Genomic DNA, 57,671 nt, shown 5'->3' with positions numbered 1-57,671 from the left:
TCGGCATGATGCCGTTATCTTCATTGTATTTCACCTGTTTGGCACGGCGGCGATTCGTCTCATCCAGCGCGCGCTTCATCGAGTCGGTCATGCGGTCAGCATACATGATCACACGCCCGTTCACATTGCGAGCGGCGCGGCCGATGGTTTGGATCAATGCCGTATCTGAACGCAGAAAACCTTCCTTATCCGCATCCAATACCGCAACAAGGGAAACCTCGGGCAGGTCAAGACCTTCGCGCAGCAGATTGATTCCCACCAACACGTCGAAAGTGCCCAATCGCAGGTCGCGGAGAATGCTCACACGCTCCAGCGTTTCCACCTCAGAGTGCAAATACTGGACTTTGATGCCCAACTCTTTCATATACGTGGTCAGATCTTCTGACATACGCTTTGTGAGAGTCGTGACCAAAGTACGCTCGTGTCTTTCCACCCGTTGCCTGATCTCTCCGACCAGATCATCCACCTGCCCTTTGGTTGGGCGGACATCCACTTCGGGGTCGATCAATCCAGTCGGGCGAATGATCTGCTCGACAACTTGTTCAGCGTGCTCCATCTCGTAAGCTGAAGGCGTGGCGGACGTATAGATCGTCGAACCCATCACCTCTTCAAACTCGTCAAACTTGAGCGGACGGTTATCCATCGCAGAAGGCAATCGGAAACCATATTCCACCAGGGTTTCCTTGCGGGCACGATCACCATTATACATACCGCGGATCTGCGGCACGGTCATGTGACTCTCGTCAATAACGAGCAGATAATCGCTTGGCAAAAAGTCGATCATCGTCCACGGGTGTGTGCCTGCGGCGCGGCGATCAAAGTGGCGGGAGTAGTTTTCGATGCCCGAGCAATACCCAACTTCACGAAGCATTTCCAGGTCATAGCGGGTACGCTGTTCAAGGCGCTGTGCTTCCAGAATTCGCCCCGCCTGCTTATATTGGGCGAGCCGCTCTTCCAACTCCGATTCGATGTCGGCCATGGCTTCCTTGGTCTTCTCGGCATCGGTCAGATATTGCTTTGCAGGGAAGATCGAGATTTCCTTCGGCTCATCAAACACCTCGCCCGTGAGCGGACTGAACTGCATGATGCGCTCCACTTCATCGCCAAAGAAGGTGATGCGGTAGGCGCGTTTTTCTTCGTAAGCAGGGATGATCTCCAGCGTATCGCCGCGCACACGGAAGGTACCTGTGCGCAGTTCCATGTCGTTGCGCTGGTATTGCGATTCGATCAGGCGGCGCAACAGGGCATTTCTGCGGACCAACTGCCCCACCGCCAAATTGACAGAACCCTTGTTGAATTCTTCGGGATTCCCCAAACCATAAATGCACGAAACCGAAGCCACGATGATGACATCGCGGCGGGAGACAAGCGCGGTCGTCGCTGCGAGGCGCAGACGTTCGATCTCCTCATTGATCTGGGTTTCCTTTTCGATGAAGAGGTCATGGCGCGGGACGTAAGCTTCGGGCTGGTAGTAATCGTAGTAGGAAACAAAATACGATACCGCATTCTCGGGGAAGAATTCCTTGAACTCGGCGTACAACTGCGCCGCAAGGGTCTTGTTGTGCGCCATGATGAGAGCGGGCTTCTGCAATTCCTGGATCACGGAGGCGATCGTGAAGGTCTTGCCTGTGCCTGTGGCGCCAAGCAATACCTGATGCTTCATGCCTTTATGAACGCCATCCACAAGTCCGCGGATGGCTTCGGGTTGATCCCCCATGGGGATAAAAGGAGCGGTTAGTTTGAAGTCCATATTTTTCTCTGGGTGTTTATTCTAATTGGAGTTGAAGGACGACGGAATGTAATTGCGCTTCGGCTCCCTGGCAATTCCTGCCAGGGCAAGTGTCGCTCAGCGCGAAAGATGGATAGAAAACGTGTTCTATTTTACTTCAAAGACGGAGGAAAGGCCAGAGAAACAGGAGCAGGCTCACGGTCAGGTTTGAGGCGGGAGTGAAAGTATAATCACGCCGTCATGAAAAGAATCCGATCCGCTTTACAGAGCATTTTGAGTCAGGAAAAATACACGCCGCTCGCGTTTCTCGTCGTCGCCTTCATCGGTTTTGGTTTGCTTGCGAATCGACTCGGCTTTTATCAGGACGACTGGCCTTACATTTTTTACGCCTTCAACAAAGGCATCCCGAGTCTGACTCTGGAATTGTATTACGACAGCCGCCCAAATGCGGCATGGTTATACATCGTCATGTTCAACCTGCTGGGGTTCAAGCCGATCGCGTGGCATCTGGCGGCGGTGATCTTTCGCTGGCTGACGGGCACACTGCTTTGGTATTTATTTCGCCGCATCTGGCCAAGCCATACCAGGCAGGTGACCTTTGCAACCTATCTTTTCATTGTCCATCCTTTCTTTTTGATCCAGCCGTATGCGGTCAATTCGATTTTGTATTGGGCAGGGTTTTTATTTTTCTCGGCCAGTTTGCTCATCATGGCGCGGAATGCAACTGAATCAAAGCATCGCATCCCATTGACGATGCTGGCGGTTTTGCTCGAAGCAGTCCATCTCTTTACGAGCGAATATTTCGTCGGCATGGTGATAGTACGCCCGTTGATCCTTTACTGGATTCTAAATTCGCGCGAACTCCCAACCCGACAACGCATCACTACCGTCGTCAAACAGTGGATTCCGTACCTTGCCGCACTTGCGGCTTACGTCATCTGGCGGATGTTCCTGTACGTGCCGCCACCCATCGGCGACCGCAATGCGCCAGAAGTTTTGTTTGCGCTATTCAGCAAACCGCTGCAGACGATCACCTACTTAATTCGAATCGCTTTGCAGGACTCAGTCATCATCACATTCACAAGCTGGTATCGAACCCTCGTGCCAGAGTTGTTCGCTTTTAGTTCCATTTTTAGTTGGTTCGTGATTCTTGTTTCGATTTTTGCCTTTGCGGCTGTGTTCATCCACTTGAAACAGATCGCCGAAAAAGAGGAGCGCGGCAACTGGTTCGCGCAACCCCTGACCCTCGGCCTGCTTCTGCTTTTACTTGGCATGGCCCCCATCTGGATCATTGGGCAGGATATCGTGACGCACAAGAATCAATTCGCAGGGACTCGTTTCGGGATTGGTTCCACATTGGGCGCGGCACTGATCTTTGCCGTACTGATCAACAGCCTGATCGACGGGAGAAAAAAGATCGCAGTCGTTTCTGCGTGCATTGCACTGGCGATTTCGATGCACCTGACCAACGAAAAGGATTTTGCCTATTCATGGGAAAAACAGGAGCGTTTTGCCCAGCAACTCCTCTGGCGTGCGCCGAAGATCGAAGCAGGCACTGCGTTGGTCACAGATGAGGAAATCCTCGGCTACATGGGCAGTTACTCGGTCTCGTATTCGATCATCACTACCTATCAACCTGGTGATATTCAAACACCGCCCTATTGGTATTTCCCTTTTTATTACACCAATCCCAATGTGCAGGATTTTCTGGCAGGGATTCCGCTAGAAGACAGCAAATTGACGATGGAATTCAAAGGGAACAGCGACAAGATGATCCTGTTCACCTTCAACCCTGAAATGCAAAGATGCCTGTGGGTGCTGCGCCCCGAAGACACCAACCTGCGATTGGTCAGCACAGATATGCGTCAACTCAGCGCAGGTTCGGATGTGGAACTGATTCAGCAGGGAGAGAAAAATCTGCCAGAGCAAATTTACGGAAAACAAAACACCGAAACCTGGTGTTACTTTTTCGAAAAAGCCGACCTCGCCCGTCAATACAAAGATTGGGATGAAGTTGTGCGTCTTTGGGGAAAATCGCAAGCCATCGGCGAGCAAGCGGATAATGGCTTCGAGATCATTCCATTTATCGAAGGTTACGGTCATCTTGGAGATTGGGAGCAGGTCAAAACTTTGACCAAGTCTGCGAAGCGCATCACGGCGGGGCTGGAGCCCAGTCTGTGCAGCACACTGGATCGGCTGGCGCTCGACACACCCGCATCGCAGGAACGCGATGACACGCTGATGAAGTTGAAAGATGACTTGAATTGTAGTAACTACCAGTAAACAAATCCGCCCTGACAAATTGTCGGGGCGGAAATTTTTATTGAAACAGAATCAAGTGTCGGGAAATTAAGAAGCGGGGCTTTTGAGCAATCGGTCCAATACATCAAGCAGTCGGATGGTCCACGCTTCATCTTTTGCGACCGTCACCCAATATGCGGATTTGCCGCCACGGATGCCTTCTCCTAGATCAAGCAAACGCTTCGGCTCCGCGCCTTCAGCGGGTGCGGGATACTTGAGCAGGATCTGCCCCGCTTCCCAGTTCACCGAGGACAATCCCGCCTTTTCAGCACGGAGTTTCACCCGCATTTGATACAGCAGGTTTTGCACCATTTCAGGCAAGTGACCAAAGCGATCACGAAACTCGGAGCCGAGCGCATCTAGTTCGGTTTCGTCGCGCAGGTCGGCGATGCGGCGATATAGGCGCAAACGCAAATCCTGATCGGAGATGTAATCGCTGGGAATGCCGACGGCGACAGGCAGATCAACATTGACGGGCATGGAAAGGGGCAAGTTGAAGGATGAATTTTGAAGGATAAAAGATGAAGAAAGATCAATTTCCAGATTGTCTTTCATCAACAGGCGAATACGGCGGACCGAATCGGCGAGCATTCTTGTGTAAAGGTGAAAACCGACCGATTGAATGTATCCATGCTGGCGTGTGCCGAGCAATTCGCCTGCGCCGCGAATTTCCAGATCGCGCATGGCGATGGAATAGCCCGCACCAAGCTGGGTATTTTCGGCAATGACCTCAAGCCTTTGCTGGCCTTCCTGCGTCGGCGACATTTTGTTGTGGCGGAAGAAGTAGGCATAGGCACGCATCGCACCGCGACCGACACGTCCGCGCAATTGATACAGCTGGGCAAGGCCAAAGGTATCGGCGCGGTCTACGATGAGGGTGTTGGCATTGGGAATATCAAGGCCCGATTCGATAATGGTCGTGGAAAGCAGGATGTCAATTTCACCATTTGTGAAGCGGTGCATCACACTTGCCAGTTGACCTTCAGGCATTTGACCGTGACCGATATCCACACGCGCTTCGGGGACGAGTTTATTGAGGTGCGCCTTCATCGCGTCGATGGTATTCACGCGGTTATGGACAAAGAAGATCTGTCCGCCGCGCTCCAATTCGCGCAAAATGGATTGCCGCACCAGACGCGGAGAGTATGGCCCGACATGCGTGACGATCGGCAGACGTTCTTCGGGCGGGGTGTTCAAATTGGAGATATCGCGTACCCCCGTCAGGGCCATGTACAAGGTGCGCGGAATCGGCGTGGCCGTGAGGGTCAGCACATCCACTTCGGTGCGGAGTTTCTTGAGATGTTCCTTGTGCGTGACGCCAAAACGCTGTTCCTCGTCAATGACCACCAACCCCAGGTCTTTGAATTCTACGTCGGCAGAAATCAGGCGATGCGTACCGATGACGATATCCACTTCGCCGAGGGCGAGTTTGTATAAAATCTCGGTCTGCTCGCGGTGGGTACGGAAACGCGAGAGCATCTCCACTTTGACGGGGTATGCCGCCAGCCTTTGCGAGAAGGTTTCGAAATGCTGCTGTGCCAGAACCGTGGTCGGCACAAGCACGGCTACCTGCCTGCCATCCATCACGGCTTTGAACGCGGCGCGCAGAGCAACTTCCGTTTTGCCATAGCCCACATCGCCGCACAACAAGCGGTCCATTGGGCGGGCACGTTCCATGTCCCGTTTGATATCGAGAATGGCGCGTTTTTGATCTTCGGTTTCCACGTAAGGGAAACTATCTTCGAGTTCTTTTTGCCATTGCGTATCGGCGCTGAAAGAATAACCTTCCACCACCTGGCGGCGCGCGTACAAGTCAAGGAGGTCTTCCGCGACTTGTTGTACGGCCTCTTTGACTCTAGCCTTCGTCTCCTGCCAGGCCTGCCCGCCAAGATGGTCAAGAGATGGCGAGCCGCCCTCAGCGCCGACGTAGCGTGTGAGTCGATCCGCTTGATGAACGGGGACGTAGAGGATGTCGCCGCGGTCGTATTCAACGGTGAGATACTCTCTTTCGTGGCCGTCCAGCTGTCGGTGAATGAGACCGTTGAATCGTCCAATGCCGTGATCCACATGGACGACATAGTCGCCTGTTTGCAGGTCCGCATAGATCGATTCGGGCGTCTCTGCCACTTGTTTCTGGCGGATGCGCGGTTGAGGCCGTTCCCAACCGAAGATCTCCGAGTCGGTGATGAGATGCGTGGTTTGAAACGTGAAGCCCTCAGAAAGTGAGGCTTCGATAAATTCAAGATGATTCGGCTCCGAGTCTGGATAATGCTCAAACCACAACTCGCGCAAACGCGGAGTCTGGCGCGAAACGATGTATACCTGTTCACTACGCTCAAGCACACTCGCAAGATAATCAATGAAAGGCTTGAGCCTGCCGCCGAAACGTTCGTCGTGGCCGAAATTCGAAGCGATATCAATGCTTGTATCGCTTTCGAGTATCTCCGTCGAATGTCCCAACTCAAGGCAGGGCATGTGGTGCACGTCGTCATTCAAGTCTGACCACGGCACATACGGCACAGGAAAAGCCGATGCAAGCGTGCCTTCGGCAATGCTCTCGCTTCTAAATTTCACCGCCTGCTCTTCGATCTCATTCGCCATCGTTTCCACAAGGCTGACATCGTCCATCAACACCAGCGATTGCGGCGGAAGATAATCGAGCAGCGACGCAGGCTGCGAATGCAAAAGCGGAATGTGAAATTCGCTGAGGTTTTCGGAGGTATCGCCTTCGGGCTGTAAATATTCGCGCGCGGGCGTGATGAGGATGAGATCAAGTTTTTCGATCGTGCGCTGTGAAGCGGGATCAAACTGACGGATGGTTTCGATCTCATCGCCAAAGAAATCAAGGCGCACTGGATTTGATTCAGTGGAAGGCCAGATATCGAGCAGACCGCCGCGATGGGAGAACTGACCAGGTTCGAGGACAGTGTTCACCCGCTGATAACCGATCCTCGCCCACTCACGGATCAATCCATCGGGTTGGATGCGCTGGTTTACTGACAGTTTTTTGCACGCTTTGAGATAGTCGCGGCGCGGAAGGGTGCGTGTCATCAGCGAGCGCACCGACGCAATGATGATCGGCGGCACTTCGGGCTTTTTGACAAAAGGCAGATGATAGGCCGCCAGCATCGTCAGCGTTTGCAAACGCGAACGGCGCGTGGAAACTCCCCAAGCGGCCTCTTCATAAAACAAAGGATTCGGCTCCGCAAACAACAGCCGCGGCGACTTGATCCAAAAATCAAGTTCGTCAAAAAGGGAAAGTGCATGGTCGGCGCGGTCGGTGATGAGCAGAATGGGACGATTCAAGTCCGCTTGCAAGGCGGCCAGCACAGGCAGGCGCGCAGAACGCGGCAAGCCAAGCCCCGAAAGGTTTTTGCCTGCGTTGAGTTCAGTCAACAGTTGCTGATAAGCGGGAAGTGTGCGGACGTGTGAAAGAAGAGGTTGCATAAGTTTGAGAAGATAGACGAAAGCAGAAAGAATTGAACTGAAAAGTAGAAAGTGGCTTAGCGCTTTCCACTTACTACTTACTCACTTCTCCATTGAATTTATTCATCGCAGAGTTCAGGCCCATCATCACAAATTCCATCGCAGCATCTGCGGCACGGTCAAGGACCTCGGGAAGGAGTTTCATATCGTCTTTCGAGAACATTTGCAGAACATAATCTTTCGGGTCCATGCGGCCAGGGGGACGGCCAATGCCGAGGCGCAGGCGCGGAAATTCTTTTGTGCCGAGGTGGTCAATGGTGGATGCCATTCCGCGCTGACCACCGGGGCCGCCGCCCGGGCGAATGCGAATTGTGCCGAAGGGAATATCCAGATCATCGTGGGCGACAAGCAGGTTTTCGATGGGAATCTTATAAAAGTGCAAAAGTCCCTGCACCGATTGACCTGAGAGATTCATGTAAGTCTGCGGCTTGGCGAGGATGATCTTCCGCTCTTCGTAAAGCGCAGAGGTGACAATGGCTTTGGCTTGCAATTTCATGCCGCGCGCGTTGAGCCGCACCGCAACCTGGTCAATGAGCATAAAGCCGATGTTATGGCGGGTGTCTTTGTATTCACGCCCCGGGTTGCCGAGGCCGATGATGAGGTAGGTGTTTTCTGTCATAATTCAATTCCAAGTGCGGAAATCACTTTCAATACCTGTCTGTCTTCTCGCATTTCCTTCAGGTCAAGCCAGGCTACATCCTGCAGGAGTTGACTTATCCTTGGTAAGTCGCATTCTTCGGGGTCATAACCAAGCACAGGATCAGATGAAGCCGTCAACTCGGCTGAAAAACAATATTCCTCGGGTGGTTCGAGAAAGAGTAATTTGCCAGTTTTCACATCGAGACCTGTCTCTTCCTTCACTTCACGGACAATGGTTTGTTCGGGAATCTCGTTGTTTTCAATTCCACCGCCGGGCAGAGTCCAATATTCTCTTGTGGGAGAACGGTGTAACACCATCAGAATTTTTCCATTTTGAATGATGGCCGCACAAGCGCGCGGACGAATCATGCCTTGCTCCTGAATCTAAAGATGATGCCAACGAAAAAGAACAGCACCAACACGATTAACGCGCCGCGCCCAAAATTGACGTAGATCGAAGAGGAAGTTACCGACGCGGGGTTGGGCGGCATGGGCGTAGGTGACGAGAATGTTTGCAGGGTCGGCTCAGGCTGACGGGTGGATGTGGGCGGCGCACTCGTCACAAAAAATTCAACTGCTTCGGTGGATGTCGGGGTCACGGTCGTGATGGGTTCTTCATTGCGAACCTTCAGATCCGACACGATGACATCCTGCGAGGAACCGTCCAAAAGAAATACGCGGAGGTGCAGAATGTACTCACCATCGGTTACAGCGGTCGTGTCCCAAACGGCGAGGGTGGGGGTTTGGACGGGCTGAGGATATGTTTGGATGGTGAACCAGCTGTCGGCGGGGTTGGACGCGTAGGAGAATGCCAGTTCCGCAGAGGCGAAGTTCGGCACATCCATATTCCCAAGAATTTCCACCTGCCCGCGGAGCGTGTCACCGGGCTGCGGGGATGTGATGGAAATCGTCTCGGCTTGAAGCCAAAAAAAGAGTGCAAAAATGACAGGAAGCTTCAGCATGGCAATCAGCAAGTTTAACATGAAGGGAGGTCAGGGTCAAATCTCGTTACGAAATTGCGAGGAGGCGCGCCAAATCTTGCAATGACATTATTGAAATGTGGGAGCAATTCTCGAATGAATATTTTTCTGGTACACTCAGCCAATCAAACACCAACGGCGGGGAAACCCGTTTATCCAGGAGACTGAGTTATGGCAAAATCACGTTCTGATCAGATGGTGGAACGCCTGCGCAACATGCAGGCAGCAGCACCTGACATTGAAGCATCTGCCGTTGTTTCTGTAGACGGCCTCATTATGGCTTCTGCCTTGCAACAAGGCGTGGAAGAGGATCGTGTTTCGGCCATGTCGGCGGCGATGTTGAGCCTCGGCGAGCGTATTTCCGGCGAGTTGGGCCGCGGCGGTCTGGATCAGGTTTACATCAAAGGCGATAAGGGCGCCATTGTGTTGACCGCCATCGGCGAAGAAGCCGTGCTTACCGCAATGTCGCGTCAGGACGGCAAACTTGGCATGATCTTCCTCGAGATGCGGCGCGCCGCTGAAGACCTTGTAAAACTGGTCGGATGAACAGAAAGAAATTCCACCACCCAAATTGTTCGCAACCCCAAATGGGGAGGGCTTAAACGCCCTCCCCATTCTCTTTGTTACCCTCACCCCTACCCCTCTCCCAAATGGAAGAGGGATGAGAAAAGGAAAAAATCATGACCACAAAATATTTATTTTTCACCGGCGGAGTTGTTTCATCGGTTGGCAAGGGTGTTACCGCCGCCGCAATGGGTTTGCTGCTTAAGGAGCGCGGCTTCAATGTCGCGGTGCAAAAGCTGGACCCGTATATCAATGTTGACCCCGGCACGATGTCGCCCTACCAACACGGCGAAGTGTATGTGCTGGATGACGGCGCAGAAACCGACCTGGATCTGGGTCACTACGAAAGATTCATCGACAACCGCCTGACCAGAGTCAGCAACTTCACTACGGGACAGGTCTATGCGGAGACCATCGCCAAGGAACGCCGCGGTGATTTCCTCGGCGGGACGATCCAAGTCATCCCGCACATCACCAACGAGATCAAGCGCCGCATCGGTCTCGCCGCAAAAGAGACTGGCGCAGAGATCATGATCCTTGAAGTGGGCGGCACGGTCGGCGATATCGAGTCACAGCCGTTTCTTGAGGCCCTGCGTCAACTCCGCAACGAAGTGGGACGTGAGAATTGTCTGTTCGTGCATGTAACCTGGCTCCCCACCATCGGCGCAACGGGTGAGATCAAAACTAAACCCACTCAGCATTCAGTCGCCGCATTGCGATCCATCGGTATCTCGCCGAATATCATCATCGCGCGCGCTGATCAGGATGTAGACAAAGGTTTGTGCGAAAAGATCGCACTCTTCTGCGATGTGGAAAAAGATTCGGTCATCCCCATGAAAACGGCGGATGTATTGTATGAAGTTCCGCTTCTCCTCGAAAAACTCGGCGTGGGCGAACTGGTCCTTGGAAAACTTGGCCTTGAGGCAAAACGCAAACCAAATATGCGTCCATGGAAAAAACTTGTGGATGATGTCCGCAAGCCGAAACCCACAGTGAAAGTTGCACTGGTCGGTAAATATGTTGAACTGCAGGATGCGTACATGTCGGTGCGAGAGGCGCTCAAACATGCCGCGCTCGCAAACGGCGTGGAAGTGGAAATCAACTGGGTCCACTCTGCCGACCTCGAAAAAGACAAGGGTTGGGATATCGTCAAAAAATCGGATGCGGTGCTTGTTCCCGGCGGCTTCGGTTCGCGCGGCATTGAAGGCAAGGTCATGGCGGCACGCTTCGCCCGCGAAAACAAGGTGCCATATCTCGGTCTGTGTTTGGGCATGCAGGTGATGTGCATTGATTTCGCCCGTCATGTGCTTGATCTTGAAGAAGCAAACTCCTCTGAATTTGATCGGGGCACGGAACACCCTGTGATCGACCTGATGATCGACCAGCGCTCGATCACCGACATGGGCGGAACCATGCGCCTCGGACTTTACCCATGCCTGCTCCAAAAAGGGACGAAGGCCGCCACCGTTTACGGAGTCGCCAAAGTGGACGAGCGGCATCGTCATCGTTTTGAATTCAACAATTCCTACCGCGCCGATTTCGAAAAGCGCGGCATGATCTTCTCTGGTTTATCTCCCGATAATAGATTGGTTGAGATCGTCGAACTGGCCGATCATCCGTACATGGTGGCAAGTCAATTCCACCCTGAGTTTTTGTCGCGCCCCATGCGGCCACATCCGCTGTTTGTGGGGCTGTTGAAGGCGGCGAAGGAACGGGCGAAAAAGTAACGGGGAAGAAAGAAAGTGGGGATTGGAAAATGCAAAGTGGCGCGGAGGTCTTTTTGGGGAGACTTCCGCGTTTTATTGTGAGTACGGAGCGCGTCCCACCTTTCATGGTGAGGTGTGCTTTTTATCAGCCCGTGCTTCGGCTTCGTTCGCAAAAAAACTGTCTCCACTCAGCCCGAAAACAAAAATCCCCGCCTTGCGACGGGGATTTTTTGTAAAACTGACGTGTATATTACACGGTGCTGAGGCTGGAGTTGACTTTGCTGAATACGTTGCCGATGATCGGTCCGAGAATCATGAGAGCGGCGATCACAACGATGGCGACCAAAACGAGAATTAGAGCGTATTCAACAAGACCCTGACCTTTTTCCTTGGGTGAAAATAACATGGTGGTGTGTCTCCTTTCTTTAGAATTTCCGGGGAAGGTCTCCCAAGATTGATCTTATTTTACTCGGTCTGAAAAATAATTCAAGGGGACAGGTCCTTTTTCCCCTTTACAGTTATGTTAACTAAATGGCACGATATTGTAGAACAGCCATTGATTTGTCTTACAAAAAGATCCCCAAATTATCCGCGCGATTCCGCAAGGATGCGATCAAACTGTTATACACCCGCGTCCTTTGCTCGATATCGCCGAAATAATCCACATATTGATATTTCGTCAGCATTTCCGGGACTTCGCAATGGTCAATGCGGATGGGAATGATGAAAATTGTCCCTTCTGGTTTCTCGGCGGCGGTATCCAGGGCAAGTTTCAATTCCTTTTGGAAGAAACCTTCAGAAATCACCGCCACTGCAGAAAGAAAGACGATCACCGCATGTGATTGTCTGACAGCAGTAACGACACTATCCTGCCAGACTTGCCCAGGCAGAATATCCTCCTCGTCAAACCACGGATCGATCCAGCCTTCAGCTTTTAAGCGCTGACTGAATTCACGAATCACCATCTGGTTTTCTTTTGCATAACATAAAAACGGGATCAGTTTCTTTTGAGCGGGATTGGATTTCCCCAAGCCTTCTTGCGTCATGATGTTAGCTCCGTCTCGTACGATTTTTTGAGATTATATCCCAGTCAAACTCCAAATCCTTTTGGCATTTCCGCATACACCCCGCGCATGGATTCAGGCAGCCCATTGGCGAGGGTGAACATCAGGCGGTCGGTAAGAGAAAGCGGCGTATCGCTTGGATTCGGCAAAATAGGTGGCAGCAGTTTGATGGTCACGTTTGAACGGGCGGGAAATCGCTTGAAAAATTTGTCGGTACCGATCACATTCATCGGCACGATCGGGCAGTTCATTTTGATCGCCAGTCGGGCTGTGCCTGTTTTTGCAACTCCGAGGCCCCTGCCTTTTGAGCGTTTCCCTTCGGGAAACATTCCGAGCGTGTGTCCGTGTGTCAGTACTTTTTCTGCATGGCGTACCGCCCATTCATCTTTTTCGCCGCGATAGACGGGAAAGGCACAAAGCACACGCAAAAGCGGATCGAGCGGGGTGTTGAACAATTCAGCCTTGCCCATGTAGCAGATCGCACGCGGAACAGCGAACTGCATGGGAAACACATCGAAATTGGTCACATGATTGGCGGCGATGATGACAGGCCCATCGAGTGGAAAATTCTCCCTCCCCTCCACTTTCATCACCATCATGGTATGAAAAACGGAACGTACAAGATACAGCAAAAATTTTCTGACAGGGGTTTCTTCCAGGTAGTATTTTTTTCGGTCGCGCGGGTCAAAATCCTGCTGGGCACTCAAGGTGGCAACTCCATACAAAATGCGATTATACTTGATACGTAATTTCACAAACACTAACAGGAGTCAGTAATGGACACTACAATTGAAAGCATCTCCGCACTCGAGATCCTCGACTCACGCGGCAACCCTACCGTAGAAGTAGAAGTGGTTTTGATGGACGGCGCAATGGGCCGCGCAGCGGTTCCCTCCGGCGCTTCCACAGGCGAACACGAAGCATTGGAAATGCGTGATGGCGACAAGAAACGCTACCTCGGCAAGGGCGTCTCCAAGGCGGTAGCCAACGTGAACGGCGTGATCTCAGACGCGCTTTTCGGCTGGGATGCCTCAGACCAGAAGGCAATTGACAATGAATTGCTTGCCCTCGATGGCACCCCCAATAAAGCCAAGCTCGGCGCAAATGCGATCTTGGGCGTCAGCCTTGCAGTTGCAAAAGCCGCGGCAAATTCGTACGGTATGCCTTTGTATCGCTATCTCGGCGGTGTGTATGCGCATGTGCTTCCCGTCCCGATGATGAACATCATGAACGGCGGCGCACACACAAGTTGGCAAAGCACTGACATGCAGGAATTCATGGTGATGCCTTTCGGGGCACCCTCCTTCTCTGAAGGTTTACGCTGGGGCGCGGAAATCTACCATGCCCTTAAATCAGTTTTGAAGGAAAAGGGATACGGCGCTCTCGTCGGCGATGAAGGCGGATATGCACCCGCACTCAAGGCCAATAACGAAGCTATTGAATTGATCCTCGCTGCGATCGAAAAAGCTGGATTCAAAGCCGGCCGCGGTCAACAGGTCGCCATCGCACTCGACCCTGCTGCTTCTGAGCTATATGATGAAAAGACCAAGAAATATAACCTTCGCAAGGAAGGCAAGGAATTGACTGGCGAACAGATGGTTGAGTTCTGGGCCAAGTGGGTCAAGGACTATCCCATCGTTTCCATCGAAGACGGTCTCGCTCAGGATGACTGGGATGCGTGGAAGTTGATGGTCAAAACCGTTGGTGATAAATGCCAGATCGTCGGCGACGACTTGCTGGTAACAAACCCAGAACGCGTTCGCAGAGCAATCGCTGAAAACGCTGCCAACGCCCTGCTTGTCAAGGTTAACCAGATCGGGTCACTCACTGAGACCATCGAAGCCGTGGATCTCTGTCAGCGTGCAGGCTGGCGCGCGGTCACATCTCACCGCTCCGGCGAGACTGAAGACGCGACCATCGCTGACCTGGCTGTTGCGCTCAACACGGGTCAGATCAAAACTGGGGCTCCTGCCCGTTCCGATAGAGTTGCGAAATACAATCAACTCCTCCGCATCGAAGCGGAATTGGGAAGTGAAGCGCATTATGCGGGATGGGATGCGTTGGGCAAAAAGTAAACCGACCTCATATCATTAAATAAAAGACACAGGCAATTAATTGCCTGTGTCTTTTATTTCCAAACGCCCTATCGGAGAGCATCTTCAATCACTTGCCGCATGGAGGCTGTGTCAAGGTCCTTTTTATCCAGGAAGGCAATGACTCCGGCCGACAATGCCTGCTTTCGGAATTCGCGGTCTGGATAGGCACTAATGACTACAATCCGTGTCAAGGGTGAAATCGTGCGCAGTCGACGTGCACACAGTATTCCATCTTCATCCCGCAAAACGACATCAATGAACGCAAGTTGAGGTTTTACCTGTTCTCCCAGGCTCAAAGCCTCGAATACATTTTCAGCTTCATAAAGCATGGAAGTAGGGTATATCTTGCCGATCAGCCTTTTAAGCTGCTGACGGTAACGGGTGTTGTCATCTACAACCAGAACACTAAGGGCATGCTCAATCTGAGCAGGCTCCGTTTCAACCATTTCCTGTCCACTTGAAGCCAGCAATTCAGGGTGGCGCAATGCATAATTCAATGCTTTTAGCCTGCTATCGACACCCAAAACCCGATATAAAGCTGTTAAATGGTTTTCAATGGTCTTGACGCTTAGATCCAGGGTTAATGCAATATTGCGATTGTCACTCCCTTGGGCAATCAAACGCAACAATTCGCGCTGTCGGCGTGTAAGCCAGGGTGTATTGGGAAGCGAGGAGGCGGGATGGCGGTTTGTAAGCCGATCGATCAAACTGCCAGAGATCCAGCGTTCACCACTCAAAATCCTTTGAGCTGCGAGCTGAAGGTCAGCCAAGGGTTGATCTTTCATGTGATATCCGTTGGCCCCGGCTCTTAACAACCCCACGACATAGGATTCATCGTCATATGCGCTGACTATCAGGATTTTTATATTCGGATACTCGGATTTAATCTTTTGAACGGCTGAAATCGGCTCAAAATCAGGCATACTCACATCCATGACCAGAAGGTCGGGACGAATGCGGGCCAATGCTTCCATCAAATCATGGCCGTTTCCAACTTCGCCTAATATTTCCAAATTAGGTAATACTTCAAGCGCATTCCGCAAACCGGCGCGAACCACGGTGTGGTCGTCAGCCAATAAAACTCTTATGGGGGGCATAAAGCTATTATGCCCTAACTGACAATCCCTGACCAGTATCTATTTATTGGCGAGTTCCATTCGGTTAATTATCGAAGAATTCAGGTTAAAATAAGTCATGGCTGAACCTCTATTGCGTGTCGAAAATTTGTCAAAGAATTTTAATCGCCTGCCTGTTTTGAAGGATGTGTCCTTTTCACTTGCACAAGGTGAGGTAATAGGCCTTGTGGGTCGTCAAGGCGCGGGGAAGTCAACTTTATTCCATCTGTTAAATGGAGCCATGGCACCCTCATCCGGCACGATCAACTTTGATGGAATACACCGCAGGTTTTCAAACCGCATTCAAGCGCAAAAATTTGGAATTGAAACCGTATACCAGACGGCTGGTCTGCTTAACTGGTTCGACTTCTCTGCCAACCTCCTATTAGACCGTGATTCCAATGTCGAAACAACCCGTCGTACTTCTGGCTTGGTGGAACAATTCAATGTAACGGAAAACATTCTATTAGGGCGTGAGATAAGGAAATTTTCCAAATTCGGTGTCATCGACTGGGCCCGCATGGTAGATGTCGCACGAGAGCTATTGGCTGAATTTGAACTTTCGCCAGATCTGGCACATGAATCGGTCGGTAATCTTTCTGATGAACAGCGACAAGTAGTTATGTTGCTGCGGACCCTTAACAGGTCCAGCCGCCTCCTGCTTTTGGATGACATTATCCCAATATTAAGTTTCCAGCGCCAAAAGATCCTGTTGAATAAAATCAAAAAGCTGGCTGCCCAAGGCACATCCATTATCATAAGCAGCGACGATCTTAAACACTTGTTTACGGTCACAGATCGAATTATTGTTTTGTACGAAGGCAGGTTGGTAGCCGACCGTCGAACAGCAGAGTCAACACCACGCGAGATTGTTGAGTTAATCGTAGGGTCGTCCGGACAAGAGCAGGTCTCCCCTCTTATTTGGGCGTTGGAAAGTTACCATTCTGCTCAACATCAATCTGAGCAATTACGCAAAACCCAGGTATCCTTGAAGGAAAGTTTGGAGGCTCGCAACTCTCAAAACCGACAACTGGTCGAGCGCCTCGGCAATCAACTCGTGGCACTGGATCAACTAAATGCCGCACTGCAAGCCACTCAACGACGCTTAATAACCGAACGAGAAGAGGAGCGTAAAGTACTTGCGCGGGAATTACACGATCAGATCATTCAAGACCTTTTGGGGCTCGGTTATCATTTAGAGGAGATCGAGGAATTGGAAAGATCACCGGCTTTACAAAAGGATGTAGCCGCCATCCGACAGGGCATTCGAAATCTGGTTGGGGAATTGCGAGAGATGTGCAGTGACCTGCGTCCGCCGACAATTGATCATCACGGGCTCACAGCGGCGATCGATTCGCTTGCCCATGAGTGGGTGGAAAGAAACGAAATTCAACTTCAACTGGAAATCGACCCAACGCTGGGACGTTTGCCTGAAACAATAGAATTGTCAATTTTCCGCATTGTGCAGGAAGGACTGAACAATATTCGCAAACACGCAGCGGCACACCATGTCAGACTTTCTCTGCAACGGACTTCATCCACCAACATATTAGTGCGATTGGAAGATGATGGCCAGGGTTTACCAGTCCCAACGGATCTGGCTTCCCTTTCTCTGAACAAGCATTTCGGTCTTGTCGGCATTAGTGAACGTGTTGCCCTGCTGGGCGGGGTTATGAATATAGAATCTTCAAAAGGAAACGGCACAATTCTTCAAGTGGAGATACCCAGTCCATACCCACTTATCACAGCCTGAATTCCTAACCAGAAAATCGAAACACATTTGGCAACGGTAAATTAGGGGATTTCCCCTATTAAAAAAGGGGGGTTACACTCATGAAATTGGGGGATTAAGACATGCACAATCTGATTGATAAACTATATACTCAATTAAGGTAGCAGTTTGGTGGCTTTATGGTGAAACTATGCCATCCAATCGTCAGATCAAGGTATAAGAATTATAACTAAACCTTAGCTTTCAAAATCAATTTCATATCCAGCTTTACATTCGAATTCGTCAAAGGCAGTTTTCCTGGTCAATTCTTTATGGATATACTCATGAACTTATTCGTTTCCAAGTATGCCATTAGCGAAGTATTTACGTTCGTTTTGAACGTAAATACTTCGCTTTTTTTGTCTTATCATAAAAGGAGGTGATTGCAAAAGCCGGTAAATACCCACATTCAAACAGACAATTGTCATCTAACCATCAAGAAAAAACTACGTAAGGAGAGAAGAATGAATAAAAAGTTGTTTACATTGTTGAGCGTTTTGGTGCTTGTCTCCATGGCGCTCGCCGCTTGTGGTCCCACTGCGCCAACCGAATCAGCCACCAAACTCGCAGTTGGTATCGTACTTCCGACCAAAGATGAACCTCGCTGGGTGCAGGATGAAACCCGTTTCAAAGACGCACTGACAGCAGCTGGCTACGATGTGGAGATTCTTTTTAGTCAGGGTGATTCTGCAAAAGAAAAAGCCAATGTCGAATCTCTGATCACCAAAGGTGTCAAAGTCATCATCCTCACCCCGCAAGATGGTGCCGCTGCTGGTGCTGCTGCTGAAGCCGCGCGCGCTGCCGGTGTGAAAGTGATCTCGTATGATCGCTTGATCCGCGACACCGACGCTGTCGACTTCTATGTCACATTTGACAGCATTTCCGTGGGTGCCGCCCAGGCTCAATACCTGGTCGACAACGCCACTGGCACAGACAACCCTCTATATTTATATGCTGGCGCAGCCTCCGACAACAACGCCTTCCTATTCTTTGAAGGCGCTTGGAATGTACTCCAGCCCAAGATCGCTGACGGCACTTTCGTCATCAAGAACTCTAGCGAAGCCGTCGCACTTCAGGACAAAGCCACCCTCACCCGCGATGAACAATCCGCAATCATTGGTCAAGTCACGACCAACTGGGATTTCAACACCGCCAAGAATTTAGCTGAAGCCAACCTCACAGCAGCTGCGACCGCTGACAAAGGCAATGTCTTCATCCTTGCCCCGAATGACGGAACCGCTCGCGCGATCGCCGATGCTTTCGGCGCTGACAAAGATGTCACCAGCTATGCTGTCACCGGTCAGGATGCTGAAAAAGCTTCCGTCCAGTACATCATCGATGGCAAGCAGTCCATGACCGTTTTCAAGGATGTCCGCACTCTGGTTGATGATGCCATTGCCGCTGCTGTAACCTTCGTTGAAGGTGGCACACCTAAAGCATCGAACTCCTACAACAACGGCAAGATCGATGTTCCTGCCAACCCAACCGTTGTTGTTACAGTCACCAAGGAAAATGTTCAATCTGCTTTGATCGACTCCGGTTATTATCCCGCCAGCGACTTCACCGGCTTGGATGGCGCATCTGTTCCTCCTGCTGCTACCGGCTCAGTTGAAGTATTCTCTTGGTGGACCGGTGGCGGTGAAGCCGCTGGTCTTGAAGCTATGATCGGCGTATTTGGCGCTCAATATCCTGATATTGAATTCGTCAATGCCGCAGTTGCTGGTGGTGCTGGCACCAATGCACGTGCTGTACTTGCTACTCGCTTACAAGCTGGCGACCCGCCTGATAGCTGGCAAGGTCATGCTGGTCAGGAATTGATCGGTACATATGTTGCTGGAGGCCAGATCGAACCGCTGAATGACCTCTATGAAGCCGAAGGCTGGCTTGATGTTATGCCTGAAACTCTCATCCCGCTCATCTCAAACGATGGCAGCATCTATTCTGTGCCGGTTAACATCCACCGCGCCAATGTACTTTGGTACAACCCCACCGTACTCGCTGACAACGGCGTTGAAGTCCCCACCACCATGGATGAATGGTTCTCTGCAATGGACACTTTGCAAGCCGCCGGTGTCCAGCCGTTAGCCCTCGGTGAACAATGGACCAAGATGCATCTGCTTGAGACCGTTTTGCTTGGCACTCTTGGTGCCGATGCCTATAATGGCTTATGGGATGGCACCACCGATTGGGCGAGCCCCGAAGTCAAGACCGCTTTGGATAATTATGCCAAAGTATTGACTTATGCCAACAGCGATTCGTCATCTCTTTCATGGCAGGATGCCGCGCAACTCGTCATCAATGGCGACGCGGCGTTCAATGTGATGGGAGACTGGGCTGAAGGCTACTTCCGCGAACTGGGCAAGGCCCCCAACACCGACTATGGCTGGGCTGCCACTCCCGGTAGCGATGGCGTCTTCCAATTCCTTTCCGACTCATTCGTACTTGCGGTTGGCGCTCCTGATGCAGAAGCTGCAACTGCCTGGTTGAAGATCGCTGGTTCCAAGGAAGGTCAGGAAGCGTTTAACCCTGTCAAGGGTTCGATCTGTGCCCGCACCGATTGTGATAAGTCCCTCTTCGGTATATATCTCCAGTCAGCCATGGATGATTGGTCATCCAACATCGTAGTTGGTTCCTTGACTCACGGTGTAGTAGCCAATGACTCTTGGAAGACAGAGATCGACACCGCACTTGGCTTGTATATTGCCGACGGCAACGTGGAAGGCTTCCAAACTGCCCTTGTAGCCGCATGTGCCAGCTCGGGTCCCTGCAAATAAATAAATCTTAGTGTTAAAATCGTTGAGGCTCCGTACGATCTATGGATACGGAGCCTCAACCACTATCATTAGCCCATTCCAATATCGAGGCATTCCATGTTAAGAGATAAAGATCGTTACCTAAATATCCTTCTTATCTCGCCATCCATTCTGGCCATTTTGATCTTTGTCTACGCATTTATAGGCTGGTCAGTACGCGTATCTCTGAGCAAATGGAAAGGCTTGAGCGCAGATTACACATGGAATGGTATCCAAAATTATCTTGACCTTTTCGCCGACCCACGCTTTCAAATAGATATTCGCAACACATTGATCTTCACGGGGGTATTTGTTATTGGCAGTATTTTGTTGGGGTTTACTCTCGCCGTAATGCTTGATCAGGGCTTGAAAGGGGAAAGTTTCTTCCGTAGTTTATTTTTGTTTCCCATGGCAATTTCCTATATTGTCACAGGTGTTGTCTGGCGCTGGCTGATGAATCCTGCTGGAGGCTCTCGCACCAGCGGGCTTAATTTATTGTTTACAAATATGGGGTTGGATTCGCTTGTGAACCAATGGCATACCACTCCCACATGGGGTATAGCGGCCATTGCACTTGCAGCTATCTGGCAAATGTCCGGCTATACAATGGCTCTTTATCTGGCAGGTTTGCGTGCCATTCCGGAAGACCTGAAAGAAGCAGCACGCATAGACGGGGCAAACGAACTGCAAATTTATCGTCACATCATGCTGCCCCTGCTCTCCCCCGTTACACTTTCCGCGCTTATTATTCTCGGCCACATGTCTCTTAAGGTCTTTGACTTAATCGTCGCCATCGCAGGCAAACAACTTCCATTGGATGTGCCAGCTATTTACATGTGGCAGATCACTTTCGACGGTTTGTTCTACGGACGTGGTGCGGCGGTTGGCGTTCTCCTGCTCATCAGCATTGCAGTCCTTATTATTCCTTATATTCGTTACACTACCAAAATTGAGGCGGAACAATGAAAACCCAATTACGCCTCGGCAAATACTGGCTTTATATTCCATTGATCTTAATGTCCATCTTCTATTTGCTTCCAATGTACATCATTATTATCACGGGATTTAAAAGCTTTGCAGAAATAGACCTGAAGACCATGTGGGATCTTCCGCATGGCATTGCCTTTGACAATTACATCGAAGCATACTCTAAACTTGCGCCATCGTTGTGGAACAGTTTCGCAATGGTTATCCCTGCCGCACTAATCTCATCCATACTCGGCTCAGTGAATGGCTACATCCTTGCCAAGTGGAGATTCCGCGGCGCAGATGTGATCTTCCCCTTTATTCTCTTTGGGATGTTCATTCCCTATCAAAGCATTCTTATTCCACTCGTGCAATTCATGAATATGGTCGGCATCAAAGGTTTGCCAGGGCTGGCAATGGCGCACATCATTTATGGTATTCCCATCACCACACTCACCTTCCGCAATTATTATGCCAGCCTGCCGCAAGAACTACTCGAAGCAGCGAAAATAGACGGTGCGGACATGCTTGGCATTTATCGATACATTCTTCTACCGATCTCAATGCCGAGTTTTGTGGTGGTTTTGATCTGGCAATTCACTTCCGCATGGAATGACTTTCTCTTCGCTGTTGTCCTCACTGGCAACAGTGATTGGCCGATTACCGTCGCGCTCAACAATATGGCAGGAAGTCAGATCATTTCGTGGAATGTACAAATGGCTGGCTCGCTCCTCGCCGCACTCCCCACCTTACTCGTTTACATCTTCCTGGGTCGTTATTTCCTGCGAGGGCTACTTGCAGGATCATTAAAAGGTTAAAAATAACTGACCTTGAGATCGATATTTCAATTTCAATAGTAAAGCCACCACTTCCTTTTCTTAAACTGGAGTATCCATGTCCAACCCCATATTGGAAATGAAAAATATCACCAAGGAATTTCCTGGTGTGAAAGCTTTAAATAACGTCAGCTTTCAAGTAAAAGAACATGAAATACACTGCCTGGTTGGAGAAAACGGTGCAGGCAAATCCACCCTGATGAAGGTGTTGAGCGGAGTATATCCACACGGAGAGTATACGGGTGAAATTGTCTTTGATGGAAAAGTACAGAGTTTTCGAGGTATCAGCGACAGTGAAAAAACCGGGGTCGCCATTATTTATCAGGAATTAGCCCTTGTCCCCGAAATGACTGTATACGAGAATATCTTTCTAGGCCATGAGATCAAAAATGGTTCAATTATCGACTGGAATGAAACCATCAAACGCGCAGGCGAAATGTTGAAGAAGGTGAAACTCAATGTAAACCTCGCCGAAAAAGTGAGGGATTTGGGCGTGGGAAAAAGGCAATTAGTTGAAATTGCGAAGGCACTCAGCAAGGATGTTAAATTATTAATTCTGGACGAACCTACAGCAGCACTCAACGAAGACGACAGCGAAAATCTATTAGACCTGTTACGGGACTTAAAAAATCACGGCGTTACCTGCGTACTGATCTCCCATAAATTAAAAGAGGTCATAAAAATAGCAGACACAGTTACAGTTTTACGCGATGGACAGACGATATGCACACTGGATGCTCAAAAAGGTGAAGTTTCGGAAACTGCGCTGATCAAGCATATGGTAGGGCGCGAAATCAACAATATCTATCCAAAAAGGGAAACAAGAAAAGTCGGGGAAGTCATACTTAATGTTGAAAATTGGAATGCTTATGACCCTAATCTGGGCAGAAGCATTCTCAAGGATGTTAATTTTCATGTCAACAAAGGTGAAATTGTTGGGCTTGCAGGCTTGATGGGGTCAGGGCGCACCGAACTTGCTTTGAGCATATTTGGGAATCCTGCGGGCTACTATATTAGCGGAGAACTATCCATGTTGGGAAGCAAAAAACGCTTTAAGCATCCTGAAGATGCGATCAATGCGGGCGTCGCTTATGTAACAGAAGACAGAAAAGGCAATGGCCTGATCCTGATCCAGGATGTCAAACAAAACATCACCCTTGCCAATTTAAAGGAAATTGCAACCCGAAGCATTGTCAACGACAACGCCGAAGTTAAAGTTGCGAATGAATACAAGTCCTCTTTAAATATAAAAACGCCGTCCGTTGAACAAAAGGTTTCGAACTTAAGCGGCGGAAACCAGCAAAAAGTGTCTGTAGGTAAATGGTTATTCGTCAAACCGAGCCTATTGATCTTGGATGAACCAACCAGAGGCATTGACGTTGGCGCCAAATATGAAATTTATACGATCATGACAAAGCTGGTAGAGCAGGGTTTGAGCATTATCATGATTTCGTCCGAACTGCCAGAAATTCTTGGTATGAGCGACAGGGTGTATGTTGTCTCAGCCGGGAAAATCGCAGGAGAGCTGGCTATTCGCGATGCCACTCAGGAAAAAATTATGCAATTGGCAACAAACTACTAAGGAGTTCTCAAATGTCTTTTTTCCAAAATGCCCGAAAACTATTACAGCAGAATATTCGTGAATATGGCATGTATATTGCCCTATTCGTCATTATGGCCATCTTTACGGTCACAACAAAAGGCACGTTTATCTCATCACGAAACATTGTCAATCTGGTGAATCAGACAGGCTATATAGCAGTCCTAGCTATTGGCATGACTTTGGTCATCGTGATCAGACATATCGATTTATCTGTCGGTTTTCTTGGTGGATTTCTTGGCGCCGTTGTCGCGATCGCAATGGTACAGTGGCATTTGCCTGTATTTCCGGCAATACTTCTCACCCTGGCGCTTGGAGTTCTGGCTGGGGTAATTATCGCCTTCCTCGTGGCGCAAATGAAAATACCCGCCTTCGTTGCCACACTGGCTGGATGGTTAATTTATCGTGGCGCCATTCTAGTGGTGACTGAAAGCACCGGAACTATCGTGATCCCCGACGAAACTTTTAACGCAATTGGAAATGGCTTTATCCCTGATCTTCCAGAAATGGGAATCTTACCGGGCGTACATAAATTAACTCTTATCATCGGATTAATTGCCATCGTTCTACTGATCATAAGCGAAATAAATAGTCGCAAAAAGAAACAAGCCTATAATTTTGAGGTATTACCAATGGAGATGTTCATCATTAAATTGGTATTCACGTCGGCCTTGATTGGCGGTATCACCTGGCTGCTCGCAGGATACCAGGGACTCTCCTGGACGGCCGTGGTCGTGCTGGTAGTAGCCATCATCTATCATTTCATCACAACACAAACAGTGCTTGGCAGGCATATTTATGCCGTCGGTGGAAATCCGGAAGCGGCTGAGTTAAGTGGCATCAATGTAAAAAAAATAACCTATATCGTGTTCGGTTCCATGGGTATGCTGGCCGCTCTTTCGGGCATTTTGTTCGCCTCCCGCTTACAATCTGCTACAACGACAGCCGGTGGATTATGGGAACTGGACGCCATCGCAGCAGCTTTTATCGGTGGTGTATCACCAGCAGGTGGTATTGGTAAAGTAGCCGGGTCGATTATCGGCGCTTTGGTGATGCTCTCACTAACGAGTGGTATGAACCTGATGGGCATCGGCATATCCTATCAATACATGGCTAGAGGCGCTGTACTGGCAGCTGCTGTGATCTTTGATGTTGCAACTCGCAATCGGGCACACTAAAATAAAAAAGCATGCATCGCCAAACCTGATCTGTAAGCCAAACCACCGCAACCAAACACTTACAACACAACTATCACTCAACTAGCGGAAATAGCAATTCCGCTAGTTTTTTTTATTTTGCTTGTAACCCTTATTAAAAATTACAACCATATTGAATTAGCCCACCCTACCCAAACGGGTACTTTTGTCCTGGATTTTCTCCATAAAAACTCATTGTAAACTCTCTCTTGACTCTGGCTGATATTTTTGATATTATGTTATCGATAACATGTTATCGATAACATAATAAATTATAAGGTTAACGGCCTTGATATCACCTAGCAGAAGAAAACGAGTTACCATCAAAGATGTCGCACAAGCGGCGGGTGTCTCCACCCAAACCGTTTCGCGCGTAATGAATAAGTTTTCATATGTTTCTGAGGAAACTCGCCAGCGGGTGGAAACGGTGGTTGAGCAATTAGGGTATCACCCAAGCACACTTGCCCGCAGTCTTATTCAACAGCGCAGCTATACCTTGGGGGTTGTCACATTCGGACTAAAGTATATTGGCCCTTCAAGAACGCTCAATGGGGTGGCAGATAAAGCCGATGAACTTGGTTACATGCTCTTGATGAAAGAACTTGACAATTTTGATACGAATAGAATTGACGAAGTAATAGACTCACTACTGGCTCGCCAGGTGGATGGAATCATTTGGGTGGCACCCGAGATCGGGGACAATCATTCCTGGGTTGAAGAACGTATGGACAAAATCTCGGTGCCTGTATTGTTCCTTGCCATGAGACCACGCGAAGGAATATCCAGCGTAGCGACAGATAACTATCAGGGCGCGGTACTGGCAATTCAACACCTTTTGGAATGCGGCAGGAAAAAGATTGGGCATATCGCAGGCCCGCTCACTTGGTGGGAAGCAGATGAACGCAAGCGAGGTTGGCGTGAAACTTTGAGTGCGGCAGGATTCAACCCTTTGGAAGAGCATTGCACTGAAGGAAATTGGTCCTCTGCTAGCGGCGAACAGGCATTTATTCAGCTTCTCGAGTCATATCCGGATATGGATGCTGTCTTTGTAGCCAATGATCAGATGGCGTTGGGGGGGTTGCGGGAAGCAATTCGCAGGGGTATCCGTGTTCCGGAGCAGCTGGCAGTTATCGGCTTTGATAATATCCCCGAATCGGCTTATTTTTATCCTTCACTAACCACTATTTATCAAGATCTTCAATTACTTGGCGAGCAGGCTGTTCAAAGCATCGTAGAGATGATTCAGGCCAGACAGGAAAATAAATCGGTTATCGCACAATCAAGGTTTATTCAACCAACCCTTGTTATTCGTGAAAGCTCAAATTTTGCTGGGTAGTATCTCTGCCCCGTTCCCATGGTAAATTGTGATTAAGATATGGAATGGGTATCAAATAAAAGGAGGTGATGGCGAAGGGGCTACAGAACGAACATAAAGAAGGATGTGCACCCTGATAGCCTGGCGTATGAGGTGTAAGGTTCCTGGCGAGATAATGCATCACAACTTGATGATTAATCAATTCTTGCTAAATTATTACGCCAACATAGTATCTAATGTTACTAACTAAGGAGAAGAAAATGTCCAAAAAGTTATTCTACAACCTTCTAGCTGTGCTGATGCTGGCCAGCCTTGTACTCTCAGCATGTGGCGTAGCTGCCCCTGCTTCAGAAGCCAAACTAGTAGGCATCAGTATGCCTACGAAGAGCTCAACCCGCTGGATCTCTGATGGCGAGAGCATGGTCAAAGAATTCGAAGCCATGGGCTACGACACCGACCTGCAATTTGCTGACAATGACATTCCCAACCAGCTCGCCCAGATCGAAAACATGGTCACCAAGGGTGCCAAGGTTCTCGTTATTGCAGCCATCGATGGCACCACCCTCTCTGATGTGCTCCAGAAGGCACACGATAGCGGCGCGATTGTGATCTCCTATGACCGCCTGATCACCAAGACCGCGAATGTCGATTATTACGCCACCTTTGATAACTTTGGCGTAGGCGTCATTCAGGGAACCCAGCTTCTCGAAGGCCTCGGCCTGAAACCTGGCGAAAAAGCCCCTGCTGGCGTTGGTCCCTTCAACGTCGAACTCTTCGGCGGCTCCCCCGACGACACCAATGCCTTCTACTTCTATGATGGCGCCATGTCCGTCATCCAACCCTTCATCGACGACGGCACGATCGTCATCCAAAGTGGTCAGATGGGCATGGACAAAGTCGGTACCCTGCGCTGGCTTGCTGCAACTGCCCAAGCTCGCATGGACAACCTCTTGAGCGCTTTCTACACCGACAAGCGTGTTGATGCTGTTCTCTCTCCCTACGATGGTCTTAGCATTGGCATCCTTTCATCCCTCAAGGGCGTTGGTTATTGCACTCCCGAACAGCCATGCCCCATTGTGACCGGCCAGGATGCAGAAGTTGCTTCCGTCAAGTCGATCATCGCTGGTGAACAGAGCTACACCGTGTTCAAAGACACTCGCGTTCTTGCCAAGCAAGCCGCCAAGATGGCTGACCAGGCTCTCAAGGGTGAGACAGTCGAAATCAATGACACCACAACCTATGACAACCTCGTCAAAGTTGTGCCTTCCTATTTGCTGGTGCCGATCAGTATTGATATCAATAACTATCAGAAAGAATTGGTTGATAGCGGCTACATCAAGGCTGAAGATCTAGGTGTCGCACCTGTTGCTCCGTCATCTGATGAAAAACTACTAGTAGGCATCAGTATGCCTACGAAGAGCTCAACCCGCTGGATCTCTGATGGCGAGAGCATGGTCAAAGAATTCGAAGCCATGGGCTACGACACCGACCTGCAATTTGCCGACAATGACATCCCCAACCAGCTCGCCCAGATCGAAAACATGGTCACCAAGGGCGCCAAGGTTCTCGTTATCGCAGCCATCGATGGCACCACCCTCTCTGATGTGCTCCAGAAGGCTCATGACAGCGGTGCCATCATCATTTCCTATGACCGCCTGATCACCAAGACCGCGAATGTCGATTATTACGCCACCTTTGATAACTTTGGCGTAGGCGTCATTCAGGGAACCCAGCTTCTCGAAGGCCTCGGCCTGAAACCCGGCGAAAAAGCCCCTGCTGGCGTTGGTCCCTTCAACGTCGAACTCTTCGGCGGCTCCCCCGACGACACCAATGCCTTCTACTTCTATGATGGCGCCATGTCCGTCATCCAACCCTTCATCGACGACGGCACGATCGTCATCCAAAGTGGTCAGATGGGCATGGACAAAGTCGGTACCTTGCGCTGGCTTGCTGCAACTGCCCAGGCTCGCATGGACAACCTTTTGAGCGCTTTCTACACCGACAAGCGTGTTGATGCTGTCCTTTCCCCGTATGATGGTCTTAGCATTGGCATCCTTTCATCCCTCAAGGGCGTTGGTTATTGCACTCCCGAACAGCCATGCCCCATTGTGACCGGCCAGGATGCAGAAGTTGCTTCCGTCAAGTCGATCATCGCTGGCGAACAGACCTATACCGTGTTCAAAGACACTCGCGTTCTTGCCAAGCAAGCCGCCAAGATGGCTGACCAGGCTCTCAAGGGTGAGACAGTCGAAATCAATGACACCACAACCTATGACAACCTCGTCAAAGTTGTGCCTTCCTATTTGCTGGTGCCGATCAGTATTGACATCAATAACTACCTGAAGGAATTGGTTGATAGCGGCTATATCAAGGCTGAAGATCTAAAGTAAGTAGTTTTAGAGTGGTGTATGAGGCAATTGTGCCTCATACACCACTCTATATAAAAACAAGACTTATGCTGAAAGAGTTTGTTTCTGAGGTTTTGTGAAATTTGAATTAGAATTGCATTATTGAATAGCAATTTCATTTTATATAGGCCAAGGACGCGAAACCATGTCTGATGTCATTTTGGAAATGCGCAATATCACAAAAACCTTCCCTGGTGTAAAAGCGCTTAATAATGTAAGTTTTAGCGTGACTCAGGGAGAAATCCATGCTCTGGTGGGAGAAAACGGAGCGGGAAAATCGACCCTGATGAATGTGTTAAGTGGCATATATCCATACGGCACATATCAAGGAGAAATCTATTTTCAAGGCAAGGAATGTCGGTTTCGAGATATCACCGAATCTGAAAAAGTTGGACTTGTCATCATCCATCAGGAACTTGCGCTGATTCCTTTTCTTTCCGTAGCCGAAAACCTGTTTCTTGGCAACGAGCGCGCCAAAAATGGTGTAATTGACTGGAATGAATCCATTTCAAAAACCGCAGAATTGCTGGAGCGAGTGGGTTTGCACGAGTCGCCTAACACACTGATTACAAATATGGGCGTGGGCAAACAGCAGTTGGTCGAAATCGCCAGGGCGCTGGCAAAAGAAGTAAAGCTTCTGATTCTGGATGAACCCACGGCTTCCCTAAATGAAACTGACAGTGAAAAACTGCTTGAACTATTGCTCCAATTTAAAGCACACGGTATTTCCTCGATTTTGATTTCCCATAAATTAAGTGAAGTCAATAAAGTAGCAGACTCCATCACGATTCTTCGTGACGGTACCACAATTGAAACGTTGGACTGCAGGAATGATACTATTACCGAGGACCGGATCATTCGTGGCATGGTGGGACGGGATATAACACATCGTTTCCCGCCGCGCGACTCGAAAATCGGTGAAGTGATTTTTGAAGTGAGGGATTGGAATGTATATCACCCGCTTCATGAAGATCGAAAAGTAAGTACTAATGTGAATATCAACGTCCGGAAGGGCGAAGTTGTCGGGCTTTCGGGGTTAATGGGGGCTGGAAGAACTGAATTGGCAATGAGTATTTTTGGCCGCGCCTATGGTACCCGTATTAGCGGTAGCGCTTATAGAAACGGGAATGAAGTAGACATCAGCAACATTGATAAAGCCATCGCGAATGGAATTGCCTATGCAACGGAAGACCGCAAAGCGTATGGGCTGGTCCTGATCCAGCAAGTCAAAAATAATATTACCCTGGCGAATCTGGAAGAAATTTCCACTCGTCAAGTGATCAATGAACCTCAAGAAATGAAGGTCACCAGTGAATATCGGGATAATCTTAATATTAAGTGCTCCAGTATTCAGCAACTGGCTGTAAATCTTTCCGGTGGTAATCAACAAAAAGTTGTGCTTAGCAAATGGTTGTTTGCAAGTCCGGAAATTCTGATTCTGGATGAACCCACGCGCGGCATTGATGTTGGGGCAAAATATGAGATTTACACCATTATCAATCGTCTGGTCAGCGAAGGAAAAGGGATCATTGTGATCTCATCAGAATTGCCGGAGATTTTGGGGATTTGTGATCGCATCTACGTGATGCGTGATGGCAAAATTGTCGGTGAAATGCCTGCCAGCGAAGCGTCTCAGGAAAAAGTAATGAAATACATTATGACACAACAAGAGGTAGTGGAACAATGAAAACCCTGACAACACTATTCAAAAACAATGTTCGTGAATACGGCATGTTGATCGCGCTTATTACGGTCATGATATTCTTCCAGGTACAGACCGACGGCGTACTGATGAAGCCCGTGAATATAACCAACCTTGTTCTGCAAAACAGCTACGTCATCACCATGGCGATGGGTATGTTGTTGATTATCATCACCGGTGGGATTGACCTGTCGGTAGGCTCGGTTGTTGCTGTAATTGGAGCACTTGCGGGCGTACTGATAGTTAGGTACGATGTCAATTGGGTTTTAGTCGTTGCCCTCTCTCTCTTGCTCGGCGCAGGCATTGGCGCTTTTCATGGGTATTTTGTTGCGTATTTAAAAATCCCAGCCTTTATTGTCACTTTGGCAGGCATGTTGATCTTTCGCGGTTTGACAATCGCTCTGCTGCGGGGAGAATCGGTCGGACCTTTCCCAAGAGGCTTCCAGAATATAAGTTCCGGGTTTATTCCAGATTTTTTTCACTACGAAGGGTTTCATATTACCACCATGCTGATTGGGGTAATACTTTCAGTTTTATTAATATGGCTGGATTTGCGCGGGAGAAAAAATCAGCAAAAGTATGGCTTTGAAGTAACACCCTTCTATTTTTTTGTTGTCAAAAATATTGCGATTACTGCAACAGTTATGGGTCTTTGTTATTTGATGGCTTCCTACAAAGGGATTCCGACTGTGCTCGTGCTCCTTTTTGTGCTGATCACATTCTATGCTTTTATCACCACTTCGTCGGTGATTGGTCGCCGTATTTATGCGATGGGTGGTAATGAAAAAGCCGCCAGACTCTCGGGTGTCAATACACCACGCTTGTTATTCTATACTTTCATTAATATGGGTGTTCTCGCTTCCCTGGCAGGTTTGATCGTTGCAGCTCGTTTAAATAGCTCCACGCCTAATGCCGGAGACGGTATGGAATTGGATGTTATCGCCGCCTGCTTTATTGGAGGCGCATCTCCCATGGGCGGCGTCGGCAAAGTTATTGGCGCATTAGTCGGGGCTTTTCTCATTGGTGTTTTGAATAATGGCATGTCCATTATGGGAGTCGGAATCGATTGGCAGAAGGTAGTCAAAGGCATCGTGTTGTTGCTTGCTGTTTTGTTCGATGTCTACAACAAGAATAAGAGCGCATAATAAATAGCATTCATGACGAGAGCAGTTCTAGTCTAACTGCTCTCGTTTTCAACAAAAAAGACCTCATCAATATCTCTGTAAATTTTCCAAAAAAAAATATCTATGTATCGGTTAAAGCGAATTGGGTTTTCGTAGGTGTCGTATTGCCAAAGGACCAGTGAATGGAAGACATTCTAAAACAATTGCTTCAAGAGAGCAGGAACTTCAGTTCACCAGTTTCAACGAATCCACTGCCTGGCAGATCGGAACCCAGATGGTGGAACACGCCATGCGTGAGAACCTCCCCGTCACCATTGACATCACCCGCGGACAGCACCAACTCTTCCACGCCAGCATGCCAGGCACCGCCGCGGACAATGACGAGTGGGTCAAGCGCAAGGTGCGGCTGGTGAATCGCTTCGGTCATAGTTCGTTCTACATGGGGCAAATGCTCAAGCACAAAGGCAAAACAATCGAACAGTCTTATCTCATCTCTGAAAGTGAATTTGCCGCGCATGGCGGCTGCTTCCCTATTATCGTAAAAGGCACAGGCATGGTTGGGACGATTACCGTCTCTGGCTTGCCGCAAGAAGAAGACCACAAATTAGTAGTTGAATCGATCCGCGCATTTTTAGCCAAGGAGAAATAAGATGTCTTTGAATCCAGTGATCGACATGTTGGGACGCAGACTGCGGCTCGCCGTCATCGGCGGTGGGACGGGGTCGTTTATCGGTGCCATGCATCGCCAATCGGCGCGGCGCGATGACCGCTATCAGATTGTGACAGGCATCTTTTCGTCTGACCAAGCCAAATCGAAGAAAGATGCGAGCGAACTTGGTTTCGAGTCAGACCGCATGTATCACGATGCCAAAGCATTGCTTGATGGCGAAGCATCCAGAAAAGATGGCATTGACGCGGTTGCCATCATGACCCCGAACGACAGTCATTTTGATTATTCGATGTGGGCGCTTGAGCGCGGCATTGATGTGATCTGCGACAAGCCCATGACCAACACGCTCGCCGAAGCCGAAGCCTTGCACAAAAAAGTGCAGGAGACGGGTTTGGTGTTTTGCCTCACGCACAATTACACGGGCTACCCGATGGTGCGGCAGGCGAAGGCGATGGTGGAAGCGGGCGACCTCGGCACGATACGACTCGTGCAGGTGGAGTATGTGCAGGGCGGCAAGGCGGATGAAGAAAAAACGTTCTCGCCTGATAACTGGAAGTTCGACCCCGTGCGCGGCGGACCTTCGCGCGTGATGGGCGACATCGGCACGCACGCGCATAACCTGACGAGATTCATCACGGGCTTGGAAGTGGACGAAGTGGCGGCGGAAGTTGGCGCGATTGTGCCGAAGCGCATCATCCATGACTTTGGCGGGGCAATGCTCCGATTCAGTAACGGCGCCCGCGGAAGTTTTTGGGTGACGCAAGCCGCGGCTGGAGTGGAGAATTGTTTGCGCATTCGCGTGAGCGGCACGAAAGGCTCGCTCGAATGGATGCAGGAATTTCCGCAGGCGCTCACCTTCAAACCATTGAAGGCGCCTTCTCAAAATCGCACGCCAAACGGACCTGGCACATTGCCGCTCTCCGCTCGCTGCACTCGCTTGGTCGCAGGGCATCCCGAAGGTTTCCCCGATGGCTTTGCAAATATTTATTCCGATGCCGCCGAAGCGATTGCCGCTCGTCGCGCAGGCAAAAAAGCAGACCCACTCGCGCTCTACTTCCCGAATTCATTCGACGGTTTGATGGGCGTGCGCTTTGTGGATAGCGTCATCGCATCCAGTGAAGCGAATGGGCAATGGACGAAATGCTGATGAAGAGCGACCGTAGACCGCAGACGATGGACGACAGACAATGGTCCGTGGTCTATCGTCCATCGTCCAAAGAAGCAGGTGAGTATGTCTAACAACATCATCCTCGTCACTGGCGCGACAGGCAAAGTAGGCAAGACTTTCATCAATCGCCTGTTGAATGATTCGCGTTTCAATTCTTTCACGGTTCGCGCGTTGTGCCATAACCGCGAGCTTCCCCCTCACCCACGCATTCAAAACATTCACGGCTCCATCGAACATCGCGACCTTGTCGAAAAAGCGATGGACGGCGTGACGCATGTTCTGCATCTCGCAACCGTCAAAGAGACGCCCGAGCAAATTATGGATGTGGCGGTCAAAGGTCTCTTCTGGCTGCTCGAAGCCTGCCGCACCAGCGCCACCTTCAAGCAGTTCATCATGGTCGGCGGCGATGCGGGCATGGGGCATTTCGTTTATCCGCATCCCATCCCCGTCACTGAAACCCAAAAACATTCCGCCTACCCTGGCTGTTACGCGCTCTCCAAAGTTCTCGAAGAAGTGATGCTCGAACAGTATTACATCCAATACGATCTCAACGGCTGCTGCCTGCGCGCGCCGTGGATCATGGAAAAGGATGATTTCAAATATCAACTCTCTTTCGGAGAGGATGTCTTCGGCGGTCCGCGCTGGCGTGATTTTGTGGATGAGAAAACTGCGGATGACTACGTGCGGACGCAGACCATCCCGATCATGCTTAATCTGGAAGCTGTTCCCGTTAAAAGAAACTTTGTCCACGTTGACGATTTGGTCAGCGCGATCCTGGCTGCCATCGACCACCCCAAAGCCCGCCAGCAACTCTTCAACATCTGCATGGACGAACCCGTGGACTACGGCGAGATGGGCAAGTATTTGAATTCAACTCGCGGCTTCCCCACCGTGGAGATCAAAACCGAATTCCACTCCACATGGCTCGATAACACCAAAGCAAAGTTTTTACTCGGCTGGCGTCCTGAATATGATTTGAAGAAAATAATCGATGCCGCCTTTGATTACGTGCGCTCAGAGGATGATCCGCGCAAGATTTGGTATCCAGGATAAACAGACCATAGACGACAGACGATTGACCATGGTCTACGGTCTATCGTCCATCGTCCGAACTACAGGAGATCAATATGGATAAAAACGAAATCGCAAAATCAATCGAAAGCGGCAAGACCGTCCTTGGCATTGAACTTGGTTCCACCCGCATCAAGGCTGTGTTGATCGGCGAAGATCATGCGCCGATTGCCTCAGGAAGTTTTGAGTGGGAGAACCAATACGAGCACGGCGTCTGGACATACAGTCTGGACAATGTCTGGAAAGGCTTGCAGGAGAGTTATCAGAACCTCAGCAAAGAGGTCTCTGAAAAATACGGCGTCACGCTCAAGACTGTCGGTTCAATGGGCTTCAGCGCCATGATGCACGGCTATCTGGCGTTCGACAAGAACGACAATTTACTCGTCCCCTTCCGCACCTGGCGCAATACGATGACGGGACAAGCCGCCGAGAAACTCACCGACCTCTTCCAATTCAACATCCCGCAGCGCTGGAGCATCGCCCATCTGTATCAGGCGATATTGAACAAGGAAGCGCATATCAAAGACATCAGCCACCAGACCACGCTGGCGGGCTATGTCCACTGGAAGTTGACGGGGCAAAAGGTGATGGGCGTGGGTGAAGCCTCAGGCATGTTCCCCATCGACAGCAAGATCAACGACTACGACAAAAAAATGCTTGGGCAGTTCAATGACCTGCTCAAAGCAGAAAAAATCTCGTGGAAGCTCGAAGATATTTTGCCAAAGGTTTTAGTAGCAGGAGATGCCGCTGGCACGTTGACCGAAGAAGGCGCGAAACTGCTCGACCCAAGCGGAGGACTCAAGGCTGGCATTCCGCTCTGCCCGCCTGAGGGAGATGCAGGCACGGGCATGGTAGCCACCAACAGCGTGGCAGAGCGAACGGGCAATGTCTCGGCTGGGACATCCGTCTTCGCCATGATCGTGTTGGAAAAGGCGCTGTCCAAACTCTATCCCGAAATTGACATGGTCACCACGCCCACAGGCAAGCCTGTCGCGATGGTTCATGCCAACAACTGCACCTCCGACCTCAACGCCTGGGTGGGACTCTTCCACGAATTTACCAATGCGCTCGGCGTGGAAATCAGCCAGTCCAAACTGTTTGAGATGCTTTACAAATCAGCGCTCGCGGGCGATGCCGATGGCGGTGGATTGCTCGCCTACAACTATCTCTCAGGTGAATCCATCACAGACTTGACCGAGGGACGCCCATTATTCATCCGCACCCCTGAAAGCCGCTTCACTCTGCCGAACTTTATGCGCACACACTTGTTCTCGTCGGTGGGCACGTTGAAGATCGGCATGGATATTCTCTCGCAGGAAAACGTAAAACTCGACCAATTGCTGGGTCATGGCGGGTTCTTCAAAACCGAAGGCGTTGGTCAAAAGATCATGGCGGCAGCGATGAACACCTCCGTCTCGGTGATGGAAACCGCGGGCGAAGGCGGCGCATGGGGCATGGCTCTGCTTGCCGCGTATGTGCTCAATAAAACAGGAAATGAAACACTCGAAGATTATTTGAATAAAAAAGTATTTGCCAACGAAAAAAGTTCCACCATTGCACCTGACAAAAAGGATGTGGATGGTTTCAATACATTCATGGAACGCTACAAGAAGGTCTTGGCATTGAACGCGCGGCGGTGGAAGGGTTTAAGTAGGTCACGTTTTCAACGTGACTGACCTACGGAGAAATGATGTTGAAGAAACTCAAAGAACAAGTATTTCAAGCAAACCTGCTGCTTCCCAAACACGGACTCGTCACCTTCACGTGGGGCAACGTCTCTGGCATTGACCGCGAGAAGGGATTGGTCGTCATCAAACCTTCTGGCGTTCCGTACGAGACGATGAAACGTGACGACATGGTTGTTTTGGAATTGGAAACAGGCAAAGTGGTAGATGGCGAACTCAAGCCATCCTCCGATACGCCCACGCATCTGGAACTGTACAAAGCTTTCCCGAACATCGGCGGCATCGTCCACACCCACAGCCGTTGGGCGACGAGTTTTGCGCAGGCGGGTCGCGGCATTGCGGCGCTCGGCACCACGCATGGCGATTATTTTTACGGCGAAATCCCCTGCACAAGAAAAATGACTGTCGAGGAGATTCAGGCTGAGTACGAGAAAGAGACGGGGACCGTCATCATCGAGACATTCAAAGATAAAAATCCAGATGCCATTCCTGGCGTGGTGGTCTACAGTCATGGTCCATTTGCATGGGGCAAGGATGCGATGGATGCCGTTCACAATGCGGTGGTGATGGAAGAGGTCGCGTTCATGAATATTCAAACCATGATGCTCAACCCGAACATTCAACCCATGCAACAGGAATTGTTGGATAAGCACTATTTGAGGAAACACGGCGCAAACGCCTATTACGGACAGAAATAAAAAGGAGATGCAATCATGATCGATCTAAAACAATATGAAGTTTGGTTCATTACGGGCAGTCAGCATTTGTATGGTCCCAAAACCCTGGAGCAGGTTGCCGAGCACTCGAAAGAGATCGCGGCGGCGCTCGGCGCTTCCAAGCACATTCCTGTGAAGGTGGTGTTCAAACCCGTCCTCACCACGCCTGATGCCATTCGAGATCTATGCCTTGAAGCAAATTCTTCGAAGAAGCTGCATCGGTCTCATCGCGTGGATGCACACCTTCTCCCCCGCCAAGATGTGGATCTCTGGCTTGACCCTGCTCAAGAAACCGTTCGCGCATTTGCACACGCAATACAACCGCGAAATTCCGTGGTCAACCATTGACATGGATTTCATGAACCTCAACCAAGCCGCGCATGGCGACCGTGAATTCGGTTTCATCGGCAGCCGCCTGCGCATCGAACGCAAGGTGGTGGTTGGTCATTGGGCTGACGATGAAGTGCAGCGACAGTTGGGCGTGTGGTCTCGTGCCGCATCTGCATGGGCAGATTGGCAGGGCGGCAAGGTCGCTCGCTTCGGTGACAACATGCGCGAAGTGGCAGTGACCGAAGGCGATAAAGTTCAATCCGAGATTCAGTTCGGTTACTCCACCAACGGCTACGGCATTGGCGACTTGGTCAAATACGTCAACGATGCCACCGATGCGGAAGTGGATACGCTCATCAAAACCTATCTCGATGAATACGATGTCGTCGCTGAACTCAAACCTGGCGGCGCGAGGCACTCGTCCCTGCGCGATGGCGCCCGCATCGAACTCGGTCTGCGCGGATTCTTGAAAGACGGCGGCTTCATGGCGTTCACCGACACCTTCCAAGACCTGCATGGACTGAAGCAGTTGCCTGGTCTCGCGGTGCAGCGTTTGATGCGCGATGGCTACGGCTTCGGCGCGGAAGGCGATTGGAAGACCTCCGCTCTCGTGCGTGCCATGAAGGTCATGAACGCGGGTCTGCCTGGCGGCGTCAGCTTCATGGAAGATTACACCTATCACTTCAGCGCCAGCGGCGACAAAGACCTCGGCGCGCACATGCTCGAAATTTGCGAATCCATCGCGGCACACAAACCCAAGCTGGAGATTCATCCGCTCGGCATTGGCGGGAAGGAAGACCCCGTCCGCCTCGTGTTTGACTCGCAGCTGGGTGCCGCTGTCGGAGCTTCCATCGTCCACATGGGCAATCGCTTCCGCATGGTCGCCAGCGTCGTGGATGTCGTCCCGAACGATGCGCCGCTCCCCAACCTGCCCGTGGCTCGCGCCTTGTGGGTTCCGCGCCCCAACCTCTCGGTCGCTGCAGCAGCATGGATCTACGCAGGCGGCGCGCATCACACCAGCTTCAGCTACTCGCTCACCACAGAACACCTGCAAGACTTTGCAGACATGGCTGGCATCGAGTTCCTCGTCATCGACGAGAACACCCGCGTACAGGAATTCCGCGAGAAACTGCGCTGGAACGATCTGTACTATCACTTGAATAAGGGCTTGTAAACTATCAAACCCTAAAGGTCTTAAAGACCTTTAGGGTTTCTTTTGAACAAAGGAAACACATCATGCAATATCGCGAACTTGGACGAACAGGGTGGAAGGTTTCAACAGTTTCATTTGGGGCATGGGCAATCGGCGGCTCATGGGGAAAAGTGGATGATAAAGATTCACTGGCAGCCTTACATCGCTCCATTGACTTGGGCGTCAACTTCATCGACACCGCCGATGTCTATGGCGATGGCCGCTCGGAGCGTTTGGTGGCGCAACTCCGCAAAGAGCGCAGCGAAACCATTTATGTGGCAACCAAGGCTGGGCGCAGACTCGATCCGCATGTGGCGGGCGGATACAACCGTGTCAACCTCACTGCATTCGTGGAGCGCAGTCTCAAAAATCTAAACACCGAAGCCATTGACCTTTTGCAATTGCACTGCCCACCCACCGAAGTCTTTTACATGCCTGAAACATTCGGCGTGTTGGATGATCTTGTCCACGCGGGCAAGCTGCGTCATTACGGCGTGAGCGTGGAAAAAGTGGAAGAGGCGCTCAAGGCAATTGAATATCCCAACGTGCAGACCGTGCAGATCATTTTCAACATCTTCCGCCAGCGGCCTGCGGAGTTGTTCTTCGCTGAAGCCATCCGCCGCAAGATCGGAATTCTCGCACGCGTCCCGCTCGCCAGTGGAATGTTGACTGGTAAATTAACGTTCAAGTCCACCTTTGAAGCGGACGATCACCGCGCATTCAATCGTCACGGCGAATCATTTGACCGCGGCGAAACCTTCTCAGGTGTGGATTATGAAACTGGCTTGAAAGCTGTTGAGGAATTGCGCGCGCTCGTCCCTGCAGGCTGGACAATGCCGCAGTTCGCCCTGCGCTGGATCCTGATGTTCGATGCTGTGACATGCGCCATCCCTGGCGCAAAGAATCCTGCTCAAGCGGAGGATAATGTCAAAGCGGCAGACCTGCCGTCCCTGAGTCCCGAGGCGATGGAAACCATCCGCGCGATCTACAATTCGCATGTCCGCGATCTGGTTCACAATCACTGGTAATTAATCATAATGAATAAACGCGCCTTGAAAAACGACTTTCTGCAAATTGAATACTTCACGGCTTCCCAGCGGATCATGGGGCTTTCCCTCGCGGGCAAGCCCAACATGCTCGCAGATATCGGCGGTACGCCTCCCATCCAAACACCGTGGGGTGATTTTCATTTTCGCGGCGGACATCGCTTGTGGCACTCGCCAGAGGCCATGCCGCGCACGTACGCGCCAGATACGGGCGAAATGACAATTACCGACCTGCCGGACGGCGTGATCCTTGAAACGCAAACAGAACCAGGGACGGGCATTCGCAAGCGCATTGAAATTCATCTTGCGGCAGATAAGCCGTCCGCCACTCTGACGCACACTCTCATCAATGATGGATTGTGGCCCGTGGAATTGGCCCCATGGGCGATCACTCAATTCCGCCTGGGCGGCACAGCGATTTTGCCCATGCCAGTTGGAAATGCTGATCCGGCGGGCTTGCTTCACAACCGCCAATTTTCACTTTGGCCTTATACGCGCATCAACGATCCGCGACTCAAGTTGGGCGATGAATTTATTTTGTTCAAAGCAGAAGCAGCCCTGCCGCCCTTCAAGATCGGTTACTTCAATCCGCACGGCTGGCTGGCCTATTGGCTGGACGGCGTTTTATTTCGCAAGACATTCGAAACACAAATAGGCTTGACATACCCAGACAATAATTGCAACGCAGAGATCTATTGCGGAGATCTATTTATAGAACTTGAAAGCCTCGCCCCGCTTACAAAGCTGGAGCCTAACGCATCAGTGACACATACTGAGACATGGGATATGTTTTCTGACACGGATATCCTGCCCAGGAATGTCCAGAAAATGCTGGCGGTTTCATAAACTCTCAATCCCGGTGAAGATCGAACAATTACCGGGATTTTTTATTTTTAATCTCATCTAACAATTAACGCATACATCCAAACCATAGCCAGTATAATTTCCATCATCATGCAAACTAAAACCTCAAAAAACACAATCCTTCTTCTGACAGCAGGGTGCTTCCTCTCCTTTTTCGTTTTCGGTTTTACCGACAATCTCAAAGGTCCCACCCTGCCAGCCATGATCGCAGAACTGAACATCAATTACGGCACAAGCGGAAATATTTTCTTCGGCCAATACTTTGGTTTTCTGATCACGTCCTTTATTGCCGGTCTCCTTGCAGATCGATTCGGGTTAAAAACAGTGCTTGTTATCGCCGGGCTCCTTCTGGTAGTCGGTGTCACCGGATATAGCTCCTTTCAAAGCGCGGTTTGGCTGGGTATTTCTCTTTTCCTCATCGGGCTGGGACTCGGAGCGATTGAACTCGGGGCGAACGCCGCCATCGTGGAGGCTCATCCAGAAAAGAGAGGGCTCTTCTTAAATCTCATGGCGGTCATGCATGGACTAGGCTCGCTGCTTGCGCCGCTTTTCGCAGGTTGGTTACTTTCCATCAATGTGACCTGGCGCGGAATCTATCGCTGGGATATCGCCTTGATCCTGCTGTTCATCTTTTTATTTTCTTTCGTTCGTTTTCCCAAATCGAAGGAACAAAACAGCATCGATTTCAAGCACATCGCCCAGATCGCATTCAAAGGTGACCTGCCCTGGTTCTATTTTGCAATCGCCTTTTATGTTGCCGCCGAGATTGGAATGTCGTCCTGGCTGGTGACATTTCTTCAGGAGATCCGTGGGGCGAGCGTGGCATCAAGCACACAAACGCTTTCCCTGTTTTTTGCAATGCTAATGCTCGGTCGGCTTGGCGGTGGATTTGTCGTTCAGCGGCTCGGATATTTACGAGCGATCCTGTTTGCATCCATCGGGTCGCTTGTGTGTATTGCAGCAGGCATATTCACAGACTTCAGTTTTCTTCTCCCCACCACCGGGCTTTTCTTTTCGATCATCTTCCCAACTTTCACAGCAGCCGTGTCAGTTGATCATCCTGAAAACACAAACTCAATTCTTGGCATCCTTTTTACCTTTGCGGGTCTGGGCGGCTTGATCGGCCCATGGGTCATTGCCTGGGTAAGCGATCTGTTAGGCCTGCAATTGGGTTTTTCTGTTGGCATCATCTTCGCCGCCCTCATGCTTGTCGCCGTATATATTTTAGAGAAAGGAAAACGAAATGGAAAGAATACTTAACTGGGGATTGCTCTCCACCGCAAAAATAAACCGAGCCTTGATCAAACCTCTCAACGCTTCAAAACGGACCCGCTTACTGGCCGTTGCTTCGAGGAACATTTCTTCAGCCGAAGCATACGCCCGCGAGTGGAAAATTCCACGCGCACACGGCAGCTATGAAGCCCTGCTCAACGACCCTGAGATCGATGTGATCTACAATTCCCTGCCCAATCACCTGCATGCCGAATGGACGATCAAAGCCCTGCGTGCGGGCAAACATGTCTTATGCGAAAAACCTTTTGCTGTTTCACTGAAAGAAGTCGATGCGATGATCGCTGCATCGAAAGAGACTGGCAAGGTATTGGCTGAAGCCTTCATGTATCGTCACCATGAACAAACGATAAAAGTAAAAGAGATCGTCGATAGCGGTGAGCTTGGCACACTTCAACTCATCAAAGGCGCCTTCAGCTTCAAGCTTGAACGCGAAGGCAATTATCGTTGGATGACAGAAATGGGCGGTGGAAGTATTTGGGATGTGGGCTGTTATCCCATTTCATACGCCCGAACCATTGTCGGCGCTGAACCTGTTGACGTATTTGGCTGGCAGGTTACAGGTGAAGGTGGAAGCGATGAAGTTTTCGTCGGTCAAATGCGATTCAAGAACGACATCCACATGCAATTCGATTCAAGTTTTAGATGTCCACATCGCTCATATTTGGAGATCGTGGGTTCGAAAGGCGTATTGAAGATATCCAACCCGTTCAAGCCCGGAAAAACTAATACAGTGCAATTAATTCAAGAGGACAAGGAAAAAACGATCAACATCAGAGGCGGCGAGCTTTATATGGGAGAAGTGGATGACATGTGCGATGCGGTCTTGCAGGGTAAGTCTCCTCGAGTCTCACTGGCTGACAGCCGCAATAATACCGCAGTGATCCTGGCTCTGCTCGAATCGGCTAAAAGCGGAAAACTCGTTATTGTATAAGTTCTTTTACGGGTTTATAATTACGCCACTATATTCTTTTGACTGGAGGATACCATGGCAAGCGTTACATTCGAGAAAGTTCATAAAAAGTTTGGTGATCTGACGATCATCAACAGCCTCGATATCGAGGTTCAGGACAAGGAATTCCTTGTTTTAGTCGGCCCCTCAGGCTGCGGTAAGACCACCGCCCTGCGTCTGCTCGCTGGTTTGGAAGAGATCACCGGCGGCGAAATCAAGATCGGCGATCGCCTTGTGAACGACGTGGCGCCCAAAGATCGTGATATTGCCATGGTATTTCAATCCTACGCGCTCTACCCGCACCTTTCGGTGTACGATAACATGGCCTTTGGCCTCAAACTTCGCAAGACCCCGAAGGAAGAGATCAAACGCCGTGTCAGTGAAGCCGCAGACATTTTGGGCATTCAAGACCTGCTCCAGCGCAAACCCCGCCAGCTCTCCGGCGGTCAGCGCCAGCGTGTGGCCGTAGGTCGCGCAATCGTCCGCGAACCGAAGGTCTTCCTGTTCGATGAGCCGCTCTCCAATCTTGACGCGAAATTGCGCGTGCAGATGCGTGCCGAAATCAGCAAGCTTCATCAGCGCCTGCAGACCACGTTCATCTACGTGACCCACGATCAAACCGAGGCCATGACCATGGCTTCCCGCATCGCCGTCATCAACAAGGGTGACTTGCAGCAGTTGGACACCCCCCAAAACTTGTACGACCACCCGAATAACCTGTTCGTGGCTGGCTTCATCGGTTCCCCATCCATGAACTTCTTCCCCGCCAAGATCGTAAAGAGCGGCAACAGCATGATTGTGGATACGGAAGATTTCAAGGTTCAGATTCCCGATAGCCTCTCTGGCCCGTATAAGAACATGGAAGGCAAGAGTGTTGTCTTCGGCATCCGCCCTGAGAACATCCACGACCCTGAATTCGCCCCGAACAACATCCACGGCGAGAAGGTTGCTTCCAAGGTGGATGTCACCGAATTGATGGGTAACGAAACCCTGCTCTACCTCGTGAGTGGAAAGAACACTTACGTCGGTCGGGTTGACCCCCGCTCAAAATTGCGTGTCGGAAGCCAGACTCAGTTCATTTTTGACATGGACAAATTCCACATTTTCGACGCCGAAACCGAAAAAGCCATTCGATAATCGAAACCAGATAACCAAAGATTGCCAGCAGGCTGGATTTCTTCTCCAGCCTGCTTTTTATTTAAGTATAAAAATTTTAAGGTGGAATTTTGTTAAAAGACTTGATTTAATAAGGAATTGTGCTATTATAAAAAAAGTCAAAAAAAAAAACGCCCGAAAAAAACAAGCATAAAACCGATGTTTTATTGGATACCCACCAACCAGAATATTAAGAATTTTAACAAACATTCTGCAGTAGATTTGATTCGTTTTGCCTCCAACGGCATCTCCAGGACAGATCTTGCGGAACAAATGGGTTTAACACGTGCTGCAGTAACTTTGATCGTGAACGATCTGATCGAAAACGAGGTTATTTTCGAAGCTGAAAGCCGCGCCATTCCAAGCGGACGCCCGCCTGTAGTGTTGGAGATCAATCCAAAGCGTGGTCTCGTGGCAGCTGTAGATATGGGCGCCACCCATATGAATATTGCCATTGCTGATTTTTCTGCAAAGATCATTGCAGAAAAAAGCCTTCCATTGGATATACGAAACGGACCTCAGATTTGCATGCCTGAAGTCAGTCGCAGCTTGAAGGAATTATTGGCTGAAAATGGAATTAGCCAGTCACAATTAATGGCTGTTGGGATCGGCGTCCCAGGCCCGGTCATCACAGATGCAGGTATGGTCGTCTCTCCTCCAATTATGCCAGGCTGGGATGGTTATCCGATCCGCAAAACCCTTGAACAGGAATTGGGGTGCGCCATTTCACTCAACAACGATGCTGAATTGGGCGCGTTGGGCGAATGGGCTTACGGTGCGGGACGTGGTGAAAAAAATCTCGCATTCATAAAAGTGGGAAGCGGCATCGGCGCAGGATTGATCATCAATCAACAGATCTATGGCGGCACCACCGGTTCTGCGGGTGAAATCGGTCACATCACAATCGATGAAAATGGACCGCTTTGCACATGCGGAAACCACGGCTGTCTGGAAGCTTTTGCTGGCGGACACGCCATTGCCCTTCAAGCGAAAAAATTGGTTGAATCTGGCAAGCGAACCTTACTATCCAGCATACCCATGGAAAACCTGACAGCACAGGAAGTTGCAAAAGCCGCGCGACGCGGCGACCTGCCAGCGCAGGACATCATTATGCGCGCCGGCACATTTATTGGTATCGCCATTGCAGGCTTGGTCAATTTATTCAACCCGGGGGCGGTGATCATCGGTGGTGGTGTCGCACAATCCGGCGACTTGCTGACAACCTCGATCCGTCAGGCTGTAGGCGAACGTTCCCTGCGGGCTTCCGGGCGCGGCGTACACATCACAACCGCCATGCTGGGACGAAGATCATCATTAATGGGCGCTACCGTGCAGGCAGTGAATATTGCCATACACGACGCAATTGAAAAGAAAAATCCTGTTTCGCGGAATTCATTTCCGTCTGAAATAAAACAGGCATCCACAAGTGAATAAAAGGAGGTGATCGTCTGCACTCAGAAAAACAAACATACACAAATCATGAAATGATCGTTCAATACCAATCAACAAAATCACCTATTAAGTAAGGAGAAGAGTAATGAAAACCAAATTAAGTTTGTTGTTTAGCTTGTTAGTGGTGGCCAGCATGGTCCTCACTGCCTGCGGCGCTCCTGCGACCGAGGCCCCTGCTGTTGAAGAACCCGCTGCCACTGAGGCCCCCGCTACTGAAGCACCTGCTGCTACCGAAGCCCCCGCTGCCGAACCCGTCACCATCACTTTCTGGGAACAGGAAGGCGAGGATGTAGACGTGTTCATTGACGGTTTGATCGCTGATTTCCAGGCCGCCAACCCGAACATCACCGTTGAGCGCACTCACTACGAGAACGAAGCTCTCCGTGACCAGTTCCAGACCGCTTCCCTCGCTGAAGCTGCTCCCGATGTCGTTCGCGTACCGAACGATTTCGCTGGTCCTTTCAGCACCCTCGACATCATCGCCCCCGTCGATGCTTTGTACGATGATGCCTTCCTCGGCCAGTTCTTCCCCGGCGCTCTTGACCCCGCCAAAGTTGGCGGCACCCTCTGGGGCGTTCCCGATAACTATGGCAATCACCTCATGCTGATCTACAACAAATCCCTGATCGCTGAACCCCCTGCCACTTTCGAAGAACTCATCACCGTTTCCAAGGAACTCACCGCTGGTGATGTCCAGGGCTTCGCCTACAACCTCAATGAGCCTTTCTGGGGTGCTGGCTTCTATGGCGCTTTCGGCGGATGGCCTCTTGATGAGAACGATCAGCCTCAGTTCAACAACCAGGCTTTCATCGATTATCTGACCTTTGTCGCCTCCCTCAAGACCGACGGCGTTGTGCCCGCTGAATGTGATTATGCCTGCGCCGACACCCTGATGAAGGAAGGCAAAGCCGCCATGATCATCAATGGCGACTGGTCTCTCGGCGATTACACCACCGCTCTCGGTGAAAACCTCGGTGTTGCCCCCGTCCCCACCATCAACGGCAACCCCTACACCGAAATGACCGCTGGCAAGTACTTCATGGTCTCCAAGGCCGTCCTCGATGACGCCGCCCGCCAGGAAGCTGTCACCGCGTTCATCACCTACATGACTTCCGCTGAAGTTCAGAAGAAGTGGCTTGATGAATACAAGCGCCTTCCTTCCAACGCCGAAGTTGCCAAGGATCCGAGCATTGCAAGTGACCCGATCCTTGCTGGCTCTATGGCCGATCTCGCTGTTGGCCGCGGTCAGCCTGCCGCTCCCGAAATGCGTTGCGCATGGGATGCATGGCGCCCGAACCTCGAAGGCGTAATGGCCGGCACTGTCACTCCTGAAGATGCCGCCGTCGCCGCTCAGGAAGCTGCTGATGCCTGTGTAGTTACCCTCGGAACCACCCCATAGTATTCCTGCAATAAAATAGGATGGGGAGCGTGACGCTCCCCATCCTATTTTCAATCAGCATAAGCTTCAAGCTTTATAATTTTCACACTTGGCGTCGAATTACTCTGATATTCTTGAAGACTTGCCCTGTTTTTCATGGCGAACAAACAAAAGAGGTTTATTATGGAAAGCGATAACTTCCTGCGACGAAACCTGCCCAACATCCTATGGATCGCTGCAATCGTCTCGATTTATTTCGTTCTATCATCGTTGATCGCTCCCTTCTCAGACGGCATCACCTTAAGCAGTAAGATTATAGGTGAGCGGCTTCAGGAAATTGGAGGCTTTCTTTTTGCAATCCTGGGCGGACTTGCAATCATCGAAATTTATTTTTATCAAATTTTCTTCCGCCAGCCGCTTAACCGCACAGCGACAATCGTAACAAGAGCCATCCAGGTTGCGATGGGTCTCCTCACCTTTACGTTCATCATTTACTTTTTCAATCTAACCGACCTAATCAAACTCGGCGACAGCGCTATCGGCAAGTTTGTAAACATGCCCGTGAACTCGTTTGCGAACCTTCAAAAGTCCCTCATCAGCTCAAAGGTTGCGACAAAAGACTCGGCAAAAATGGTCGCAGGCATCATCTTTGCCCTCGGTATTCTGGTACTGTATGCAATTATTCAATTCGCCAGCAAACCACGAAACAGCCGCGTAGGGCTGGCTTACCTGCTGATTATGCCCGCTTTTATTGGCGTGCTCTTCCTGATCATCTACCCCTTCCTTTTCGAGATCAAACTCGCATTCTCCAATGCATCGCTTGGAACTCAGGCAACTAAAAATGCCCAATACAGCCTGCTTTTCGGGTGGGAAAATCTCAAGATGCTCTTCACAGGCACCGTCGCGAAAGACGCGAAATTCTTCGAGGTGTTTTGGCGCACGATCCTGTGGACGGTTATCAACGTCACCTTTCACGTTTTGGGCGGCATGGGGCTGGCCATCCTGCTGAACAGACCCTTGAAGTTCAAAGGGTTTTATCGCACCTTGCTCGTCATTCCCTGGGCGATTCCTACCACGATTGCAGCCATGGCATTACGCAGTGAATTTGACAGCCGCTACGGCTTGTTCAATATTCTGCTGGGCAACCTCAACACCTGGTTGACCACGGTCAGTCAAAACACGGCAAATATCATAGGGATCGGAAATGGTTTCGCCTGGCTGGCAGCCACCATCGGCCCCGTCAGTTGGAAGCAGGATCCGTTTTGGGCCTTTGTTTCGGTATTACTCGCAAATATCTGGCTGGGCATTCCTTTTATGTCCGTCATCATTCTCGGCGGGTTGCAAAGCATTTCGCAGGAATATTACGAAGCCGCAGAGATCGACGGCGCCACCAGATGGCAGCAATTCCGCAACATCACCCTCCCCCTGCTGCGCCCCGTCCTGACCCCTGCCATCATTTTAGGCGTCGTCTGGACCTTCAATAAGTTTGACATCATCTACCTTATCACGCAGGGCGGCCCACAGGAGAAAACGGATATTCTAGTCTCCTCCATGTATAAAGCCGCATTCCAGTTTTATCGGTACGGCTTCACTGCCATGTTCGCACTGGTGATCTTTGCGATCCTGTTTATCTTCACTCTCTTTTACCTTAGGGTCAGCGATGGGCTTAAGTCAGCAACTGAATAAGGAGCATCACATGACAACGAATCCAATTTCCCGCTTCTTTCGCTGGTTTTTCTATCGGTCACGCGGCGACAGCCCCTTCAAAACCATTTTGATCCATGCGACTCTTATCATTGCCTGTGTCATCGCTGTCTATCCCGTCTTGCGCGTGGTCACCATTTCGCTGCGCCCCAATGACACACTCCTGACCACCGACCTCAGAATCATCCCAGAAAATGCCACGCTGGATAACTACAAGGAAGTATTATTCGGCGACGCAGAAAAGAATCGCCAGTCCGATTTCTTTCTGTGGATCTGGAACTCGGTCTCTGTTGTAGCGGTGACTTCAGTCATCAGTGTCATTCTGGCAGCGATCAGCGCGTATGCGTTTTCGCGCTTCCGTTTTCCCGGGCGTTCGGCAGGGCTTATATTCCTGCTGACAACGCAGATGATCCCTGCGGGTATGTTGTTGCTTCCCCTGTTTATCATGATCGCCAAATTGAAAATGATCAATACGCCTCTGGGTCTGATCATCGCCTATGCGGTGACCTCCGTGCCGCTCACGATCTGGACCCTCAAAGGCTACTACGACACGATTCCCGTTGACCTGGAAGAAGCCGCGCTGATCGACGGTGCAAGCCGCCTGACCGTATTCACCAAGATCATCCTGCCCCTCTCCACACCCGCGCTGGCAATCGCCTTCTTGTTCTCTTTCATGGGCGGTTGGAGCGAATATCTGGTGGCACGCGTGGTTTTGCAAAAGAATGAAATGTTCACCTGGCCGCTGGGCATCTTCACCTTCGCACAGCAATTCACGGTTTCGTGGGGTCAATTCGCGGCCGCATCGGTTTTGATTGCCATTCCCATCATGGCGCTCTTCCTCTACTCCTCCAAGTGGCTCATCTCAGGTCTCACCCTTGGCAGCGTAAAGGGATAATACTTTCATCATTGAATATTCCCTTTCTTTCCTTGAGAGGAAGGGAATATTTTTTGTCTATTGACTGTCATGACCAAACGGATTTTTCTCTCCCTGCTGTTTTTCCTGCTCATTTCTTCCTGCGCTCCCGCCGCGCCGACAACTGCTCCAGTGCCAACGACAGTTACTTCCCCTGAAATTTGGTGGAGCGACGCTGTCTTCTACGAAATTTTCGTGCGCTCATTCAACGACAGCAACGGCGACGGCACGGGGGATTTCAACGGCATCACCCAAAAGCTGGGCTATCTACAGGAACTTGGCATCACCGCACTCTGGCTGATGCCCATCTTCCCCTCCCCCTCCTATCACGGCTATGACGTCACAGACTATTACGATGTCAACCCGCAATATGGAACGATGGATGATTTCAAAAATCTGGTGGCAGAAGCCCGCAAACGCGATATTCACATCATCATTGACCTTGTCATCAACCATACATCCGACAAACACCCCTGGTTTAAGGATGCAAAAAAAGACCCCCAATCTCCCTATCGTGATTGGTATATCTGGAGCAACACAGATCCAAAATATACTGGTCCGTGGAAAGAGCGCGTCTGGCATTCATCCACCAGCGGATTCTATTACGGCATCTTTGAAGCCTTCATGCCTGACCTGAATTACGCAAACCCCGCCGTCACCGAAGAAATGAAAAAGATCGCCGCCTTCTGGCTGACCGATGTGGGCGTGGATGGCTTTCGCCTGGATGCCGCCAAACACCTGATCGAAGACGGTGTAAAGCAGGAAAATACCGAAGCCACTCATCTTTGGTATCAAAATGAATTCTATCCCACCTACAAAGCAGTTAACCCCGAAGCCATGACCGTCGGTGAGTTGTTCGGCGACGGATTAAATACCATCGCCAATTACATCAAGAACGATCAATTCGACCTGGCTTTCAACTTTCAGCTTGCGGCCAGTTTTCTGGAAGCGGCCAATACTGAAAAATCCGGCGACCTCGCCAGAACTCTGCAAGTAAGCGACAAGGCCATCCCCGATCATCAATATGCCACGTTTTTAACTAACCACGACCAGAACCGCGTCATGGCACAATTGGGCGGAGACGTGAACAAAGCCAAACTGGCCGCCTTTTTGATGCTCACCTCGCCCGGCACACCGTTCATCTATTACGGCGAAGAGATTGGCATGCAGGGAAAAAAGCCCGATGAAAATATCCGCCTGCCCATGCAGTGGACCTCGGGAGAAAATGCGGGCTTTTCCACGGCCCGTCCGTGGCGGGCGCCTGCCAGCGATTATGTTTTTATAAATGTCGATGCCCAAACAGGTGCCATCGACTCGCTGCTCGAACACTACCGCGCGCTGATCCAACTGCGCAATGCAAATCCCACCATGCAGACAGGCGACCTCATTTCGTTGAAATCCAGCCATCCTTCGGTGTATTCGGCTTTGCGAATCAATGAAAATGGAATGTTTCTGATATTGGCAAACCTCTCAAAAGAAACAATCAGCAAATATAATATCAACCTCAACGGGGCAGGCCTGGCAGAATCCGCCTACAGTGTGGAGACTTTGTTCGGGGCTGGGCAGGCCGCAGGTCCGGTTGGAAGCGGCGAAGCCTTTCAGGAATACAAGCCGTTCGAAAATCTTGATCCGTATGCAATGTACGTTTTGAAACTCATTTCAAAGTAACGAGGATAAATAATGTCGACACCAGAATGGGTAAAGGACGCAGTTTTTTACCAGATATTTCCAGACCGTTTTGCAAAAAGCAGCCGCAACCCTGCGGCGACACTGCCGTTTGAGCCGTGGGACTCAGCCCCAACCACGCATGGATTCAAAGGCGGCGACTTGTACGGCGTGCTCGAAAAACTGGATTACATTCAGGAACTTGGATGCACAGCGATCTACCTTAACCCGATCTTTGCTTCGGCTTCGAATCACCGTTATCACACCTTTGATTATTACAACGTGGACCCGTTGCTTGGCGGCAACGAGGCGTTAAAAAAACTGCTCAAGGAAATGCACAAGCGCGGCATGCGGCTGATTCTGGATGGCGTGTTCAACCACGCTTCACGCGGATTTTGGCAGTTCAACCATGTGCTGGAAACTGGTGACGCCTCGCCGTATCGTGACTGGTTCTATTTTGATGAAGAGCGCCTGAAGGGACATAAGAATTGGGGGGCCTACCCCACTGCGCATGAGCAAAGGGCGCTGAATCACGAAGACAGCCTGACCGCCATCGGCTATCGGGCATGGTGGAATTTGCCCGCGCTTCCAAAGTTCAACACTGACACCCCTGCAGTGCGCGAATTTTTGTTTGACGTTGCCGAGTATTGGATCAAATTCGGCATTGACGGCTGGCGGCTGGATGTACCCGGGGAGATCAATGACGATGAATTCTGGCGCGAATTCCGCAGGCGTGTGCGCGCGATCAACCCCGATGCGTACATCGTCGGCGAAATCTGGCATGAGGCACAGCGCTGGCTGCAGGGCGATCAATTCGATGCCGTGATGAATTATCTGGTCACCACGACTTCAATGAACTTCTTTGCGGCCAACAGCCTCGATATGTCTGTCATTCAACATGCAGGTGGATTGAAGGACCGCGTGCGGCCAATCAATGCACACGATTGCGCCAATGAACTGGACCGCATTCTCAACCTCTATCCCTCAGATATTACCTATGCCCAGCTTAATCTTCTCGATAGCCACGACATGCCCCGTTTTCTTTCCTGCGTGAACGAGGACAAAACTGCGCTCAAGCTGGCCTGGCTTTTCATGTTCACCATCCCTGGCGCACCCTGCATCTATTACGGAGATGAAGTGGGTGTCAATGGAAAGCATGACCCTGAATGCAGAAAATCCTTCCCGTGGGATGAGGGGCGCTGGGACCACGACCTGCTCGATTACGCAAAAGCCTGCACCACTCTGCGAACCGAGCATGCGGCCTTGCGGCGCGGCGATTACAAACGCATCCATGCGGAGGGTGAACTGCTGGCATATTCACGAAGTTATCGAAATGAAACGCTAATAACCGCCTTCAACACCTCGAATGAGGATAAAACATTGGAATTGCCGCTCGATAAAAAACCGCACGTGCTGTTTGGCAAGCCTGTGATCTCTGAAAATCAGGTTACGATTCCCGCCCGCAGCGGGGTTGTGTTGAAATAAGGAAACATTTATGAGCAGTGCTTACACCCCCATTCAGCCTGTCAAGCTCACTCACCCTGAGTGGAGCAAGGACGCGGTGATCTATCAGATCAATACGCGTCAATTCACACAGGAAGGGACTTTCAAAGCGGCAGAGAATCATTTGCCGCGGCTGAAAGAATTGGGCGTGGATATTTTATGGCTGATGCCCATCCATGAGATCGGGGAAAAGAATCGCAAGGGCACGTTGGGCAGCCCATATGCCGTAAAGGATTATTACAGCGTCAACCATGAATTTGGAACGATGGAAGACCTGAAGCATTTTGTGAAAACCGCCCATGAAATGGGAATGTATGTCATTTTGGATTGGGTTCCGAATCACACCGCCTGGGACAGTGTGCTGGTAAGCGAGCACCCCGACTGGTATACCCGAAGCTGGAAAGGTGATTTTCACCCAACCCCCTGGTGGGATTGGACAGACATCATCGACCTGGATTACTCCAAGGTGGAGGTTCGGGAGTATATGGCAGAGGCACTGAAATTCTGGGTGCGCGAAGCAAATGTCGACGGATTCCGATGCGATGTGGCGGGATTCGTCCCCATCGATTTTTGGAACGTCGTCCGCAAGGAATTAGACGCGATCAAACCCGTTTTCATGCTGGCGGAATGGGAGGCGCGCGACCTGCACGCTGAGGCCTTCGATATGACCTACTCGTGGAGTTGGTACGACACACTGAAGGTAATCGCCAAAGGTGAAGGAGATGTATCGCTTCTTTATGTTTATTATTCGTGGAATGAAAAGGCGTTCCCATTCGACATCATGCGCATGCTCTTCGTGACCAATCACGATAAAAACGCATGGGACGGGACAATGAACGAAACCTTCGGCGATGCCCTGGAGGCCGTCATTGCGCTTTCGGTCACCAGCGAGGGCATGCCGCTGCTTTACAACGGTCAGGAAGCGGGCGAGGAAAAACGGCTGGCCTTCTTTGAAAAAGACCCGATCGCGTGGAAGGAACATCCGATCGGCGCGTTGTATAAGAAATTGTTCGCGTTGAAAAAGAAAAATACAGCTTTATGGAATGCCAAATGGGGCGCGAGAATGATCCACGTGCCGAGCACGGCGGAGGGCAAGGTGTTCAGTTTTGTGCGCCAGAACGAAAAGGACAAGGTCTTTGCGGTCTTCAATTTCTCGGCTGAGCCGCAGGTTGTGCGTTTTCACGAACATCTTTTCCACGGCAAATACACAGACTATATGAGCGGAACACAAGTGGATTTGGCAGATGCGACGCAATTGGAGTTGAAAGCCTGGGATTATCGAATCTTTGAACGTCAATGATGGATAAGAAATTTTCATCGCAGAGCTCACAGAATTTTCAAATTTAGCCTGCCCGTGCCATTTCGGGTAAATCGTAACAAATAGACCAAAACAGGGTTTTATTCGTAGATGCAACGACCATCTGATAAGCGGCTTTCGAAAAGCGCGTATGACTGGCTGAGGGTTTCACCGCTGGCCACGGTCACCACGTATGCCTTCCTCTCAGCGGCCGATCTGGGGGATGGCATTTGCAATGTGATTCCGTGCTCCTACAGGGTGGATTTTTACCTGAGCGCATTGATCGCATTGCTGGGTTCCGCGCTTTGGCATCTCAATCTCCTGAAATATATCAATAACAAAGACAGTGAATTCGTGCGCTGGCATGGGCTGCAAGCCGCGCTGATTGCGGGGATTCGCACGTTAATTCCGATCCTTTTCCTGATCGCTGATTTTCTATTTGAATCGGGTGGCTATACTTTCTGTATCAGCGTCCCTGCGCTGCTGGTCGTGTGGATGACGGCCACCCCCTGGGGGAACAAACAGGTGGATGGTGACGAATGCAAACTGGCGACCTGGCTGGGAGAACCGATCTCTCCCCCCGAAACATGGCCTGCAGAAACACCCCAACAATCCTACACGCAAGCAACTGCAACCTCCCCCGAAACAAAAAATGCGGAAGAGGCAATTCCCCTTACCGACGAACCCTTGAATACGGAAAACCCCATGACCGACTCTGAATCTAAAAACCCTGAAGATGTACTCAAGAATATTCTCGATGGCCTGCGAAGTGCGGACGATGTCAGCCGCTTGAACGCCATTTCGCAGCTGCACCTGATCAACTATAGCAGTGAAGCCATTCGCAATGAGCTTGAGAAGCTGGCGATCCACGATGAGAACGCAGACATCCGCAAGGACGCTTTGATCGCGCTCGACACCGCCACCCAGAAACATGTCCGCAGCCGCATTAATAGATTGGAAGCGGGCAGTCGTTTTATTATTTTGAGCGAGATCAGCGAATGGGAAAGACTCGGCCTGTTGGACAAGGTCAAGGCGGCGGTGCTGCGCAAGCGATATGACTTTGACAGGACCGCGACTCCTGCGGCCCGAACTGCGACGAGTGAGACCGAAAGCGCCAAACCACAGACAACCTCCGCGCCTGAGCCTGCCGCGCCGCCTCCGCCCAAAGCGGAAGCGAAACCTGAAGAGTCACGCGCCACATTGACCCAAACCCTGCTGAGCGAGACAAGCATCAAGATCGCTTTGTATCTCGGCGCGTTCTTCGTGGTGGCTTCGGCGGCGATCCTTGCGGCGCTTTCACCCGCGGCGCGCCTGCCCGTGCTTTTCATCGCCTCGTTCATCTTTGGCGGACTTTCCATTGCGATTCGCAAGCGGCTGCCGCAGCCGAGTTTCGCGCTCTTCATCGTGTTCTCGTTCCTGCTGCCCATCACCGCGAGTGTGCTCGAGGACACGGTGCAATTCTCGCCTGTCTTCAGCTCGATCTATTGGGTGCTGATCTCGATCTCGATGGCGTTGATCTGGGGCGGCAGTGTCTGGCTGTATGAATCGCGGGTATTCAGCATGATGAGCTTCATTGCCTTTGCGGTTGCCTTTTACCGCATTGGGAATGTCTTTGACGCGGAGCCAGAGGTCTTTGGCGCGGTCACCAGCCTTGCCGCGCTGGGAGGATTGCTGGGCGTGTGGATCCTCAAGAAGTGGAAGGATGATAAATTCGCGCTGCCATTATTCCTGACGACACTGGCCGTACAGGCGCTCATCCTCGGCGGGACGATCATTGTCTTTGGCGTGCAGCTTTACGACAGGGACAGCTCACAACTTTGGAATCTTGCATCGGTGTTCACGTGGGGAAGCGCGTTCATTTTCTTCGTGCTTGCAGATATTCTCGTCCCCTTTATTTTCTTCTCGTGGTTCGCGGCGCTGGCTTTGATCCCGATTCCGTGGTTCATTGGCTCGGCGTTCGATATGGAAATTGCGGGGCTGGCTTTGCTGCACATGGTTTGGGGGCTGATCCTTTCAGTCGTCAGCGAGGCAGTTCACAGGTTCGACAAGACGCGCAAGTTCAGTCTGCCGATGCTGCTGGCGAGCATTCCCACATTCACGCTGGCGTTGATCAATGCCTTCGATAACGGCGTGCCGCTGGGGTTTGCCATTGCGCTGGGAGTCGCGTGTGTGTATGCGGCGCTGCATTTGATCCGCGCGCGGGGGTGGTTGTGGGCGCTGGCACTGCTCAACTTCATCATGGCTTATTTTGCCTTTTTCAACCTGCCGCTTTTCGATAAAACGGAAATCTATTTCGGCTATCTGTTGCTCGGCTTAAGCGTACTCTTTCTGCTGCCCGACCTGTTCTCGAAAAACGATTTCAACAAGAATATACACTGGCGATTGGCGCCGCGCATTTATGGCGTGCTTTTCACGTTGTATGCAAGCGGAATGTTCCTTGCCGTGGATAGCCAGCAGCATGCGTATATTGGTTTTGCAGTGCTGAGTGCTTTCTTTGCGCTGTACACCCTGGCGCAACGCGAGGCTTTCTATGGATACATTCCTGCGGCGTATCTGGCGTTGACGGTGCTGTTTGCGCTGGATCATTTCGAGCTGGATCTGTGGATGCCCGCGCTGACGGTGCTGGCGGCGTTGTTTTACCTGGCAGGCACGGCGGCGCTTTCAAAGGAAAGCTGGTCGCGTATGCTGCGAAACTGCGCGTTGATCCTGGGTACGCTGGTTTCGCTCGTGGCGTTGTTCACGCTCAAGGAAACAGGCGGCTGGTACGCGCTGATCGTGGGTGTGCTGTTTGCTTCTGAAATGTACCTGACCCGCAACGGCTGGTTCGAGATCGGCCTTCCGATCCTGTTCAATATTGGCGCGCTGTTGATCCTGCGCGATTTCGATATCACGCGCTCCTTCCATCACCTGCTGGCTTACAGCCTGGTGTGGCTGGGCAGCGACCTGATCGCGCACCTGACCTTTGCGCACCTGCGTCCGCTGAAATGGATCGTGCGCGGTGTGGGGGCTTTGCTGACGATCGTCAATTACGGGGCACTGCTTTCCTTTGCGGATGCGAAGACTGGGACGCTCGATTTCGGGATTTATACGCTTCTGGTCTTAACGATCAATCTGGTCTATCGCCAACCCAATTTGCTCTACGCTTTTACTTTGACCCTGCCACTCTTTGTCGTTTTCGGTTTTCGCGCGATCGGGGTCGAGAAGTGGATCCATCCTGTTATTTTTGTGGCGATGGTCTATTACGCGGCGGGATTTTTCCTGCGGCTTTCGTTGCGCGAGCGCGCGAAAGATTGGGATACGGCTTTGCTTTTCAGCGGCCTCGGGTGGGGCGTGATCATTTCGATGGCCGCACCCATTGTCGGCGGGTTGGATGCGGCGATCCCTGTCGCGATTGCCGCCACACTTTGGGCGGTGGAGGCTTTCGCGCGGAGAAATGTGTGGCTGGGATTTCCCGCAAATGGGCTTTATCTGCTATCGTATTTCATCATTTTGATCGAGTTGAAGGTGGACCAGCCGCAGTTCTTTTCGATGGGCGCGGCGGCGCTGGGGCTGTTGCAGCATTATCTGTTGACGCGCGCGGGGAGCAAAACGGGGACGTTCATCATGGGGATGCTTTCGCAGTTGACGCTGTTGGGGACGACGTACATTCAGATGGCGAATACGGAGCAGTTGATCTATTTTGTGGTGCTGTTCTTCCAATCCATCGCAGTTTTGTTCTACGGGCTGGTGATCCGTTCGCGCAGCCTGACCTTTACTCCGATCGCGTTCGTGGTGCTGGGCGTGATCACGGTGTTGTATACGGCGCTCAAGGGATTGAACACAGTGGTGCTGATCGGTTGTACGGGGATGATCCTGTTGACGCTGGGTATTTTGGCGGTGCTGATGCGGGAGCGCATTACGAAGCTGGGCGAGCGGTTGAGCGACTGGAAAGCGTAGGTGCGGGGGATGTCAGGTGCGAGTTTCAGGTTAGAAGGTTGGCAGGTTGTTGGGGGTGTTAGCTGTCGAAGGGAGATTTAACGGCGAGGCCGCCGCGTTGTAAAACATGCCTTCGACAAGCTCAGGAAAGGCGTATAGATCATGGTGGTTTTTAGATCTTTGCGGCCGAGAAGCTAAGGATTTTTTGGTTTTTGGGTTGATACAACAGTTGTTTTTGGGGTTTCTACCCTTTTCTTGCCCCATTCTGGTGGTGACTGTATAATGACTGTTATGCAATATAAAGGGTATTATACA

Annotated in this window: 41 protein-coding genes and 4 pseudogenes (1 of these 45 running past the window's edge); 35 read left to right on the top strand and 10 right to left on the bottom strand. The window is 50.7% G+C overall.

The window, feature by feature from the left end:
- On the bottom strand, positions 1 to 1,750 hold the 5' portion of the coding sequence (uvrB, locus tag IPI86_RS19040) for an excinuclease ABC subunit UvrB (RefSeq protein ID WP_345299598.1). Its footprint begins 290 nt before the window's first position; 1,750 of the gene's 2,040 nt are visible here — the first part of the coding sequence; it begins with the start codon at positions 1,748 to 1,750; the stop codon falls past the left edge of the window.
- 219 nt (positions 1,751 to 1,969) lie between these two features.
- Here uvrB and IPI86_RS19035 point away from each other — a divergent pair, with 219 nt between their 5' ends.
- On the top strand, positions 1,970 to 4,012 hold the full coding sequence (locus IPI86_RS19035) for a hypothetical protein (RefSeq protein ID WP_345299597.1): 2,043 nt from the start codon (positions 1,970 to 1,972) through the stop codon (positions 4,010 to 4,012).
- A 66-nt stretch (positions 4,013 to 4,078) separates the two neighbouring features.
- Here IPI86_RS19035 and mfd read toward each other — a convergent pair whose 3' ends face one another.
- The 4 genes from mfd to IPI86_RS19015 all read right to left on the bottom strand — a co-directional run bounded on the left by mfd (position 4,079) and on the right by IPI86_RS19015 (position 9,117).
- Positions 4,079 to 7,477, bottom strand: coding sequence for a transcription-repair coupling factor (gene mfd, locus IPI86_RS19030; RefSeq protein ID WP_345299596.1), 3,399 nt, complete (start codon positions 7,475 to 7,477; stop codon positions 4,079 to 4,081).
- Positions 7,478 to 7,550: 73 nt separating this feature from the next.
- Complete coding sequence (gene pth / locus IPI86_RS19025; RefSeq protein ID WP_345299595.1) at positions 7,551 to 8,135, bottom strand: aminoacyl-tRNA hydrolase; 585 nt, start codon at positions 8,133 to 8,135, stop codon at positions 7,551 to 7,553.
- The gene (locus tag IPI86_RS19020; protein ID WP_345299594.1) at positions 8,132 to 8,524 is read right to left on the bottom strand and encodes an NUDIX hydrolase; all 393 of its coding nucleotides are present in this window, start codon (positions 8,522 to 8,524) and stop codon (positions 8,132 to 8,134) included. Before IPI86_RS19020 ends, pth begins: the two co-directional genes overlap by 4 nt.
- On the bottom strand, positions 8,521 to 9,117 hold the full coding sequence (locus tag IPI86_RS19015) for a hypothetical protein (protein ID WP_345299593.1): 597 nt from the start codon (positions 9,115 to 9,117) through the stop codon (positions 8,521 to 8,523). The genes IPI86_RS19020 and IPI86_RS19015 overlap by 4 nt, the downstream gene beginning before the upstream one ends.
- A gap of 189 nt (positions 9,118 to 9,306) precedes the next feature.
- Between IPI86_RS19015 and IPI86_RS19010 the strand changes: the two genes are divergently transcribed.
- Positions 9,307 to 9,681: a roadblock/LC7 domain-containing protein gene (locus IPI86_RS19010; protein WP_345299592.1), complete on the top strand. Its 375-nt coding sequence runs from the start codon at positions 9,307 to 9,309 to the stop codon at positions 9,679 to 9,681.
- Between the two features lie 134 nt (positions 9,682 to 9,815).
- Positions 9,816 to 11,426, top strand: coding sequence for a CTP synthase (locus IPI86_RS19005; RefSeq protein WP_345299591.1), 1,611 nt, complete (start codon positions 9,816 to 9,818; stop codon positions 11,424 to 11,426).
- A 229-nt stretch (positions 11,427 to 11,655) separates the two neighbouring features.
- On the opposite strand, the gene IPI86_RS19000 is transcribed toward IPI86_RS19005, so the two are convergent.
- The 3 genes from IPI86_RS19000 to IPI86_RS18990 all read right to left on the bottom strand — a co-directional run bounded on the left by IPI86_RS19000 (position 11,656) and on the right by IPI86_RS18990 (position 13,224).
- On the bottom strand, positions 11,656 to 11,811 hold the full coding sequence (locus tag IPI86_RS19000; protein ID WP_345299590.1) for a Flp family type IVb pilin: 156 nt from the start codon (positions 11,809 to 11,811) through the stop codon (positions 11,656 to 11,658).
- Positions 11,812 to 11,971: 160 nt separating this feature from the next.
- Positions 11,972 to 12,451 (bottom strand): toll/interleukin-1 receptor domain-containing protein, encoded by a 480-nt coding sequence (locus IPI86_RS18995; protein ID WP_345299589.1) that lies wholly within the window; start codon positions 12,449 to 12,451, stop codon positions 11,972 to 11,974.
- A gap of 44 nt (positions 12,452 to 12,495) precedes the next feature.
- Positions 12,496 to 13,224 (bottom strand): lysophospholipid acyltransferase family protein, encoded by a 729-nt coding sequence (locus IPI86_RS18990; RefSeq protein WP_345299588.1) that lies wholly within the window; start codon positions 13,222 to 13,224, stop codon positions 12,496 to 12,498.
- Positions 13,225 to 13,245: 21 nt separating this feature from the next.
- Between IPI86_RS18990 and eno the strand changes: the two genes are divergently transcribed.
- Positions 13,246 to 14,544, top strand: a complete 1,299-nt coding sequence (eno, locus tag IPI86_RS18985; RefSeq protein WP_345299587.1) for a phosphopyruvate hydratase — start codon at positions 13,246 to 13,248, stop codon at positions 14,542 to 14,544.
- Positions 14,545 to 14,612: 68 nt separating this feature from the next.
- On the opposite strand, the gene IPI86_RS18980 is transcribed toward eno, so the two are convergent.
- The gene (locus tag IPI86_RS18980; protein WP_345299586.1) at positions 14,613 to 15,641 is read right to left on the bottom strand and encodes a response regulator; all 1,029 of its coding nucleotides are present in this window, start codon (positions 15,639 to 15,641) and stop codon (positions 14,613 to 14,615) included.
- 118 nt (positions 15,642 to 15,759) lie between these two features.
- Between IPI86_RS18980 and IPI86_RS18975 the strand changes: the two genes are divergently transcribed.
- From IPI86_RS18975 to IPI86_RS18825, 31 genes and pseudogenes are all read left to right on the top strand, one after another.
- Complete coding sequence (locus tag IPI86_RS18975) at positions 15,760 to 17,433, top strand: ATP-binding cassette domain-containing protein (RefSeq protein WP_345299585.1); 1,674 nt, start codon at positions 15,760 to 15,762, stop codon at positions 17,431 to 17,433.
- Positions 17,434 to 17,915: 482 nt separating this feature from the next.
- Positions 17,916 to 19,022: pseudogene (locus IPI86_RS18970) on the top strand (sugar-binding protein); the annotation flags it as partial.
- 90 nt (positions 19,023 to 19,112) lie between these two features.
- Entirely contained in the window at positions 19,113 to 20,225 is a 1,113-nt protein-coding gene (locus tag IPI86_RS18965) for an ABC transporter substrate-binding protein (RefSeq protein WP_345299924.1), read from the top strand.
- A 96-nt stretch (positions 20,226 to 20,321) separates the two neighbouring features.
- On the top strand, positions 20,322 to 21,209 hold the full coding sequence (locus IPI86_RS18960) for a sugar ABC transporter permease (RefSeq protein ID WP_345299584.1): 888 nt from the start codon (positions 20,322 to 20,324) through the stop codon (positions 21,207 to 21,209).
- The gene (locus IPI86_RS18955) at positions 21,206 to 22,027 is read left to right on the top strand and encodes a carbohydrate ABC transporter permease (RefSeq protein ID WP_345299583.1); all 822 of its coding nucleotides are present in this window, start codon (positions 21,206 to 21,208) and stop codon (positions 22,025 to 22,027) included. The genes IPI86_RS18960 and IPI86_RS18955 overlap by 4 nt, the downstream gene beginning before the upstream one ends.
- A gap of 76 nt (positions 22,028 to 22,103) precedes the next feature.
- The gene (locus tag IPI86_RS18950) at positions 22,104 to 23,627 is read left to right on the top strand and encodes an ATP-binding cassette domain-containing protein (RefSeq protein ID WP_345299582.1); all 1,524 of its coding nucleotides are present in this window, start codon (positions 22,104 to 22,106) and stop codon (positions 23,625 to 23,627) included.
- A gap of 11 nt (positions 23,628 to 23,638) precedes the next feature.
- The gene (locus IPI86_RS18945; protein WP_345299581.1) at positions 23,639 to 24,823 is read left to right on the top strand and encodes a sugar ABC transporter permease; all 1,185 of its coding nucleotides are present in this window, start codon (positions 23,639 to 23,641) and stop codon (positions 24,821 to 24,823) included.
- 307 nt (positions 24,824 to 25,130) lie between these two features.
- The gene (locus IPI86_RS18940) at positions 25,131 to 26,177 is read left to right on the top strand and encodes a LacI family DNA-binding transcriptional regulator (RefSeq protein ID WP_345299580.1); all 1,047 of its coding nucleotides are present in this window, start codon (positions 25,131 to 25,133) and stop codon (positions 26,175 to 26,177) included.
- 239 nt (positions 26,178 to 26,416) lie between these two features.
- Positions 26,417 to 27,508, top strand: a pseudogene (gene chvE, locus IPI86_RS18935) (multiple monosaccharide ABC transporter substrate-binding protein); the annotation flags it as partial.
- Entirely contained in the window at positions 27,491 to 28,546 is a 1,056-nt protein-coding gene (chvE, locus tag IPI86_RS18930; protein ID WP_345299923.1) for a multiple monosaccharide ABC transporter substrate-binding protein, read from the top strand. The pseudogene chvE (IPI86_RS18935) and the gene chvE (IPI86_RS18930), both read left to right, overlap by 18 nt.
- 163 nt (positions 28,547 to 28,709) lie before the next feature.
- Complete coding sequence (mmsA, locus tag IPI86_RS18925; RefSeq protein WP_345299579.1) at positions 28,710 to 30,251, top strand: multiple monosaccharide ABC transporter ATP-binding protein; 1,542 nt, start codon at positions 28,710 to 28,712, stop codon at positions 30,249 to 30,251.
- The gene (mmsB, locus tag IPI86_RS18920; protein WP_345299578.1) at positions 30,248 to 31,411 is read left to right on the top strand and encodes a multiple monosaccharide ABC transporter permease; all 1,164 of its coding nucleotides are present in this window, start codon (positions 30,248 to 30,250) and stop codon (positions 31,409 to 31,411) included. The genes mmsA and mmsB overlap by 4 nt, the downstream gene beginning before the upstream one ends.
- Before the next feature lie 157 nt (positions 31,412 to 31,568).
- Positions 31,569 to 32,039, top strand: coding sequence for a heme-degrading domain-containing protein (locus tag IPI86_RS18915; protein WP_345299577.1), 471 nt, complete (start codon positions 31,569 to 31,571; stop codon positions 32,037 to 32,039).
- Between the two features lies 1 nt (position 32,040).
- Complete coding sequence (locus IPI86_RS18910) at positions 32,041 to 33,207, top strand: Gfo/Idh/MocA family oxidoreductase (protein ID WP_345299576.1); 1,167 nt, start codon at positions 32,041 to 32,043, stop codon at positions 33,205 to 33,207.
- Between the two features lie 84 nt (positions 33,208 to 33,291).
- The gene (locus IPI86_RS18905) at positions 33,292 to 34,281 is read left to right on the top strand and encodes an NAD(P)-dependent oxidoreductase (protein ID WP_345299575.1); all 990 of its coding nucleotides are present in this window, start codon (positions 33,292 to 33,294) and stop codon (positions 34,279 to 34,281) included.
- A 74-nt stretch (positions 34,282 to 34,355) separates the two neighbouring features.
- A pseudogene (locus tag IPI86_RS18900) lies at positions 34,356 to 35,953 on the top strand (FGGY-family carbohydrate kinase).
- Positions 35,954 to 35,989: 36 nt separating this feature from the next.
- Complete coding sequence (gene araD, locus IPI86_RS18895) at positions 35,990 to 36,682, top strand: L-ribulose-5-phosphate 4-epimerase (protein ID WP_345299574.1); 693 nt, start codon at positions 35,990 to 35,992, stop codon at positions 36,680 to 36,682.
- Positions 36,683 to 36,697: 15 nt separating this feature from the next.
- Positions 36,698 to 38,204: pseudogene (gene araA / locus IPI86_RS18890) on the top strand (L-arabinose isomerase).
- A gap of 62 nt (positions 38,205 to 38,266) precedes the next feature.
- Entirely contained in the window at positions 38,267 to 39,250 is a 984-nt protein-coding gene (locus IPI86_RS18885; RefSeq protein WP_345299573.1) for an aldo/keto reductase, read from the top strand.
- Between the two features lie 9 nt (positions 39,251 to 39,259).
- Complete coding sequence (locus IPI86_RS18880; RefSeq protein ID WP_345299572.1) at positions 39,260 to 40,114, top strand: hypothetical protein; 855 nt, start codon at positions 39,260 to 39,262, stop codon at positions 40,112 to 40,114.
- A 108-nt stretch (positions 40,115 to 40,222) separates the two neighbouring features.
- Positions 40,223 to 41,392, top strand: a complete 1,170-nt coding sequence (locus IPI86_RS18875) for an MFS transporter (protein ID WP_345299571.1) — start codon at positions 40,223 to 40,225, stop codon at positions 41,390 to 41,392.
- Entirely contained in the window at positions 41,376 to 42,356 is a 981-nt protein-coding gene (locus IPI86_RS18870) for a Gfo/Idh/MocA family oxidoreductase (RefSeq protein ID WP_345299570.1), read from the top strand. The genes IPI86_RS18875 and IPI86_RS18870 overlap by 17 nt, the downstream gene beginning before the upstream one ends.
- Before the next feature lie 54 nt (positions 42,357 to 42,410).
- Positions 42,411 to 43,511: a sn-glycerol-3-phosphate ABC transporter ATP-binding protein UgpC gene (gene ugpC, locus IPI86_RS18865; RefSeq protein ID WP_345299569.1), complete on the top strand. Its 1,101-nt coding sequence runs from the start codon at positions 42,411 to 42,413 to the stop codon at positions 43,509 to 43,511.
- A gap of 291 nt (positions 43,512 to 43,802) precedes the next feature.
- Complete coding sequence (locus IPI86_RS18860) at positions 43,803 to 44,963, top strand: ROK family protein (protein ID WP_345299568.1); 1,161 nt, start codon at positions 43,803 to 43,805, stop codon at positions 44,961 to 44,963.
- Positions 44,964 to 45,066: 103 nt separating this feature from the next.
- Positions 45,067 to 46,380, top strand: coding sequence for an extracellular solute-binding protein (locus tag IPI86_RS18855; RefSeq protein WP_345299567.1), 1,314 nt, complete (start codon positions 45,067 to 45,069; stop codon positions 46,378 to 46,380).
- A gap of 162 nt (positions 46,381 to 46,542) precedes the next feature.
- Positions 46,543 to 48,045 (top strand): sugar ABC transporter permease, encoded by a 1,503-nt coding sequence (locus IPI86_RS18850; RefSeq protein ID WP_345299566.1) that lies wholly within the window; start codon positions 46,543 to 46,545, stop codon positions 48,043 to 48,045.
- Positions 48,046 to 48,055: 10 nt separating this feature from the next.
- Entirely contained in the window at positions 48,056 to 48,958 is a 903-nt protein-coding gene (locus IPI86_RS18845) for a sugar ABC transporter permease (RefSeq protein ID WP_345299565.1), read from the top strand.
- A 69-nt stretch (positions 48,959 to 49,027) separates the two neighbouring features.
- A complete protein-coding gene (locus IPI86_RS18840) occupies positions 49,028 to 50,644 on the top strand; it encodes an alpha-amylase family glycosyl hydrolase (RefSeq protein ID WP_345299564.1) in 1,617 nt (538 codons plus the stop codon).
- Positions 50,645 to 50,656: 12 nt separating this feature from the next.
- Positions 50,657 to 52,126 carry a glycoside hydrolase family 13 protein gene (locus tag IPI86_RS18835; RefSeq protein WP_345299563.1) on the top strand — a complete coding sequence of 490 codons (1,470 nt, stop codon included), beginning with the start codon at positions 50,657 to 50,659 and terminating at the stop codon, positions 52,124 to 52,126.
- 10 nt (positions 52,127 to 52,136) lie between these two features.
- Positions 52,137 to 53,444, top strand: coding sequence for an alpha-amylase family glycosyl hydrolase (locus IPI86_RS18830; RefSeq protein WP_345299562.1), 1,308 nt, complete (start codon positions 52,137 to 52,139; stop codon positions 53,442 to 53,444).
- A gap of 108 nt (positions 53,445 to 53,552) precedes the next feature.
- Positions 53,553 to 57,377 (top strand): hypothetical protein, encoded by a 3,825-nt coding sequence (locus IPI86_RS18825; protein WP_345299561.1) that lies wholly within the window; start codon positions 53,553 to 53,555, stop codon positions 57,375 to 57,377.
- A 30-nt stretch (positions 57,378 to 57,407) separates the two neighbouring features.
- On the opposite strand, the gene IPI86_RS18820 is transcribed toward IPI86_RS18825, so the two are convergent.
- Positions 57,408 to 57,671 (bottom strand): hypothetical protein (locus tag IPI86_RS18820; RefSeq protein ID WP_345299560.1); only part of this gene is annotated, 264 nt, incomplete at its 5' end.

Source organism: Candidatus Villigracilis affinis (genome assembly GCF_016705895.1).
In the GTDB taxonomy this organism is placed as follows: domain Bacteria; phylum Chloroflexota; class Anaerolineae; order Anaerolineales; family Villigracilaceae; genus Villigracilis; species Villigracilis affinis.
This window is presented reverse-complemented; position numbering and strand designations above follow the sequence as displayed.

What these genes read in the sequence shown, in the direction of transcription:
- IPI86_RS19035 (WP_345299597.1), top strand. Translation starts at nt 1,970, where the DNA reads ATGAAAAGAATCCGATCCGCTTTACAGAGCATTTTGAGTCAGGAAAAA.
- mfd (WP_345299596.1), bottom strand. Translation starts at nt 7,477, where the DNA reads ATGCAACCTCTTCTTTCACACGTCCGCACACTTCCCGCTTATCAGCAA.
- pth (WP_345299595.1), bottom strand. Translation starts at nt 8,135, where the DNA reads ATGACAGAAAACACCTACCTCATCATCGGCCTCGGCAACCCGGGGCGT.
- IPI86_RS19020 (WP_345299594.1), bottom strand. Translation starts at nt 8,524, where the DNA reads ATGATTCGTCCGCGCGCTTGTGCGGCCATCATTCAAAATGGAAAAATT.
- IPI86_RS19015 (WP_345299593.1), bottom strand. Translation starts at nt 9,117, where the DNA reads ATGCTGAAGCTTCCTGTCATTTTTGCACTCTTTTTTTGGCTTCAAGCC.
- IPI86_RS19010 (WP_345299592.1), top strand. Translation starts at nt 9,307, where the DNA reads ATGGCAAAATCACGTTCTGATCAGATGGTGGAACGCCTGCGCAACATG.
- IPI86_RS19005 (WP_345299591.1), top strand. Translation starts at nt 9,816, where the DNA reads ATGACCACAAAATATTTATTTTTCACCGGCGGAGTTGTTTCATCGGTT.
- IPI86_RS19000 (WP_345299590.1), bottom strand. Translation starts at nt 11,811, where the DNA reads ATGTTATTTTCACCCAAGGAAAAAGGTCAGGGTCTTGTTGAATACGCT.
- IPI86_RS18995 (WP_345299589.1), bottom strand. Translation starts at nt 12,451, where the DNA reads ATGACGCAAGAAGGCTTGGGGAAATCCAATCCCGCTCAAAAGAAACTG.
- eno (WP_345299587.1), top strand. Translation starts at nt 13,246, where the DNA reads ATGGACACTACAATTGAAAGCATCTCCGCACTCGAGATCCTCGACTCA.
- IPI86_RS18975 (WP_345299585.1), top strand. Translation starts at nt 15,760, where the DNA reads ATGGCTGAACCTCTATTGCGTGTCGAAAATTTGTCAAAGAATTTTAAT.
- IPI86_RS18965 (WP_345299924.1), top strand. Translation starts at nt 19,113, where the DNA reads ATGATCGGCGTATTTGGCGCTCAATATCCTGATATTGAATTCGTCAAT.
- IPI86_RS18960 (WP_345299584.1), top strand. Translation starts at nt 20,322, where the DNA reads ATGTTAAGAGATAAAGATCGTTACCTAAATATCCTTCTTATCTCGCCA.
- IPI86_RS18955 (WP_345299583.1), top strand. Translation starts at nt 21,206, where the DNA reads ATGAAAACCCAATTACGCCTCGGCAAATACTGGCTTTATATTCCATTG.
- IPI86_RS18950 (WP_345299582.1), top strand. Translation starts at nt 22,104, where the DNA reads ATGTCCAACCCCATATTGGAAATGAAAAATATCACCAAGGAATTTCCT.
- IPI86_RS18945 (WP_345299581.1), top strand. Translation starts at nt 23,639, where the DNA reads ATGTCTTTTTTCCAAAATGCCCGAAAACTATTACAGCAGAATATTCGT.
- mmsA (WP_345299579.1), top strand. Translation starts at nt 28,710, where the DNA reads ATGTCTGATGTCATTTTGGAAATGCGCAATATCACAAAAACCTTCCCT.
- mmsB (WP_345299578.1), top strand. Translation starts at nt 30,248, where the DNA reads ATGAAAACCCTGACAACACTATTCAAAAACAATGTTCGTGAATACGGC.
- IPI86_RS18910 (WP_345299576.1), top strand. Translation starts at nt 32,041, where the DNA reads ATGTCTTTGAATCCAGTGATCGACATGTTGGGACGCAGACTGCGGCTC.
- IPI86_RS18905 (WP_345299575.1), top strand. Translation starts at nt 33,292, where the DNA reads ATGTCTAACAACATCATCCTCGTCACTGGCGCGACAGGCAAAGTAGGC.
- araD (WP_345299574.1), top strand. Translation starts at nt 35,990, where the DNA reads ATGTTGAAGAAACTCAAAGAACAAGTATTTCAAGCAAACCTGCTGCTT.
- IPI86_RS18885 (WP_345299573.1), top strand. Translation starts at nt 38,267, where the DNA reads ATGCAATATCGCGAACTTGGACGAACAGGGTGGAAGGTTTCAACAGTT.
- IPI86_RS18880 (WP_345299572.1), top strand. Translation starts at nt 39,260, where the DNA reads ATGAATAAACGCGCCTTGAAAAACGACTTTCTGCAAATTGAATACTTC.
- IPI86_RS18875 (WP_345299571.1), top strand. Translation starts at nt 40,223, where the DNA reads ATGCAAACTAAAACCTCAAAAAACACAATCCTTCTTCTGACAGCAGGG.
- IPI86_RS18870 (WP_345299570.1), top strand. Translation starts at nt 41,376, where the DNA reads ATGGAAAGAATACTTAACTGGGGATTGCTCTCCACCGCAAAAATAAAC.
- ugpC (WP_345299569.1), top strand. Translation starts at nt 42,411, where the DNA reads ATGGCAAGCGTTACATTCGAGAAAGTTCATAAAAAGTTTGGTGATCTG.
- IPI86_RS18860 (WP_345299568.1), top strand. Translation starts at nt 43,803, where the DNA reads ATGGGTTTAACACGTGCTGCAGTAACTTTGATCGTGAACGATCTGATC.
- IPI86_RS18855 (WP_345299567.1), top strand. Translation starts at nt 45,067, where the DNA reads ATGAAAACCAAATTAAGTTTGTTGTTTAGCTTGTTAGTGGTGGCCAGC.
- IPI86_RS18850 (WP_345299566.1), top strand. Translation starts at nt 46,543, where the DNA reads ATGGAAAGCGATAACTTCCTGCGACGAAACCTGCCCAACATCCTATGG.
- IPI86_RS18845 (WP_345299565.1), top strand. Translation starts at nt 48,056, where the DNA reads ATGACAACGAATCCAATTTCCCGCTTCTTTCGCTGGTTTTTCTATCGG.
- IPI86_RS18840 (WP_345299564.1), top strand. Translation starts at nt 49,028, where the DNA reads ATGACCAAACGGATTTTTCTCTCCCTGCTGTTTTTCCTGCTCATTTCT.
- IPI86_RS18835 (WP_345299563.1), top strand. Translation starts at nt 50,657, where the DNA reads ATGTCGACACCAGAATGGGTAAAGGACGCAGTTTTTTACCAGATATTT.
- IPI86_RS18830 (WP_345299562.1), top strand. Translation starts at nt 52,137, where the DNA reads ATGAGCAGTGCTTACACCCCCATTCAGCCTGTCAAGCTCACTCACCCT.
- IPI86_RS18825 (WP_345299561.1), top strand. Translation starts at nt 53,553, where the DNA reads ATGCAACGACCATCTGATAAGCGGCTTTCGAAAAGCGCGTATGACTGG.